Origin of the sequence: Desertibaculum subflavum, assembly GCA_003576705.1 — a bacterium.
Classification (GTDB): Bacteria; Pseudomonadota; Alphaproteobacteria; order Ferrovibrionales; family Ferrovibrionaceae; genus Desertibaculum; species Desertibaculum subflavum.
Window position 1 is genome coordinate 1 of the sequence record QOZS01000026.1, and the last position, 55,005, is coordinate 55,005.

The 55,005-nt window shown below is 67.4% G+C and carries 55 protein-coding genes; 31 read left to right on the top strand and 24 right to left on the bottom strand.

The window, feature by feature from the left end; genetic code table 11:
* Both DT074_RS14815 and DT074_RS14820 read right to left on the bottom strand, forming a co-directional pair.
* On the bottom strand, positions 1–1,270 hold a 1,270-nt coding region (locus DT074_RS14815), incomplete at its 3' end, for a DEAD/DEAH box helicase (protein WP_162914913.1).
* 196 nt (positions 1,271–1,466) lie between these two features.
* Entirely contained in the window at positions 1,467–2,513 is a 1,047-nt protein-coding gene (locus DT074_RS14820) for an HlyD family secretion protein (protein ID WP_368744689.1), read from the bottom strand.
* A gap of 141 nt (positions 2,514–2,654) precedes the next feature.
* On the opposite strand from DT074_RS14820, the gene DT074_RS14825 reads away from it, so the two are divergent.
* From DT074_RS14825 to DT074_RS14840, 4 genes are all read left to right on the top strand, one after another.
* Complete coding sequence (locus DT074_RS14825) at positions 2,655–4,196, top strand: DHA2 family efflux MFS transporter permease subunit (RefSeq protein ID WP_119420636.1); 1,542 nt, start codon at positions 2,655–2,657, stop codon at positions 4,194–4,196.
* Positions 4,197–4,266: 70 nt separating this feature from the next.
* Entirely contained in the window at positions 4,267–4,599 is a 333-nt protein-coding gene (locus DT074_RS14830) for a hypothetical protein (RefSeq protein WP_119420637.1), read from the top strand.
* 244 nt (positions 4,600–4,843) lie between these two features.
* Entirely contained in the window at positions 4,844–7,969 is a 3,126-nt protein-coding gene (locus DT074_RS14835) for a chemotaxis protein CheB (RefSeq protein ID WP_119420638.1), read from the top strand.
* 14 nt (positions 7,970–7,983) lie between these two features.
* Entirely contained in the window at positions 7,984–8,346 is a 363-nt protein-coding gene (locus DT074_RS14840; protein ID WP_162914915.1) for a response regulator, read from the top strand.
* Between the two features lie 54 nt (positions 8,347–8,400).
* On the opposite strand, the gene DT074_RS14845 is transcribed toward DT074_RS14840, so the two are convergent.
* Positions 8,401–8,919, bottom strand: a complete 519-nt coding sequence (locus DT074_RS14845) for a PAS domain-containing protein (RefSeq protein WP_119420640.1) — start codon at positions 8,917–8,919, stop codon at positions 8,401–8,403.
* A gap of 77 nt (positions 8,920–8,996) precedes the next feature.
* On the opposite strand from DT074_RS14845, the gene DT074_RS14850 reads away from it, so the two are divergent.
* Positions 8,997–9,698, top strand: coding sequence for an alpha/beta fold hydrolase (locus DT074_RS14850; RefSeq protein WP_119420641.1), 702 nt, complete (start codon positions 8,997–8,999; stop codon positions 9,696–9,698).
* Positions 9,695–10,876, top strand: a complete 1,182-nt coding sequence (locus DT074_RS14855) for an FAD-dependent monooxygenase (protein WP_162914916.1) — start codon at positions 9,695–9,697, stop codon at positions 10,874–10,876. The genes DT074_RS14850 and DT074_RS14855 overlap by 4 nt, the downstream gene beginning before the upstream one ends.
* A 1-nt stretch (position 10,877) precedes the next feature.
* On the opposite strand, the gene DT074_RS14860 is transcribed toward DT074_RS14855, so the two are convergent.
* Both DT074_RS14860 and DT074_RS14865 read right to left on the bottom strand, forming a co-directional pair.
* A complete protein-coding gene (locus DT074_RS14860; protein ID WP_119420642.1) occupies positions 10,878–11,573 on the bottom strand; it encodes a class I SAM-dependent DNA methyltransferase in 696 nt (231 codons plus the stop codon).
* Positions 11,574–11,605: 32 nt separating this feature from the next.
* Positions 11,606–12,046 (bottom strand): VOC family protein, encoded by a 441-nt coding sequence (locus DT074_RS14865; protein ID WP_119420702.1) that lies wholly within the window; start codon positions 12,044–12,046, stop codon positions 11,606–11,608.
* 178 nt (positions 12,047–12,224) lie between these two features.
* On the opposite strand from DT074_RS14865, the gene DT074_RS14870 reads away from it, so the two are divergent.
* The 3 genes from DT074_RS14870 (at position 12,225) to DT074_RS14880 (ending at position 13,135) form a co-directional block, all read left to right on the top strand.
* Complete coding sequence (locus DT074_RS14870) at positions 12,225–12,386, top strand: entericidin A/B family lipoprotein (protein WP_119420643.1); 162 nt, start codon at positions 12,225–12,227, stop codon at positions 12,384–12,386.
* Positions 12,387–12,468: 82 nt separating this feature from the next.
* Positions 12,469–12,837: a hypothetical protein gene (locus DT074_RS14875; RefSeq protein WP_119420644.1), complete on the top strand. Its 369-nt coding sequence runs from the start codon at positions 12,469–12,471 to the stop codon at positions 12,835–12,837.
* 19 nt (positions 12,838–12,856) lie between these two features.
* Positions 12,857–13,135: a hypothetical protein gene (locus tag DT074_RS14880; RefSeq protein ID WP_119420645.1), complete on the top strand. Its 279-nt coding sequence runs from the start codon at positions 12,857–12,859 to the stop codon at positions 13,133–13,135.
* A gap of 16 nt (positions 13,136–13,151) precedes the next feature.
* Here the strand turns inward: DT074_RS14880 and DT074_RS14885 are convergent, their stop codons facing one another.
* Together DT074_RS14885 and DT074_RS14890 are read right to left on the bottom strand one after the other, a co-directional pair.
* Complete coding sequence (locus tag DT074_RS14885) at positions 13,152–14,015, bottom strand: fumarylacetoacetate hydrolase family protein (RefSeq protein WP_119420646.1); 864 nt, start codon at positions 14,013–14,015, stop codon at positions 13,152–13,154.
* A gap of 19 nt (positions 14,016–14,034) precedes the next feature.
* Positions 14,035–15,117, bottom strand: a complete 1,083-nt coding sequence (locus DT074_RS14890) for a branched-chain amino acid aminotransferase (RefSeq protein WP_119420703.1) — start codon at positions 15,115–15,117, stop codon at positions 14,035–14,037.
* Positions 15,118–15,349: 232 nt separating this feature from the next.
* Between DT074_RS14890 and DT074_RS14895 the strand changes: the two genes are divergently transcribed.
* A complete protein-coding gene (locus DT074_RS14895) occupies positions 15,350–15,448 on the top strand; it encodes an entericidin A/B family lipoprotein (RefSeq protein WP_162914923.1) in 99 nt (32 codons plus the stop codon).
* Positions 15,449–15,451: 3 nt separating this feature from the next.
* On the opposite strand, the gene DT074_RS28530 is transcribed toward DT074_RS14895, so the two are convergent.
* The 4 genes from DT074_RS28530 to parE form a co-directional block, all read right to left on the bottom strand.
* Positions 15,452–16,141: a PEP-CTERM sorting domain-containing protein gene (locus tag DT074_RS28530; protein WP_368744685.1), complete on the bottom strand. Its 690-nt coding sequence runs from the start codon at positions 16,139–16,141 to the stop codon at positions 15,452–15,454.
* A 205-nt stretch (positions 16,142–16,346) separates the two neighbouring features.
* Positions 16,347–17,036, bottom strand: a complete 690-nt coding sequence (locus DT074_RS14905) for a PEP-CTERM sorting domain-containing protein (RefSeq protein WP_119420648.1) — start codon at positions 17,034–17,036, stop codon at positions 16,347–16,349.
* A gap of 232 nt (positions 17,037–17,268) precedes the next feature.
* Positions 17,269–17,868 carry a hypothetical protein gene (locus DT074_RS14910; RefSeq protein ID WP_119420649.1) on the bottom strand — a complete coding sequence of 200 codons (600 nt, stop codon included), beginning with the start codon at positions 17,866–17,868 and terminating at the stop codon, positions 17,269–17,271.
* Positions 17,869–17,945: 77 nt separating this feature from the next.
* The gene (gene parE, locus DT074_RS14915) at positions 17,946–19,907 is read right to left on the bottom strand and encodes a DNA topoisomerase IV subunit B (RefSeq protein ID WP_119420650.1); all 1,962 of its coding nucleotides are present in this window, start codon (positions 19,905–19,907) and stop codon (positions 17,946–17,948) included.
* Between the two features lie 175 nt (positions 19,908–20,082).
* On the opposite strand from parE, the gene DT074_RS14920 reads away from it, so the two are divergent.
* From DT074_RS14920 to DT074_RS14965, 10 genes are all read left to right on the top strand, one after another.
* On the top strand, positions 20,083–20,490 hold the full coding sequence (locus DT074_RS14920; protein WP_119420651.1) for an acyl-CoA thioesterase: 408 nt from the start codon (positions 20,083–20,085) through the stop codon (positions 20,488–20,490).
* 4 nt (positions 20,491–20,494) lie between these two features.
* Complete coding sequence (locus tag DT074_RS28535; RefSeq protein WP_368744686.1) at positions 20,495–21,055, top strand: hypothetical protein; 561 nt, start codon at positions 20,495–20,497, stop codon at positions 21,053–21,055.
* Between the two features lie 95 nt (positions 21,056–21,150).
* A complete protein-coding gene (locus tag DT074_RS14930) occupies positions 21,151–22,182 on the top strand; it encodes an ABC transporter ATP-binding protein (RefSeq protein ID WP_119420652.1) in 1,032 nt (343 codons plus the stop codon).
* Positions 22,179–23,171, top strand: a complete 993-nt coding sequence (locus tag DT074_RS14935) for an ABC transporter ATP-binding protein (RefSeq protein ID WP_119420653.1) — start codon at positions 22,179–22,181, stop codon at positions 23,169–23,171. Before DT074_RS14930 ends, DT074_RS14935 begins: the two co-directional genes overlap by 4 nt.
* Complete coding sequence (locus DT074_RS14940; RefSeq protein ID WP_119420654.1) at positions 23,171–24,109, top strand: ABC transporter permease; 939 nt, start codon at positions 23,171–23,173, stop codon at positions 24,107–24,109. The genes DT074_RS14935 and DT074_RS14940 overlap by 1 nt, the downstream gene beginning before the upstream one ends.
* Positions 24,109–24,999 carry an ABC transporter permease gene (locus DT074_RS14945; protein WP_119420704.1) on the top strand — a complete coding sequence of 297 codons (891 nt, stop codon included), beginning with the start codon at positions 24,109–24,111 and terminating at the stop codon, positions 24,997–24,999. Before DT074_RS14940 ends, DT074_RS14945 begins: the two co-directional genes overlap by 1 nt.
* Positions 25,000–25,013: 14 nt before the next feature.
* Positions 25,014–26,558: an ABC transporter substrate-binding protein gene (locus DT074_RS14950; RefSeq protein WP_119420655.1), complete on the top strand. Its 1,545-nt coding sequence runs from the start codon at positions 25,014–25,016 to the stop codon at positions 26,556–26,558.
* Between the two features lie 21 nt (positions 26,559–26,579).
* The gene (locus DT074_RS14955) at positions 26,580–27,842 is read left to right on the top strand and encodes an alkaline phosphatase family protein (RefSeq protein ID WP_119420656.1); all 1,263 of its coding nucleotides are present in this window, start codon (positions 26,580–26,582) and stop codon (positions 27,840–27,842) included.
* An 87-nt stretch (positions 27,843–27,929) separates the two neighbouring features.
* Complete coding sequence (locus DT074_RS14960; RefSeq protein ID WP_119420657.1) at positions 27,930–29,570, top strand: ABC transporter substrate-binding protein; 1,641 nt, start codon at positions 27,930–27,932, stop codon at positions 29,568–29,570.
* A 140-nt stretch (positions 29,571–29,710) separates the two neighbouring features.
* On the top strand, positions 29,711–30,202 hold the full coding sequence (locus DT074_RS14965) for a GNAT family N-acetyltransferase (RefSeq protein WP_119420658.1): 492 nt from the start codon (positions 29,711–29,713) through the stop codon (positions 30,200–30,202).
* Between the two features lie 16 nt (positions 30,203–30,218).
* Here DT074_RS14965 and DT074_RS14970 read toward each other — a convergent pair whose 3' ends face one another.
* Both DT074_RS14970 and DT074_RS14975 read right to left on the bottom strand, forming a co-directional pair.
* Entirely contained in the window at positions 30,219–31,763 is a 1,545-nt protein-coding gene (locus DT074_RS14970; protein WP_119420659.1) for an acetolactate synthase large subunit, read from the bottom strand.
* Positions 31,764–31,876: 113 nt separating this feature from the next.
* Complete coding sequence (locus DT074_RS14975) at positions 31,877–32,452, bottom strand: hemerythrin domain-containing protein (protein ID WP_119420660.1); 576 nt, start codon at positions 32,450–32,452, stop codon at positions 31,877–31,879.
* A 187-nt stretch (positions 32,453–32,639) separates the two neighbouring features.
* Here DT074_RS14975 and DT074_RS14980 point away from each other — a divergent pair, with 187 nt between their 5' ends.
* The 4 genes from DT074_RS14980 to DT074_RS14995 all read left to right on the top strand — a co-directional run bounded on the left by DT074_RS14980 (position 32,640) and on the right by DT074_RS14995 (position 37,978).
* Positions 32,640–32,918, top strand: a complete 279-nt coding sequence (locus DT074_RS14980; protein ID WP_119420661.1) for a succinate dehydrogenase assembly factor 2 — start codon at positions 32,640–32,642, stop codon at positions 32,916–32,918.
* A gap of 5 nt (positions 32,919–32,923) precedes the next feature.
* Positions 32,924–36,418, top strand: coding sequence for a transcription-repair coupling factor (mfd, locus tag DT074_RS14985; RefSeq protein ID WP_119420662.1), 3,495 nt, complete (start codon positions 32,924–32,926; stop codon positions 36,416–36,418).
* A gap of 118 nt (positions 36,419–36,536) precedes the next feature.
* On the top strand, positions 36,537–37,613 hold the full coding sequence (locus tag DT074_RS14990; protein ID WP_119420663.1) for a hypothetical protein: 1,077 nt from the start codon (positions 36,537–36,539) through the stop codon (positions 37,611–37,613).
* Positions 37,614–37,651: 38 nt separating this feature from the next.
* Entirely contained in the window at positions 37,652–37,978 is a 327-nt protein-coding gene (locus DT074_RS14995; protein ID WP_119420664.1) for a hypothetical protein, read from the top strand.
* 17 nt (positions 37,979–37,995) lie between these two features.
* Here DT074_RS14995 and DT074_RS15000 read toward each other — a convergent pair whose 3' ends face one another.
* Positions 37,996–39,162 carry an acyl-CoA dehydrogenase family protein gene (locus DT074_RS15000; protein ID WP_119420665.1) on the bottom strand — a complete coding sequence of 389 codons (1,167 nt, stop codon included), beginning with the start codon at positions 39,160–39,162 and terminating at the stop codon, positions 37,996–37,998.
* Entirely contained in the window at positions 39,159–40,235 is a 1,077-nt protein-coding gene (locus tag DT074_RS15005; RefSeq protein ID WP_119420666.1) for a diiron oxygenase, read from the bottom strand. The genes DT074_RS15000 and DT074_RS15005 overlap by 4 nt, the downstream gene beginning before the upstream one ends.
* Positions 40,236–40,424: 189 nt before the next feature.
* On the opposite strand from DT074_RS15005, the gene DT074_RS15010 reads away from it, so the two are divergent.
* From DT074_RS15010 to DT074_RS15020, 3 genes are all read left to right on the top strand, one after another.
* Positions 40,425–41,441, top strand: coding sequence for a TRAP transporter substrate-binding protein (locus DT074_RS15010; RefSeq protein ID WP_119420667.1), 1,017 nt, complete (start codon positions 40,425–40,427; stop codon positions 41,439–41,441).
* A gap of 62 nt (positions 41,442–41,503) precedes the next feature.
* The gene (locus DT074_RS15015; RefSeq protein ID WP_119420668.1) at positions 41,504–42,004 is read left to right on the top strand and encodes a TRAP transporter small permease; all 501 of its coding nucleotides are present in this window, start codon (positions 41,504–41,506) and stop codon (positions 42,002–42,004) included.
* Positions 42,001–43,266 (top strand): TRAP transporter large permease, encoded by a 1,266-nt coding sequence (locus tag DT074_RS15020; RefSeq protein ID WP_119420669.1) that lies wholly within the window; start codon positions 42,001–42,003, stop codon positions 43,264–43,266. Before DT074_RS15015 ends, DT074_RS15020 begins: the two co-directional genes overlap by 4 nt.
* 11 nt (positions 43,267–43,277) lie before the next feature.
* Here the strand turns inward: DT074_RS15020 and nudC are convergent, their stop codons facing one another.
* Both nudC and DT074_RS15030 read right to left on the bottom strand, forming a co-directional pair.
* A complete protein-coding gene (nudC, locus tag DT074_RS15025) occupies positions 43,278–44,216 on the bottom strand; it encodes an NAD(+) diphosphatase (RefSeq protein ID WP_119420670.1) in 939 nt (312 codons plus the stop codon).
* Positions 44,217–44,264: 48 nt separating this feature from the next.
* Positions 44,265–45,194 carry a histone deacetylase family protein gene (locus tag DT074_RS15030; protein WP_119420671.1) on the bottom strand — a complete coding sequence of 310 codons (930 nt, stop codon included), beginning with the start codon at positions 45,192–45,194 and terminating at the stop codon, positions 44,265–44,267.
* 225 nt (positions 45,195–45,419) lie between these two features.
* On the opposite strand from DT074_RS15030, the gene DT074_RS15035 reads away from it, so the two are divergent.
* Positions 45,420–46,898 (top strand): M48 family metalloprotease, encoded by a 1,479-nt coding sequence (locus DT074_RS15035; RefSeq protein ID WP_119420672.1) that lies wholly within the window; start codon positions 45,420–45,422, stop codon positions 46,896–46,898.
* A gap of 5 nt (positions 46,899–46,903) precedes the next feature.
* Here the strand turns inward: DT074_RS15035 and DT074_RS15040 are convergent, their stop codons facing one another.
* From DT074_RS15040 to DT074_RS15070, 7 genes are all read right to left on the bottom strand, one after another.
* On the bottom strand, positions 46,904–47,713 hold the full coding sequence (locus DT074_RS15040) for a hypothetical protein (RefSeq protein ID WP_119420673.1): 810 nt from the start codon (positions 47,711–47,713) through the stop codon (positions 46,904–46,906).
* Between the two features lie 52 nt (positions 47,714–47,765).
* On the bottom strand, positions 47,766–48,104 hold the full coding sequence (gene fdxA / locus DT074_RS15045; RefSeq protein WP_119420674.1) for a ferredoxin FdxA: 339 nt from the start codon (positions 48,102–48,104) through the stop codon (positions 47,766–47,768).
* A gap of 87 nt (positions 48,105–48,191) precedes the next feature.
* On the bottom strand, positions 48,192–48,497 hold the full coding sequence (locus DT074_RS15050; RefSeq protein WP_119420675.1) for an RNA-binding S4 domain-containing protein: 306 nt from the start codon (positions 48,495–48,497) through the stop codon (positions 48,192–48,194).
* Positions 48,494–50,998 carry a helicase-related protein gene (locus tag DT074_RS15055; protein WP_119420676.1) on the bottom strand — a complete coding sequence of 835 codons (2,505 nt, stop codon included), beginning with the start codon at positions 50,996–50,998 and terminating at the stop codon, positions 48,494–48,496. Before DT074_RS15055 ends, DT074_RS15050 begins: the two co-directional genes overlap by 4 nt.
* 47 nt (positions 50,999–51,045) lie before the next feature.
* On the bottom strand, positions 51,046–51,471 hold the full coding sequence (locus tag DT074_RS15060) for a universal stress protein (RefSeq protein ID WP_162914919.1): 426 nt from the start codon (positions 51,469–51,471) through the stop codon (positions 51,046–51,048).
* Complete coding sequence (locus DT074_RS15065; protein ID WP_119420678.1) at positions 51,471–52,208, bottom strand: TerC family protein; 738 nt, start codon at positions 52,206–52,208, stop codon at positions 51,471–51,473. Before DT074_RS15065 ends, DT074_RS15060 begins: the two co-directional genes overlap by 1 nt.
* Positions 52,209–52,222: 14 nt before the next feature.
* Positions 52,223–52,795 (bottom strand): TetR/AcrR family transcriptional regulator, encoded by a 573-nt coding sequence (locus tag DT074_RS15070; RefSeq protein WP_162914920.1) that lies wholly within the window; start codon positions 52,793–52,795, stop codon positions 52,223–52,225.
* A 291-nt stretch (positions 52,796–53,086) separates the two neighbouring features.
* Here DT074_RS15070 and minC point away from each other — a divergent pair, with 291 nt between their 5' ends.
* Genes minC through minE form a run of 3 tightly spaced genes read left to right on the top strand, consistent with a single transcriptional unit; the run spans position 53,087 to position 54,968 of the window.
* Positions 53,087–53,845, top strand: coding sequence for a septum site-determining protein MinC (minC, locus tag DT074_RS15075; RefSeq protein ID WP_119420680.1), 759 nt, complete (start codon positions 53,087–53,089; stop codon positions 53,843–53,845).
* Between the two features lie 50 nt (positions 53,846–53,895).
* A complete protein-coding gene (gene minD, locus DT074_RS15080; protein ID WP_119420681.1) occupies positions 53,896–54,717 on the top strand; it encodes a septum site-determining protein MinD in 822 nt (273 codons plus the stop codon).
* A complete protein-coding gene (gene minE, locus DT074_RS15085; RefSeq protein ID WP_119420682.1) occupies positions 54,714–54,968 on the top strand; it encodes a cell division topological specificity factor MinE in 255 nt (84 codons plus the stop codon). Before minD ends, minE begins: the two co-directional genes overlap by 4 nt.
* The last annotated feature ends 37 nt before the right edge of the window (positions 54,969–55,005 follow it).

Below are 55,005 nucleotides of genomic sequence, written 5' to 3' on the forward strand. Positions count from 1 at the left end.
CTTCGACCTGCTCGGGCTTGCTGCGCTCGCGCCGCGGGCGCTCGCTGCGGCTGCGTTCGCCCCGGCCCTCGGAACGGCCCTCGCGCTTCGGCGCGGCGGTGCGGCGGCCGCGACGGCGGCGGCCGTCGCCTTCCTCGAAGGCAACGGTCGCGACGCCCGGGATTTCGATGCGCGGGATCTCTTTTCCGATCAGCTTCTCGATATCGGCGACGAAGCGGCCGTCATCCGGGGTCGCCAGCGTGAAGGCGCGCCCGGTCATGCCGGCGCGGCCGGTACGGCCGATGCGGTGGACGTAGTCTTCCGAGTGGATCGGCACGTCGAAATTGAACACGTGGCTCATGCCCTGCACGTCGAGGCCGCGGGCGGCGACGTCGGACGCCACCAGCAGGCTGATCTCGCCGGCCTTGAACTTGGCCAAGGTCTCCATGCGCACCGACTGCACGAGATCGCCGTGCAACGCAGCGGCATTGAAGCCGTGCCGCACCAGCGACTTGTGCAGGATGTCGACGTCGCGCTTGCGGTTGCAGAAGATGATCGCGTTCTTGACGTTCTCCTGCCGGATCAGGTTGCGCAGCGCCTCGCGCTTGTCTTCGTCGGGCACCACCGCCAGACCCTGCTCGACATTGGTCGCGGTCGCCGCCGGCCGCGCCACCGAGATTTCCTTCGGGTTGGTCAGGAACTGATCGGCGAGGCGGCGCATGTCGGCCGCCATCGTCGCCGAGAAGAACAGCGTCTGCCGGATGGTCGGCAGCAGCTTCACGATGCGCTCGACATCGGGCATGAAGCCCATGTCCATCATGCGGTCGGCTTCGTCGATCACCAGCGTCTTGACGCCGTTCAGCATCACCTTGCCGCGCTCGAAATGGTCGAGCAGGCGGCCCGGCGTCGCGATCAGCACGTCGACGCCGCGGTCGATGATCTTCTCCTGATCGCCGAAGGAGACGCCGCCGATGAGCAGCGCCATGGAGAGCTTGTGGTGCTTGCCGTACTTCTCGAAATTGGTCGCGACCTGATCGGCCAGCTCGCGCGTCGGCTCCAGGATCAGCGAGCGCGGCATGCGCGCCTTGGCGCGGCCCTGCGCCAGCACGTCGATCATCGGCAGCGTGAAGGCGGCGGTCTTGCCGGTGCCGGTCTGCGCCGTCGCCAGCACATCGCGCCCCATCAGCACCTGCGGGATCGCGGCGGCCTGGATCGGGGTCGGGGTGGTGTAGCCAGCGTCGGCGACGGCCTGACAGACTTCCGGGCTGAGACCCAGTTCAAGAAAACTCATGCGGTGGCAGGAACCTTTCAATCCCGCGCGGCTGCCGCGCGGCCTTCTTCTTCGTGGGTCAAGATGAGAGTAAGCCCCGAAAAGTCAAGGGCTTTTCGCGCATGCGAACAAGTCGTCGAGCGCATGGGCAAGCAAAAACTAAGATATAAGCCCTTGAAAATGGTTAACAATCAATCGCCGATACGCACCTTGGGGTTTATTGACCCGGGCGGCCGGGTTCCGGCTCGCCGGGCCGCACCGCGGCGATCACGCTGCCGATCAGCTGGGCCAGCGTGCGCTGGCGGCCGGTATCGATCCGGATCTCCGCGGTCATGCCGGCGCGCAGCGCGGGCTCGGCCGCCGGGTTCACCAGCTGCAGCTTGACCGGCACGCGCTGCACCACCTTCACCCAGTTGCCGGAGGCGTTCTGCGGCGGGAGCAAAGCGAATTCGGAGCCTGCGGCGGGGCTGATGCTCTCCACCACCGCCTCCCATTCGATATCGGGATAGGCGTCGACGACGATGCGGGCGGCCTGGCCGGCGCGCACCCAGGTGAGCTCGGTCTCCTTCAGATTGGCCTCGATCCACAGCCGCTCGCTGCCGATCACGCTGAAGACCGGCGTGGCGGCCTTGATGTATTCGCCGGGCTGAACGCGGACATTGGCGGCGATGCCGGTGATCGGCGCCACCAGGGTGGTCTTCTCCAGATCGAACTGGGCGCGGTCGCGCCTGGCCCTGGCCTCGAGATAGTGAGCGTGCTTCTCGTATGGCAGGTCGGCCTGGCCGCCGAGCGCCGCCAACACCTTCTGCACCTTCTGCCGCGCCACATTGACCTTCTCGCGGGCGATGCTGGCATCGTGCTGGGCGTTCTCGAGACGAATCATGGCACTGACGCCGCGCTCCTGCAGGGCGCGCTGGCGCAACAGATTCTTCTCCGTGAAGCTCTGATGCGCCTCCGCCTCGCGCAGCTCGGTGATCGCCTCCTTGTGGGCGGCGCGCATGGTCTCCACCGCGTGGCGGGCGAGCTGCAGGTCGGCCTCGGCCTTGGCGAGGGCGAGCTGGTAGGGCTCGGGATCGAGGCGGATCAGCACCTGGCCGGCCTTGACCTCGGCATGGTCGCGCACGTTGAGCTCGATCACCCGTCCCGCCACATCGGCGCTGACCTGGGCGATATCGGCCTTCACATAGGCGTTCTCGGTCGAAACGTGGCGTCCGCCATGCAGGTAGAAGGCGAGCCCAAGCACGATCGCCGCCGCGGGGATCACGACGAGCAAGAACGTTCGGACGATCAGGCGCCTCAATGCTTCATCGCGGCCTGGCCCGGAATCCGGGCCGCATCCTCCCTGCGACACGCGTATGGTGCGATCTTACAAATGATCGACCGCTAAGCGATACTCCATCCTGTCATGACCGACGCCGCAGCCTTGCATGGGGAGGGGACCGACGAAAGGCGGGAGGCGACCGGCTTCCGCCTCTACCTGCTGCTGTTCTTCGTCGTGCTGTCGGCGACGCTCTATGCCACCACGCTGCTGGTGGCGAGCGTGCTGCTGCCGCAGATGCAGGGCACCATGTCGGCGACCCAGGACGAGATCTCCTGGGCCATGACCTTCAATATCCTGGCGACCGCGGTGGCGACGCCGACGACCGGCTGGCTCGCCGGCAATTTCGGCAACCGGCGGGTCATGGCCTTCAGCGTCGCCGGCTTCACCGCCGCGACCTTGATGTGCGGCCTGGCCGACAGCCTGGAAGCGCTCATCTTCTGGCGGGTGGTACAGGGCGCGGTCGGCGCGCCGGTGATCCCGCTGTCGCAGACCGTGCTGCTCGGCACGTTTCCGAAGCGGCTGCACGGCACGGTCACCTCGATCTTCGGCATGGGGGTCGTCATCGGGCCGGTGATCGGGCCGGCGCTCGGCGGCTATCTGAGCGAGGTCTATAGCTGGCGCGCCGCCTTCTTCATGATCGTGCCGGTCGGCGTGATCGCGCTGGTCGGCCTGGTCGCCATCCTGCCGCGCGACCATCCGAGCGGCCGCGCCCGGCTCGACTGGACCGGCTTCCTCACGCTGTCCGCCGCCATCACCTGCCTGCAGTTGATGATGAGCCGCGGCCAGCGGCTCGACTGGTTCGAGAGCCCGGAGATCTGGCTGGAGGCCTGCGGCGCCGTGCTCGCCTTCTATCTGTTCCTCGCGCACAGCCTGACCGCGGACAAGCCGTTCCTGAACCTGAAGCTGCTGCTCGACCGCAACTATGCAATCGGGCTCGGCCTGGTCACGCTCTACGGGATGCTGAACTTCACGCCGGTCGTGCTGCTGCCGCCGCTCTTGCAGACTCATGCCGGCTATCCCGACAGTATCATCGGCGAGATCCTGGCCGCCCGCGGTACCGGCGCCGTGGCCGGCTTCTTCCTCGCCATGTTCATCGGCCGCTTCGACCCGCGCTTCGGCCTGATCGTGGGCTTCGCCATCCAGACCTATGCCGGCTATCTGCTCACCGTCGTCGATCTCAACATGACGATGGGGGAACTCGCGCTCTCCAACGCGCTGCAGGGGCTCGCCACCGGGCTGATCTGGGTGCCGCTCACCATCCTCGCCTTCTCGACGCTGGATCCGCGGCATCTGGCCGAGACCTCGGCGGTGTTCCACCTGCTGCGCAATCTGGGATCGAGCGTGTTCATCTCGATCTGCGTCGCCGAGATCGTGCGCGCGACCGGCGCCAATTACGCGCGCCTGATCGAACTGATCAATCCGTACAACCCGGCCCTGTCGCTGCCCTGGGTCGTCGGCGCCTGGGACGTGGAAACCACGACGGGCCTGGCCAAGCTGTCGAAGGAGATCAACCGCCAGGCGGCGATGATCGGCTATCTCAACGCCTTCGGCATGATCACCGCCGCCAGCGCGCTGGCGATCCCGCTGATCCTGCTGGCGCGGACGAAGCGGCGCATGCCAGCTTGACAGTGGAAAGGTTTCTATGCGCGCCGTCGCTTCATGTAATGTGCGCGTTGGCATAATCGCGGGTACTGCGATGACTGGCACCCACGGCTATCAGCTCTATTTCACCGATCATGGCGCGCGCCTGGTCGGCCACCAGAGGTTCAGAGCTGAATCCGATCTGCAGGCTCTGAGACTGGCGGGCGCCGTGTTCCATGCTTGCCACGACGAATGCGAGGCGGCGGAACTCTGGCGGAACGGGGAGCGTGTGGTCCGCCTCAATGGGGTGGATGGCGACCGTCCCTTCTGGGTCACCGGCTCCGCCGCCGATGTCGCGGCGGAAGTGGAGGAGGGGCTGGCCAACTCCCGCTGGTCGATCGCGCGTAGTCGTCGCCTGCTGGCAACTCTGGCCAAGCGGTCCGGTTGAGGCACTTTTATCCGGGTTATCGGTGCGCGCAGGCGCCGCAGCCCCTTTGAAGCCGTAGCGTGAGGGGCGAGCCTCTCGGGGACGAATCTGCCATTGGAATCAAAGTGAAGCCAATCAGCTGAATTCTGCGTTTATCGTTAGACAGGCGCCAGGGCGAGAAAGGTGCCGGCACGCGGGGTTCGTCCGATAGGCACAGCGGTCGACTGGTGAGCGGCCTCCGGCTTCTTCGGGAGAATACATTGAGATGGACGACATGGCGCATCCGCCGGTGGCGATCGTGGGCATCGGAGCTTCGGCCGGCGGTCTGGAAGCGCTAGAGGCGTTGTTTCGCAATCTGCCGCCGGATACGGGTCTCGGCTTCGTGATCGTCACGCATCTGGCGCGCGGGCATGTCAGCGCCCTGCCGGAGATCATCGCTCGCTTCACCCCAATGCACGTGCAATCGGCGGAGGACGGCGTTCTCGCTGCCGCCGACCAGGTCTATGTCTGTCCTGCCGATCACATACTGACCATCGCGAGCGGCCGGCTCGAGTTGCACCCGCGCAGCGCCGAAGTGCAACGCAAGCCGGTCGACGTGTTCCTGGCGTCGCTGGCGCAATCGCAGGGCGAGTATGCGATCGGCATCCTGCTGTCGGGAAGCGGCACCGATGGCACGCTCGGCCTGAAGGCCATCAAGGAGCGCGGCGGCATCACGGTCGTGCAGGGCAGCGACGGCAGCGCGCCGCAGCACAGCGGCATGCCCACCACGGCCATCGCAAGCGGGGTCGTGGACCTGGTGCTGCCGGTCGAGCAGATCGGCGCACAGCTGGCCACCATCGCAAAGGCGTTGATGGCAGAGCCGGCGGAACCCTCGCCGCCGGTCGGGCAGTTGCGGCAGGAAATCTGTGAGCTGCTGCTGAATCAGGTTGGCCACGATTTCAGCGGGTACAAGCAGCTGACCTTCATGCGCCGCGTGCGCCGGCGGATGCAGATGCTGCAAATTGCAAGTCCGCCGGAGTACGTGCAGCGGCTGCGCAGCGATGCCGACGAGGTCAAGCTGCTGTTCCGCGATCTGCTGATCGGGGTGACGAACTTTTTCCGCGACCCTTCGGCATTCCAGGCACTGGCGGAGACGGTCGTGCCCAAGCTGTTCGAGGGCAAGGGCGCCGATGACATGGTGCGCGTCTGGGTGCCGGGCTGCGCAAGCGGCGAGGAAGTGTATTCGATCGCCATCCTGCTGCGCGAGCACATGGACAAGCTGCGGAATACGCCCAAGGTGCAGATCTTCGCGACCGATATCGACGATGCGGCGTTGAATGTCGCGCGTGCCGGCCGCTATCCGGCGCCGCTGATGGACGGCGTATCACCCGAGCGGCGGAACCGGTTCTTCACCGGCGACGACGTCACCTACGCCGTGACCAAGGAGATCCGCGATCTCTGTATGTTCTCGTCGCACAGCGTGCTGCGCGACCCGCCGTTTTCGCGCATCGACCTGATTTCCTGCCGCAACCTGCTGATCTATTTCGGCACCGACTTCCAGGCGAGGGTCATGCCGATCTTCCACTTCGCGCTGCGCCCCAGCCGCTTTCTCTTTCTCGGTACATCCGAGAATGTGAGCCAGGGCACCGAGCTGTTCGAGCCGCTCGAGAAGCGGTACCGCATTTTCCGCCGCCGCGACAACGTCTACGCGCCGCTGCACTTTTCGCGCTTTGCCACGCCACCGCGGATCGTCGCGGGCGCCGAACCGAGGCCCGAATCCTTGGCCATGGTGGCCACGGTTCGCCGAGACGTGGACGCGCGCATCATGGACCGCTTCGCGCCAGCCCATGTGGTGGTGAACAGGGACGGGGACATCCTTCATTATTCGGGCCGCACCGGGAGATATCTCGAGCCGGCGGCCGGTCAGCCCAACCGCCAGCTGATGGCGATGGCGCGCAGGGGCCTCCGGCTCGATATCCGCGCCGCGCTGCGCGATGCGATTGAGAGCCGTCGCGTGGTGGAACGCAGCAACATCGCGGTCGAGAGCGACGATCGCGTGCAGAACGTGCACCTGACCATCGAGCCGTTCGGCGATAATCCAAACGACCCTCTGTTTCTGGTGGTATTCGAAGATATGGGCCCGCCCAAGCCGGCGGAGCATGCGCATCCCCATTTCGATCCTTCTCAGGACACGCAGCAGGGCGCGATGGAGCGGCTGGAAGCCGAATTGCGCGACACCCGCGAGCGCCTGCAGGGAACCGTGGAGGAATACGAAACCTCGGTCGAGGAACTGAAGTCCTCTAACGAGGAACTGCAATCCATCAACGAGGAGCTGCAATCGACCAACGAGGAACTGGAGACCTCCAAGGAGGAACTGCAATCGGTCAACGAAGAGCTGCAGACCGTCAACCTGGAGCTGAATGCCAAGATCGAAGAGCTGGATCGCGCTCATGCCGATCTGCGGAACGTCTTCGACAGTACCGGCATCGCCATTGTGTTCCTCGACCCGAAGCTGGTGATTCGGAGCTTCACGCCGGCGGCGACGTCGATCTTCAAGCTGATCCCGTCGGATCGCGGCCGGCCGCTCACGGATATCGTCAGCCATGTCGGCAATGTCGAGGAATTGCGGGCCGAGATCGAGGCGGTCTTTGCGAGCGGCCAACCGGTTCAACGCCGGGTGAAGCGCGCCGACGGGAGCGCCCATTATCTCATGCGCGTGGTGCCCTACATGGCCCGAAGCGATGCGATCGACGGCGTATTGGTGACCTTCGTCGATGTCACCAGCCTGATCGAGGCGGAAGAGCACCAGAAGACCTTGGTTGGCGAGTTGAACCACCGCGTGCGCAATATGCTGACGATCGTCGGCGCTATCGCGAAACAGACCTTGGCGTACAGCAAGTCGAACGCCGAGTTCACCGAGGCCTTTCTTGGCCGACTGAATTCGATGGCGCGCTCCTACACGCTGGTGTCACGGGAGAACTGGCTCAGCGTATCCATGCGCGAGATCTTCACTGACAAGCTGCAGGATTATGACGATCGCGTCGAACTGAAGGGACCCGACGTGGCCTGCCGCCCCAGCGCCGCGCTGGCGCTCGGTCTGGTTATCCACGAGCTGACGACCAACGCACAAAAATATGGGGCCCTGGCGAACGAAAAGGGGCGGCTGAACGTTGCATGGGATTACGACCATGCCGGGGACTGGCTTTTGGTGGAATGGCGCGAAATCGATGGGCCGCCGGTACCGGAGCAGCGCCAAGCTGGTTTCGGGACGCGCTTGATCGACCGGGAATTGGAATCCGCGCTGGGTGCGTCCCTGGAGAAGGACTTCCGGCCGGAAGGGTTGGTCGTCACCTTCCGCATCCCGATGCAGGAGGACAATTTCGTCATAGATCGCAAAGCAGCGGCGCAATGAAGGATCCTGGCGCCATGCAGATTCTGCTGGTCGAGGACGAGGCCATCATTGCCATGGATATCGAAATGATCCTTGAAAGCGCCGGCTATGGGCTGATCATTACAACGAACACCGTCGCTGCCGCGCTGCGAAAGATCGGAGAACAGGGGTTCGACGCTGCGCTGCTGGACCTGAATCTTGGAAGCGAAACGACGATTGCCGTCGCGGATGAACTCGTACGGCGCGAGATTCCGTTCCTGCTGGTTACGGGACGCGACGCGCCGTCTCTTCCCGAGCAACTGCGCAGCCGCCCGATCGTGCGGAAGCCCTACGGCCCGGGCGAAATTCTACGGACTCTCGGTACCGCCCTTCAGGGAGCGGGCATGGAGCTCAATTAGTTCCGCCTGCGCCCCGACGATCCCGCATGACCAAGTATCCGCCGCGGCGAGTTGCTAGGAGGCGCGCGTCTCTTCGGCTTCCGAGGCATAGAGGCCGGCCAGGATGCGCGTGACCGGCCCGCCGTCTATTGCGGCGAGCGGCAAGGCGAGTTTGTCCATCTGCAGATGGTCGCGCGCCGCCGGACTGATCCGCGCCACCGCCTCCGGAGAGCGGGCTTCGGTCACGCGGCGATATTCCTGCAGCGGCTTCGGGCCGATCAGATCGACGCATTGGCTGACCAGGCGGCCGGTCAGGTCGAAGCCGAAATGCGCCGCGACGACGGTACCGTAGACACGGTAGCGGAAGTCGCGCCCGCCATCGACGACGTCGAGCAGCAGGACGTTGCCGAGCCATGGCTTCAGGATGGCGGCGTGGACCTCGTCGCAGCGCGGCGTCGTGCGCTCGCCGCGCAGCATGTTCCAAAACCGCCAGAGGTCCCGTAGCTTCGGGTGCAGGCCGGGGTCGTCCGGCGAGCCGATCACGGCCGGTTCGCGCAGCCGTGCCGGCGGTGGCGCTTCGATCTGTATGGTCACGCCGTCGTTCCCCGTGGTGCCAAAGCAATCGCGTTCAAGAGAATGCACCGATTCTACAGAGGATTGCCTAATCACAAATGAACCGTCAGCCCTTGATTCTGGTCCCCGGCCTGCTGTGCTCGGAAGACCTGTGGCGTGATCAAATCGCCGGCCTCGCCGATATCGCCGAGCCGATGGCAACAATGGAGCATGCGGCGCATGACTCCATTCCGGCGATCGCGCGCGCGGTCCTGGAAAAGGCGCCGTCCCGCTTCGCGCTCGCCGGCCTGTCGATGGGCGGCTACATCGCCTTCGAGATCCTGCGCCAGGCGCAGGATCGGGTGATCCGCGCCGCCCTGCTCGACACCTCCGCGCGGCCCGACACGCCGGAACAGGTCAAGTTCCGCCAGGACATGCTGGCGCTGGCCAAGGTGGGCAAGTTCAAGGGCGTCACCTCGCGCCTGCTGCCGCAATTCGTGCATCCCGACCGCGCCAACGATACCGAGCTGCTGAGCCGCCTCGAAGCCGGGGCCCGGAAGATCGGGTCGGACGGGTTCCTGCGCCAGCAGACCGCCATCATGGCGCGGGTGGACAGCCGGCCGGGCCTTGCCGATATCCGCGTGCCGACCCTGGTGCTGGTCGGCCGGCAGGATGCGCGCACGCCGCCGCCGCTGGCCGAAGAGATCGCCGCCGGAATCACCGGATCCAGGCTGGTCTATATCGAGGAGAGCGGCCACCTGCCGACGATGGAGCAGCCGGAAGCCACCAACCGCGCGCTGCGGGACTGGCTCGCCGCATGACCGACGGCCGGGTCGCCGTCATCGGCGGCGGCATCGGCGGGCTTGCCGCTGCGCTGTCGTTGCGCGCCGCCGGCTTCGACGTTCGGGTCTACGAGCAGGCGGGGGCATTGTCGGAGGTCGGCGCCGGCATCCAGATCGCGCCCAACGCTTCACGCATCCTGCATCGCCTGGGCCTCGCGCCGGCGCTGGACCGGCGCGGCGTGCGTCCCGTGGCGGTGCACCAGCGGCGCTGGGATGATGGCCGCACCCTGCAGCGGGCGCCGCTCGGCGCCGAGCTCGAAGCCGCCTACGGGGCGCCGTACTACCACTTCCACCGCGCCGACCTTCTGGCGGCGCTGGCCGGCGCCTTGCCGGCCGGCACCGTGCAGACGGCGCAACGGCTGATCGGGCTGGATGATCGAGGCGACGGCGTGACGCTCCGCTTCGCCGATGGCGGCGCGGCCGAGGCGGAGATCGCGATCGGCGCCGACGGCATCCATTCCGAGGTCCGCAAGCTTCTGTTCGGGCCGGAGGCGCCACGCTTCACCGGCTGCATCGCCTATCGCGGGCTGGTTCCCGTCGAACGGCTTCGTCATCTCGATCTGGAGCTTGCGTCCAACAACTGGATGGGGCCGGGCCGTCACTTCGTGCACTACTTCGTCGCCGGCGCGACGCTGGTCAATTTCGTGGCGGTGATCGAGCAGGACAGCTGGACCCGCGAGAGCTGGACCGATCCGGGCGAGGTGGCCGACGCGCTGGCCGCTTTCGAAGGCTGGCATCCGCAGGTGCGCGCGATCATCGGCGCCGTCGATCAGACCTTCAAATGGGCCTTGTTCGACCGCGTCGCGCTGCCGCAATGGTCGGCCGGGCGGGTGACGCTGCTCGGCGATGCGGCGCATGCCATGCTGCCGTTCATGGCGCAGGGCGCCGGCCAGTCGATCGAGGACGGCGCCGCGCTGGCGGCGTGCCTTGTGCAGGAAGGCCCCGGCCCGGCTGCGTTGCGGCGCTATGAGACGCTTCGCCGGCCGCGGGCGACACGGCTGCAGGATCTCTCACGCGCCAACAAGACCCGCTTTCACCTGCCCGACGGACCGGAGCAGCAGGCCCGCGACGCGGCGATGGCCAATACGGGCGATCGCCAGATCGCCGCGATGGCCTGGCTGTACGCACATGACCCATCGGCGATCGAGCCGATTTGAACTACGGCCGCCGTCGCCACAACAGCGCGAAGCTGACAGGCCAGTGGAGATAGGGGCGCCATTTCGGCTTGGTGGCGAGCCAGGCTTCGTCGATCACGCATTCGCGGAACTCGTCGAGCACGAGGCCCGCGCCGCGGCCGGCGGCGAAGTGATCGCTGAACAGGTGCACGTGACTCTCGATGGTCACGGCCTCGCCGTCCGCGCGATGGTAATGCGTCGGCATGCCGTTCATCAGGAAGAACGGGTGGTAGCCGATCAGCAGGAAGGCGCCGCCGGGGGCGAGCAGGCGCGCGGCTTCCCGGTAAACGGGGTCGAGCGTCGCCAGGTGCTCGTCCGCCAGCGCCAGGGTGCAGAGGCGGTACCTGCCGGACGGCAGCGGCGTCGCTGCGACATCTGCGATGTGCAGCGCGCGGTAGACGCCCTTGGCCCGCGCCTGATCCTGCATGGCGGGCGTGATGTCGACGCCGTCGATCGGCGCGACGCCCCGCGCCGCGAGCCATGCGCCGGTGCGGCCGGTGCCGCAGGCGAGATCGGCGGCGGGGCCGGCGCTTGGCCAGTCGATCGAGACGAGCTGCGCGAGCAGCGGCCGGTCGAGGCCGGTCGCGACCGTCTCCTCGTAGCTGACCGCCCATTCGCCGTACCCAGTCGCCGCATTGACCACGGGATAGCGGCGCTTGTCGAAATGCGATGCGTGCATGGTGATCAATCTAGCGCTGGCGGCCCGCGACGCTAGCTCTTCGCGCGACGCCTGGCTGCCTTCCGTCGCTTGGCCTTCGCCTGCCGCTCGCCCCATTTCATGCCTTCGAGCTTCATGCCGTCGGGATCGAGGAAGAACACGGCGTAGTAGTCGTCGTAGTACTCGTCCGCCGGGTCGACGATGCGGGCGCCGGCCTGTTGCAGATAGGCCTGCAGCGCGTCGACATCGGCGCGGCTGCGCAACTCGAAGGCATAATGGTGGAAGCCGACATCGCCAGCCCGGTAACGGCGCGCCCGCGGCTCGGCGCGTGCGATCCAGAAACGGGTCTTGCCGTTGCTCCAGCCGATCATGTCCGCGTAGTCGCCCAGCACCTCGAACCCGAGAAACTCGAAGAGCGGGCCGTAGAAGGCCTTGGACTTCTCGAAATTGCCGACCCGGACGACGAGGTGGTCGATTCCGACGACGCGCACCATGCAAACCTCCATCGCCGCCAACCGGCGCGGCCCTGCCGAACAGGGAGATTGATTCATCTATCTGATGCGGGAGCGGGTTCCGCAAGCTCGCCGTCCCGGTTCCTGGCATGGAACCAAAGCTCGGCCGGCGCGTTACCTCGCGGCAATCGCATGCCTGATGCAAAGAAGGAGCACCCCAATGACGTGCCTCACGTCGCGCGCGCGAAACATCGCCGCCATCATTGCCGCCGCGCTGCTTTCCGTCTCGGTCGTCGCCTGCAACACGATCGAGGGTGCCGGCCAGGATATGCAGAGCGGCGGCAAGGCGATCGAACGGAAGGCGGACGACGCCAAGAACTAACCGGCACCGGTTTCCATTCCATACGGACCTGCCCGGCGCTGCCTGAGGCGCGCCGGACGGGTCAACATTTGGGAGGCATCACATGGCCCGCAGCCGTGGCAACACCATCGAACGCGAGATCGGCCGCGAGCTCGACGTTCTGAAGACGCATCTGGTTCAGCTTACCGGCCTGGTCGAGCAGTACGGGGAGAAGAAGGGCGCCGACGTCGCCGCCTCGCTGTCCGACAAGGCGCAGGAATTTCTCGATCAGGCGCGCAGCACGTCGACCTATCTGAGCGACAACATCGCCAGCCTGCTCAACGGCAGCGGCGCAATGGCCAAGCAGGCCCGCGACCTGGCCTCACATGAGATCGAGCGCGTGGAGACGGCCGTGGCGGAACGCCCGCTGACATCGCTTGCCTGTGCGATCGGCGCTGGTGTCGCCATCGGCTGGCTGCTCGGCCGCCGGTGAGCCGGCGGCGCGAGGGATCATGTCCGCACTTCTGATCGCACGCTCGCTCACCGTCATCGCCCTGGCCCGCGCCGAGCTTGCGGCGACGCGCCTGCTGCGGCGCATGGCGGTGGGGCTGACCATGATCCTGCTGGGACTGGCCGGCCTCGGCTATCTCAGCGTGGCCGCCTTCTTCGCCCTGGCCGCGGCACATGGCGCCTCGATCGCGGCGCTGCTGGTCGGCCTCGGCTGTCTCGTCCTGGCCCTGGTGGCGGGCATGGCCGTGCGCCTGTTCGACCGGTCGGGCGCATTCCGGTAGTCGGCTCGCGCCTCGCTCAGCCCTCGGCGGCGATGGTGTTGCGCAGCACGCCGATGCGGTCGATCTCGACCTCCACCGTGTCGCCGGCCTTGAGCCAGACGGGCGGCTTGCGGGCGAAGCCGACTCCGGCCGGCGTGCCGGTGGAGATCACATCGCCAGCGGCGAGCGGGGTGAAGGTCGAGACATAGGCGATGATCGCCGGCACGTCGAAGATCAGGTCGCTGGTCTCGCCGCGCTGCATCTCGGCGCCGTTGACGCGGGTGACCAGGGTCAGCTGCGCCGGATCGCCGACCTCCTCGGCACTGGCGATCCATGGTCCGAAGCCGCCGGTGGCGTGAAAATTCTTGCCCACCGCGACCGAGTGCTGGAACTGGAAATCGCGGATCGAGCCGTCGTTGAAGCAGGCATAGCCGAAGACGTGGTCCAGCGCCCGCGCCCTGTCGATATGTCGGCCGGGTTCGCCGATGACGACCGCAAGCTCCCCCTCGTAGTCCATGTCGCCGGATGCTTTGGGGCGCACCAGCGCGCCGCCATGGGCGACCAGCGTGTTGTTCAGGCGGAGGAAGAGCGAAGGGTGCGTCGGGATCTTCATCCCGCCCTCGGCCGCGTGCTTCGCGTAGTTGAGGCCGATGCAGACGATCTTGTCCGGGTTGGGTATCGGCGGCAGCAGCGAGACGGCGTCCAGCGCATAGCGCGGCGCGCCGGCCAGCTGCTCGGCCGCGATCCTGCCGGCGCGGCCGCTGGCGATCAGCGTCTTGAGATCCGGATAGGCGTCACCCAGCACATGGCCGAGATCGCGCAGATGCGCCCCGCCGATCATGGCGGGGTCGATCACGCCGTAGGTCGGCCGGCCGGCAATCTGGAAGCTTGCGAAGCGCATCGCCGGCGGGCGGATGGAATCAGCGCGCCGGCATCACCGGCATGGTCCAGCCATGCGGGTCGGGTGCCTTGCCGTACTGGATCGCCGTGATGGAATCGTAGAGCTTCTGGGTCAGTGGGCCGGTCTTGCCGCCATTGATGGTGATGTCCTTGCCTTTGTAGCCGAGCCGGCCGACCGGCGACACGACGGCGGCGGTGCCGGTGCCCCACATCTCTTCGAGGGTGCCCTTGGCCGCTGCCTCGGCCACGTCGTCGATCGAGACCGGGCGCTCTGATGTCTTGACGCCCCAGTCCTTCAACAGGGTCAGCACGCTGTCGCGCGTCACGCCGGCGAGGATGGAATCGCTCAGCGGCGGCGTGATCACCTCGCCGGCGATCTTCACCATGATGTTCATGGTGCCGACCTCTTCGAGATACTTGCGGTGCACGGCGTCGAGCCAGAGCACCTGGGTGTAGCCCTTCTTCTTGGCGCGCTCCGCCGCGAGCAGGCTGGCGGCGTAGTTGGCCGGCGTCTTCGCCGCGCCGAGGCCGCCGGGCGCCGCGCGCACCAACTCGTCCTCGACCAGGATGGCGACCGGCGCGGTACCTTCGGCGTAATAGGCGCCGACCGGCGAAAGGATCAGGAAGTAGGTATAGGCATGCGCCGGGCGGACGCCGAGATAGTTTTCGTTGGCGATCACCGTCGGGCGGAGATAGATCGCCGTGCCCGGCGCCGAGGGCACCCAGTCGCGGTCGATATCGACCAGCCGAACGAAGGTCTCGACCACCGTGTCGACATCGAGGGCCGGAATGCAGAGCCGCTCGGCCGAGCGGTTCAGCCGCTCGGCATGGGCCCGCGGACGGAACAGGCGGATCACGCCGTCCTGCCCGCGGAAGCCCTTCAGCCCGTCGAAGATCGCCTGCCCGTAGTGCAGCACGGTTGAGGCCGGATCGGCCGGCATGCCGCCATAGGGCACGATGCGGGCGTCGTGCCAGCCTTTGCCCTCGTGGAAATCGATCAGGCACATATGGTCGGTGAAGACGGTGCCGAAGGCCGGCGTCTCGTTGGCGGCGCGGGCGGGCTTCGGGCTGGTCGTGCGCTGGATGCGGAATTGGGCGGTCAAGGTCGTGCCTTCTTCGAGCTGGTTCGGAGCCGGAAACAGAGGCGCCATTATCCGGTTTTGACCTGTAATAGCAAAGCCCGGCTGTGGCCGCCGCTATCGGTCCGGCGGTAACCCTTTCAGCGGCTTCCGCCTATAGTGTCCGGGTGTGGAGCGCCTTCGGGCGCCGTTTCTGAACGGGGGACAATCGGTGCGACCCAGTCGTTCGGGCTTTGCCCGGCTCGCCCTTGCCGCGCTGGTCGCGGCCGGCCTTGCCGCCTGCAACACGGTGGAAGGCGCGGGTAAGGATTTGCAGAAGGCCGGCCAGAAGATCGAGGATGCCGCGAAGCGGTGAACCCTAGTTCCGGCGCCGCGCGGCGCCGAGACCGGCCAGCCCGATGGCCAGCAAGGCCAGCGTGCCGGGTTCCGGCACCTCCAGCGGCCAGTTGAGCGCGATCCATTCTAGATCGAAGTGGAAATAGGCGGCGCCCTCCGCCCCGTAGGTCGAGAAATTGGCGATGGTGATATCCTGTGCCGGATCGACCAGATACATGAAGGAATCGGTCAGGTCGCCGCTCGGCGTGACATCGTGCAGGGCGCTGTAGACCCAGAGCGAGGCGTCGATCTGCTGCGGCGAGGTGGAACCGGCGGTGTCGGCGAGCAGCGCGTCATAGGCGCCGGGAACGCCATCCAAGGCCGGCAGATAGTCGACCAGGCCGGCGTTATAGGCGGCGGCGCCGGAATAGCCGGAGCGGGTGATGCCGGCGACGGTCAGGCTGACGAAAGTGCCCTGCGGATGTGGGCCGTAATAGATGCCCCCGTGGGGCGGATCGGTATCGGCTGTCGTGGCCGTGTCGGTGTCGACGGTGATGCTCATGGTCCAGCGCTGGCCGACCAGCGCATCCTCCACCACCGGGCTGTAGAGGCCATCGAAATCCCGGCTGAGGATTACCGTGCCGCCGCCGGAGATCGTGAATACGACAGCCTCGGCAGGCGTGGCGGCAAGGAAAGCGAGGGCCGTGATGACGGCCGCCAGCGGTCGAAGCATGCAATCCCCCAGACGCTAACATTGTACGGCCGGGCGCTGGTGGGCGGCCGGCTGCATGGCCCGGCTATAATGCAGCAAGCCACGTGCCAGCCGCTGAAACCGGGGGCGGTGCGCCGGGGAGGTCACACGGTTGTAAAACGATCTGACAGCGAATCGCGCCTGGATCGCGCCGACAATGCAAGCATCGACCCGGCGCTATCGCAGCTCAGCCACGGCGCCGCACCATGCCGAGCGCGAACAGGCCGAGACCCAGCAGCGCCATCGCGCCCGGCTCCGCGACATCGATCACCGCTGCGTTGAGCGCGATCCAGGCCGGCGCGAAATAGAATTCGGCGTCGCCCTGCGGTCCGTTCGACATGAACTGTCCGGCCAGGATGTCGAGGTTCGGATCGACGGTATAGGTCAGCGTCTGTGTCGGGTCGCCGCCGCCGGCGACGAAGGGATTGACCAGGCTATAGACCAGCTGCAGCGCCGAGACGAACTGCCCGCCGGCGCCGGTGCCTTCCGCCGAGCTGTCGATGCCGTCAAAGGGCAGGCCATCGATGCTGAGCGTGCCCTGGATCATACTGGCGAACGAGGTGCTGCCGCTGAAGCCGGAGAAGGTGGAACCGTCGACCGTGACGGAGACGAACACGGCACCGGGCGCGGCGCCGAAGGCAGCGAACGAGATGGGGTCGCCGATCTCGGTGCCGCCTGCGGTATCGACCGTCATCGTCATGGTGTAGCCGAGGCCGGCGAGGTCGCGCGGCGCCTGCGCGCCGAACAGGCCGAAATCGGTGCCGGCAAGGATAGTGCCGCCGGTGGTCACGTTGTACACCACCGCTTCCGCCGCGTTCGAGGCCAGAGCCAGCAGCCCGGCGCCGGCAATCATCGCGCCCTTCATGATGCTCATCATCGTCCCGTCCTCTTGGCTGAGGGCGGCGGCTCATGCCCCCACCGCGTTCCAATGCCTGGGGTGCTTGTATCGTGCTGGCGTTACGAGCGAAGTGAAGCGGTTCACTGCGGCGGATCGGGATCTGAGGGGGGCGCGCCGTTAGAGAAGCCGCATCCCAGGAACGGTTCCGGCCTTGCTGTCGAAGGTAGCCGTATGTCGGCAGCTGGCCGTAGGCGCCGGCGGGCCGGGACCGCTAGGTGAAGCCGCAGTGATAGAAACGATCCCTCAGTCGACGACAGGCCACAAGGTCGCCGCCGAAAAGCTTTCGCAGGGAAGCTTGGCTCGGGTCGTTCCAGTCCAGGTCATCAATCCGACCGCTGGGGTCGTAGACGAACGCATGCCAGTTGTCCAAAAAGCCGCCGATCGCAAAGGCGACCCGCAGCGGCGGACCGCGATCGATCTGGTGTGCGATGCCACCACACGAGGGTGGGGCTGGCCGATCGGCGGATTCCGCGGCCGCGACGATGGCTTCGTAGCAGGTGGCGTTCTGTTCGAACTGATGCTTGAGGAGCGCATCGCCCCCAAGCGCAGCCAACCACGGAAAACTTATCACCAGCACCGTCGCGGAAGCGGGCATGGCCGCGATCAGCAGCCAGCGTTGCCTTATGGCCCCGAAGGACATCCATACAAGGGCGGCAAATACGACAATGCCTGCGAGCGCGAAGGCGCCGTAGACAAAGACGGCGAATACGAAGAGCCATTCGAACAGCCAAGCGGCGCCGAACGACAGCAGGAAACCGACCGCGGTCCAAATGGCAATCGCTCGCCACCAACCCTTGAGCGATCCTTGCATAAGCGAACAATGCCTTATCGCTGTCCGTGTGTCGCTTCTCGACCTTCCCTGAACTCGCCAGGGGAAGAGGCAGGCGATCAGACGTCCACTTCCTCGACGAAGCTCGCATTCTCCGTGATGTAGGCGAACCGGAGCTCCGGCTTGCGGCCCATCAGGCGCTCCACCAGATCGGCGGTGGCGGCGGCTTCGCTGTCGGGGATGTCGACGCGGATCAGGGTGCGCTTCTTCGGGTCCATCGTCGTCTCTTTGAGCTGCGAGGCCGGCATCTCGCCGAGGCCCTTGAAGCGGCTCACCTCCACCTTGCCGCGGCCGGTGAAGACGGTCTTCATCAGCTGCTGTCGGTGCGCCTCGTCGCGGGCGTAGTGCACGTTGCCGCCCTGGGCGAGGCGATAGAGCGGCGGCACGGCGAGGAAGAGCCGGCCGGCGCGCACGATCGGGCGCATCTCGCGATAGAAGAAGGTCATCAGCAATGACGCGATATGGGCGCCGTCGACATCGGCGTCGGTCATGATGACGACGCGCTCGTAGCGCAGATCCTCCACCTTGCAGCGCTCCCCGCTGCCGCAGCCGAGCGCCTGCACCAGATCGGCGAGCTCCTGGTTCTGCGAGATCTTCCCCGTGGCGGCGGAGGCGACGTTCAGGATCTTGCCGCGGAGGGGGAGGATCGCCTGGGTCTCGCGGTTGCGCGCCTGCTTGGCGGAGCCGCCGGCCGAATCGCCCTCGACCAGGAAGATCTCGGTGCCTTCTGAGGCGTCGCGCGAGCAATCGGCGAGCTTGCCGGGCAGGCGGAGCTTGCGGGTCGGCGACTTGCGGCCGATCTCCTTTTCGGCACGGCGGCGGATGCGATCCTCGGCGCGCTCGATCACGCGGCCGAGCACCACGTTCGCCTGTTGCGGATGGCCGGAGAGCCAGTGGTCGAAGCGGTCCTTGACGTTGGCCTCGACCAGCCGCGTCGCCTCGGCGGAGGCGAGCTTCTCCTTGGTCTGACCCTGGAATTGCGGCTCTGGGATGAAGATCGAGAGCAGCGCGTGGATGCCGCCGAACACGTCCTCGGTGGTGATCTGCGCCGCGCGACGGTTGTTCACCAGCTCGCCATAGCCCTTCAGGCCGCGGGTCAGCGCCGAGCGCAGGCCCTGCTCGTGCGTGCCGCCCTCCGGCGTGGGCACGGTGTTGCAGTAGGAGGAGACGAAGCTCTCGCCGTCATCGGTCCAGGCGACCGCCCATTCGATGGCGCCTTTGCCCTCGGGCAGCTCGACCCGGCCGGCGAAGGGCTCGTCGGCGATGGTCGCGCGGCCTTCGAGATGCGCGGTGAGGAAGTCCTCCAGCCCGCCGGGGAAGTGGAAGCTCTCTTCCTGCGGCACGCCTTCGGTGGCGAGCTTGGCCGCGCATTTCCAGCGGATCTCGACGCCGCGGAAGAGGTAGGCCTTGGAACGCGCCATGCGGAACATGCGCATCGGCTTGAAGGCGAGCTCCTTGCCGAAGATCTTCGGGTCGTGATGGAAGGTGATGGTGGTGCCGCGCCGGTTCGGCGCCGCGCCCACCTTCTTCAGCTTGTCCTGCGGTACGCCGCGCACATAGGTCTGGCGCCACAGCTCGCGGTCGCGCGCCACCTCGACCTCGAACCGGTCCGACAGCGCGTTGACCACCGAGACGCCGACGCCGTGCAACCCGCCCGAGGTCGTATAGACCTTGCCGGAGAACTTGCCGCCGGAATGCAGCGTGGTGAGGATCACCTCCAGCGCCGACTTGTCCTTGAATTTCGGATGGCGGTCGATCGGGATGCCGCGGCCGTTGTCGGAGACGGTGACCGAGCCGTCCTCGTTCAAGGTCACCTCAATGCGGTTGGCGTGACCGGCCACCGCCTCGTCCATCGAATTGTCGAGCACCTCGGCGACGAGGTGGTGCAAGGCGCGTTCGTCGGTGCCGCCGATATACATGCCGGGCCGCCGGCGCACCGGCTCGAGCCCTTCGAGAACCTCGATGTCCTTGGCGGAATAATCGCCGCCCGCCCTGGACGACTGCTGGAACAGGTCGTTCATGCTCTAAGCTTCAAAACCACGGTGTCCGGAGTTGGACGCGAACTATAGGGGCACGAAGGGCGAACGACAACGAGATATAGCTCGGGCACGGCAGGGTGCGGTGCAGCGCAAGGGCGGGACAGCGCGCCGCGCCTGCGCTAGCCTTGGCCCCGGAAAGCCCGACGGAGCCAGCCGCATGGCGGCCGACAGCGACCTGACCACCGCGCTTCTGCCGCATCGCGGCGAGCCGATCCTGCGCACCCAGCCGATGCCCTCGGACCTGAACGGCAATGGCGATGTGTTCGGCGGTTGGGTGCTGGCGCAGATGGATATCGCCGGCGGCATCATGGCGTCGCGCCGCGCCAAGGGCCGGGTCGCCACCGTCGCCATCACCGCCATGCACTTCGTCGAACCGATCAAGGTGGGCGACCTGGTCTCGATCTACGGCAAGGTGGAGAAGGTGGGCCGCACTTCGATCGCCATCCATATCGAGACGGTGGTGCTGCGCCAGCTCGACCCGGCGGAGATCAAGGTGACCGAAGGCACCTTCGTCTTCGTCGCGATCGACGAGCATGGCAAACCCCGGCCGGTGCCGGCGGGCTAACGGCATGCCTTATGTCGCTCCCCGCGTGGACCTGGAGCGACCGCTCCCTTCGATCGGTCACAACGGCGGGCCGCCGTTCGAACAGACGTTCCGAGGATTTGCCTGGCGCAAGGCGCATGCCAAGGCCTGGCGCACGCCGCCGCGCGAGATCGCGCTGGCCCGGCTCGCGCGCGCCGAGCGGATCGGGCTCACTTACCGCGACTATCAGAGCGTGCTGATGGATCGCGGCGTCAACCTCTCGGCCGTGGTGCTGGCGCCGGGCGTGCTGAAGGCGATGCCCAAGGCCGCGGTCCGCGAGAAGCTGGCAGCGATCCGTGGGGCCACGCTATTTGTCTGCCTGGATCCGCGCGACCTGGTCGATGCGGATTGGCTCGTCACCGCCAGCGAGGTGATCCGCGCTTCCCGTGCCGATCTTGCCGCGGTGATCGTCGAGGCGCTGAGTGACCGCCTGCTGCCGCCGCTCGCTGCCTTCCTGGTCGGCACGTCAGACGCCGACCGCGCCATTGCCGAGATGGCGGGCCTACCGCTCTACAAACCGGCGGCGGAATATTTCGCCGGCGCCTGATCCGCCACCGTCACCGATCTTTCACGCGAGAGTCGCGGAAGCTTCAAGCGCTTCCGGCACGGTTCGCCCATTCCGATAAGGGAAGGGGGCGAGGCATGGGCGTCGAGGCGCTCGCGCATCGAGTTGAGTTCGAACCGCCGGCACCGCGCGTCCTGCCGCAGGCGCCCCGATTGGCGTTCCGCGACCTGAAGGTGAGCTTCGCGGCCGAGCGCGGCCTGGTGCCGGTGGTGCACGGCGTGAGCTTCGACGTTCTGCCGGGCGGGACGCTCGGTCTGGTCGGCGAATCTGGCTGCGGCAAGAGCGTCACCTGCATGGCGGCGCTCGGCCTGCTCGGACCGCGCGCGGTGGTCAGCGGCAGCGCGACGCTGGACGGGCGCGAGCTGATCGGGGCGTCGACTGCGGAGCTCGACCGGGTGCGCGGCGGGCGCATCGCCATGATCTTCCAGGACCCGATGTCGAGCCTGAACCCGGTGCACAGCGTGGGCCGGCAGATCCGCGAATCGCTCAGCCTGCATCGCGGCCTGGAGGGGCGCGCGGCCGAGGCGGAGGCGAAGCGGCTGCTCGACCGCGTCGGCATCCCCTCCGCCGGCCAGCGCATGAAGGAATATCCGCACCAGCTTTCCGGCGGCATGAACCAGCGGGCGATGATCGCCATCGCCCTGGCCGGCGAGCCCGATGTGCTGATCGCCGACGAGCCGACCACCGCGCTCGACGTCACCATCCAGGCGCAGATCCTCGATCTGCTCGCCGATATCCGGGCCGAGACCGGCATGGCGATCGTGTTGATCAGTCACGATCTCGGCGTCATCGCCGAGACCTGCGACGACGTGGCGGTGATGTATTGCGGCCGCATCGTCGAGCGGGCGCCGGTCGAGACCCTGTTCGCCGGCCCGCGCCATCCCTACACCATCGGCCTGCTCCACTCGCTGCCCCGGCTCGAGACCCAGATCGGCGCGCTCGAGCCGATCGCCGGCGTGGTGCCGGAGCCCTGGGCGGCGCCGGCCGGTTGTGCCTTCGCGCCGCGCTGCAGCGGCGCGAGCGCGCTTTGCCACGCAAAGGCGCCGCAACTCGCCCGGAGCGGCGGCCGCAGCGTCGCCTGTCATCATCCGCAGATCCGCTTCGCATGACCCCGCTGGTCGAGGCGCGCGATCTGCGCCGGCATTTCCGCATCCGCATGGGCGGCGCGCTGCTCGGCGGCGTGAAAAGCCTGAAGGCGGTTGACGGCGTGTCGTTCCGCATCGAGCGCGGCCGGACGCTTGGCCTGGTCGGCGAATCGGGCTGCGGCAAGTCGACCCTGGCGCGCCTCGCGCTCGGCATGACCGCGCCGGATGCCGGCCAGGTGGTGTTCGACGGCGTCGATGTCACCCGGCTGCCGACGGGCGAATGGCGCCGGCTGCGCCGGCGCATGCAGATGGTGTTCCAGGATCCGCTCGGCGCGCTCGATCGCCGGCTGACGGTCCTGGCCCAGGTGGAGGAGCCGCTGCGCATCCACGGCCTCGCCGCGCCAGCCGAGCGGCGGGAGCGGGCGCTCGGTCTGCTCGAAGGGGTCGGCTTGCAACGACATCTCGGTGACCGCTATCCGCATGAGCTCTCCGGCGGCCAGCGCCAGCGCGTCGTGCTGGCCCGCGCCCTGATCCTGGAGCCGGATTTCCTGGTCTGCGACGAGCCGATCTCGGCGCTCGACGTCTCGATCCAGGCGCAGGTGGTCAACCTGCTGTTGGAGCTGCAGCAGAAGTTCGGTCTGACCTTCCTGTTCATCAGCCATGACCTGAAAGTGGTGCGGCATGTCAGCGACGAGATCGCCGTGATGTATCTCGGCCGCATCGTGGAGCAGGGCAGCCGCGAGCGGCTGTTCGCCCGGCCGGAGCATCCTTATACGCGCGCGCTGATCGCGGCAGTGCCGACGCTGGACCGCGAGCGGCGGCGCGGCCGCACCTTGCTCGCCGGCGACCCGCCGAGCCCGCTCGACCTGCCCAAGGGCTGCCGCTTCCAGGCGCGCTGTCCGCTGGCCGGGCCGCTCTGCCGTCACATCGAACCCGAACTCGTAACCCTGGCCGACGGACATCGGGTCGCGTGCCACGTGGCGGCCGGCGCGACCTTGGAGCGGGCGGCCTGATGCTGCGCTTTCTCGTCGCCAAGCTCACGCGCGCGTTCCTCGCCATCCTGTTCGTCGTCACCTTTGCTTTCGTGGTGCTGCGCCTCTCCGGGGACCCGGCGCTGATGATCCTGGGCCCGGAGACGACGCCTGAGGCGCTCGCGGCCTTCCGCAAGAGCTGGGGACTGGACGCGCCGGTCTGGCAGCAATTCCTCGGCTATCTCGGCAATCTGACCGAAGGCCGCTTCGGCCAGTCGATGCGCGATGCGCGTCCGGCCATCGACGTGGTGATGGAGCGGGTGCCGATCACGCTCTGGCTGATGCTGCCGGCATTGGCGCTGAAGATCCTGCTCGGCGTGCCGGCCGGCGTGCTGGCGGCGCTGAAACGCAATTCGACGCTCGACCGCGCCATCATGACATTCAGCGTCATGGGCTATGCGGTGCCGAATTTCGTGCTCGGCATCTTCCTGATCCTGATCTTCGCGGTGCAGCTCGGCTGGCTGCCGTCGAGCGGCAGCGCGACCTGGGCGCATCTGATCCTGCCGGTGATCGTGCTCGGCACCGCCGGCGCCGGCATCCTGGCCCGTTTCACCCGCTCGGCCATGCTGGAAGTGCTGGGCCAGCCCTATGTGCGCACGGCGGTGGCAAAAGGCGTGCCGTGGTGGCGCGTGGTCAACTGGCACGCGCTGCCCAACGCGGCGATCCCGACCGTGACGGTGATCGGCTTCATGATGGGGTCGCTGATCGCCGGCGCTGTCGTGACCGAGAGCGTGTTCGCCTGGCCCGGCCTCGGCCGCGCGCTGGTGGTTGCGGTGTCGAATCGCGACCTTGCCGTAGTGCAGGTGATCCTGCTGCTGGTCGCCGCCTGCATGGTCACGTCGAATCTGATCGTCGACATGCTGTACGGCTGGCTGGACCCGCGCACGCGCATCCCCAAGGCCGGCGTGGGAGGCGGATGATGGTCGATCTGGCGCAGCCCGGGGTCGTGTCGCCGCCGCGCTGGATGGAGCGGCTCGGGCGGATCGGCCGGAATTACCCGCCGCTCGTCCTGTTCGGGATGGTCTGGCTCGCCGCGATGCTGTTCATCGCGATCACCTGCGACTGGATCTCGCCCTACGCCTATGCCCAGATCGACCTGCGCGCCCGGTTGGCGCCGCCGGTCTTCCTCGGCGGCAGCGAACGTCACCTGCTCGGCACCGACGAGCTCGGCCGCGACGTGCTGGCGCGGCTGTTCCACTCGATCCGCATGAGCCTGATGGTGGCGCTGATCGGCACCGCGATCGGCGCCACGCTCGGCACCCTGATCGGCTTCCTGGCGGCGCATTTCCGCGGCCTGGTCGACGACCTGGTGATGACGCTGATCGATTTCCAGGCGTCGATGCCGTTCATGATCATCGCGCTGGCGGTGCTTGCCTTCTTCGGCAATGACCTGGTGCTGTTCATCTGCCTGATGGGCATCTTCGGCTGGGAGCGCTATGCCCGCATCGTGCGTGGCATGACCTTGTCGGCCAGCCAGCACGGCTATGCCGTCGCCGTCCGGCAGCTCGGCGCCGGGCCGTTCACCATCTACGGCCGGCACATCCTGCCCAATATCGCCTCGACCCTGATCGTCAATCTGACCTTGAACTTCCCCGAGCACATCCTGCTCGAGACGGGACTCTCGTTCCTCGGCCTCGGCGTGCAGCCGCCGTTGACCAGTCTCGGCAACATGGTGGGCTATGGCCGTGACTACCTGCAAAGCGCGTGGTGGATCGCCGTCTTTCCCGGCCTCGCCATCGTGCTCACCACACTTTCCATGAGCCTGGTCGGCGACTGGTTGCGCGATCGGCTGGACCCGACCTTGCGCTGAACTCGGAGGGGACAATGAAGAAGCACATTCTTGCTGCCGCGTTGCTCGTCGCTGCGGGTAGCGCGCTGGCCGACGATCGGCCGGCACTGCGCATCGGCGTGGCCGAAGTGCCGCCGGGCCTGGAGCCGGCGCAGCAGCTCTCGAATGTCGGCACCCGTGTGACCTACTCGATGTTCGACACGTTGATCCGGCGCGACTTCCTGTCCGCGCCGGGTGGCGGTGGGTCGAAGCTGGTGCCGCATCTGGCGACCGAATGGACGCGCCTCTCGCCGACCGAGCTTCGGGTGAAGATCCGGCCCGGCGTCAAGTTCCACAACGGCGACGAACTGACCTCGGACGATGTGGCGTTCACTTTCGCCGAGGGTCGGCTCTGGGGCGAGAAGCGCACTATTCCCGAGGGTCCGGCCTATTTCGGCACCTTGGCCAAGGTAGAGGCCGAGGACCGCTACACCGTCAAGTTCACCACCCGCGTGCCCGATGTGCTGCTGGAACAGCGGCTGGCTTCGTGGTGCGCCTGGATCGTCAACAAGCGCGCCTACGAGGCCGCCGGGATCGACGGCTTCGCGCAAGCGCCGGTCGGCACCGGGCCTTACAAGATCAAGGCGCTGAAGCGCGACGAGGCGATCGAGCTCGACGCCTTCGACGATTATTTCATGGGTCGGCCGACGGCGCGAAGCGTCAGCTTCCGGCAGATACCGGAACTCGCCGGCCGCACCGCGGGCCTCGCCTCGGGCGAGTTCGACATCATCACCAACGTGCCGCCGGACCAGATCGCGACCATCCGCAAGTACAAGGAGGCGGAGCTTCGCTCCGTCGTGCTGGCGAACTCGCACATGCTGGTCTTCGACCAGCGCGGCGAGGCGATGGGCGACAAGCGCATCCGTCAGGCGCTCTCGCTCGCCATCGACCGCAAGGCGCTGGTCGATGCGCTGTGGCACGGCCTCGCCGAGATTCCGCCCGGCCACAACTACGCCGAATACGGCGACATGTTTCTGGCTGACCGCAAGCCGCCGGCCTTCGACCCGGCGCGCGCGAAGCAGCTGCTGCAGGAAGCGGGCTACAAGGGCGAGAAGATCACCTACCGCACCATGCCGCACTACTACACCAACGCCCTCGCTGCGGCGCAGATCATGGTGGAGATGTGGAAGGCGGTCGGCATCAATGCCGAACTGAAGGTGGTGGAGAACTTCCAGCAGATCAACGCCGCCGGCGCCCAGATCGGCAACTGGTCGAACTCGACCCGTTTCCCCGATCCGCTCGGCGCCATCTGGATCGCCTGGGGCCCGAAGGGGCCGGTGCAGCTCCGCAAGGCCTGGACCAGCGCCGGTGCGGAGACGTTCACGGCGCTCGGCCAGAAGCTGGAAGCGGCGACGGCGACGCCGGAGCGGCGCGAGCTGTTCCGCCAGATGCTGGACGTGTTCGAGGACGAGGTGCCGGGCACGGTGCTGTACCAGCCGATCGAGAGCTACGGCGTGGCGAAGAAGGTGCGCTGGCAGCCCTATACCTTCTATTTCATGGATCTCCGGCCCTATAACCTGAGCTTCAGCCCCGCCAGCTGAGCCGATCGGGAGCTAAGACGAATGGCCCGCCGTGCCGTCCTCGTTCTGTGCGACAGCCTCCGCCGCGACCTGATCACGCCGGAGGTGGCGCCGACCTTGAGCGGGCTCGCCCACGACTTCGCCGACTATGTCCGCAGTCGCAGCGTGTTCCCTTCGACGACGCGCACCGCGTCGGCCTCGATCTCGACCGGCTGCTGGCCGCTCAGCCACGGCCTGCTCGGCAACACGATGGCGCTGGACGAAGGCGAGGGGCTGGTCTGCCGCAATGCCGGCTTCCCCGATTTCCGTGGCCGCATGCGGCGCGCCACCGGGCGGACCCTGCACCGGCCGGCACTGGCGGAGCGCCTGCAGGGTCGTGGCGGCGCGATCCTGGTCTCCAACGCCTCACCGGGCGCGGCGCATTTCCAGGACCCGGACGCCTTCGGCACCCTGCATCACCGTTCCGGCTCCTGGGCGCCCGGCGGCGCGCCGCTCGCCGCGGGCGACACCATCGTGACGGAAGCGGGCATGGCCGGAGACCGCCTCGCCACGCGATACTTCTGCGACGAAGTGGTTCGGGGTTCGCGGCCCGGCCTTGCCACGCTCTGGCTGTCGGAGCCGGACAAGACGGGGCACAAGGTCGCGCTCGGCTCGCCCGCGCATCGCGAGGCGATCGCCCATGCCGATGCCTGCGTCGCCGAGGTGCTGGCCGCCATCGCGGCGGAGGAGGCGCGGGGCGAGGAGATCATCGCGGTCTTCATGGCCGATCACGGCATGGAGACGACGATCGACACCATCCCGCTGACCGAGATGCTGGTGGCCGAAGGATTGAAGGCGGCGCTGGACAGCACCGAGATCGTGGTGGCGCCGAACGGATCGGCCGGGACGATCTATGCCAGCGCCGACGGCTGGGCGAAGCTCGACCGTGTGCAGGCCTTCATCGCGGCGCAGCTCTGGTGCGGGCGACTCATTCCGCAAGGCGAGCTGACCGAACACGGGCTGCCGTCGGACGGCCGCATCGGCTTCGCCTTCGCCATGCGGCACGATCCGGCCCGCAACGAGCACGGCGTTTCCGGCCATACCGACATCCTGGAGGATCCGGAGAAGGACACGATCTATACCGGCTTCGGCCAGCATGGCGGGCTGGGCCCGAACGAGCAGGCGCCGTTCCTGTTCGTGCGCAGCGCCGGCCATCGCGGCCGGGGGCCGGTGGATCGGCCGGCCGGCATCGTCGATGCGGCCCCGACCATCCTTGAATTCCTGGCGTTGTCACACGAAGGCTGCGACGGGCGGCCGCTGCGCTGACGGGTTCATCAAAGCGACACCGAACCGACGCGGCGGAGCAATCGACTCCCTCTAGATCGGCGAGACCGCCGTGAGAGGGGAGTTGCAATGTCCAAGATCGATCGCCGCAAGCTGTTGAAGTCCGGAGCCGCCGCCGCAAGCGTGCCATTCGTGCTGCCGCGCATTGCCATCGCGCAGGCCGACAACCGCCCGACCATCACGGTCGCCGTGCAGAAGGTCGCCAACAGCAACACGCTGGAAGTGCTGCGCGAGCAGTCCAATGTCGGCGCGCGCATCTTCTACAGCATCTACGAAGGCCTGATCGATCAGGACTACCAGGGCAATCTGGAGATGAAGCCGGGCGTCGCCACCAGCTGGCGCCGCATCGACGACAAGACGGTCGAGCTGAAGCTGCGTCAGGGCGTGAAGTTCCATAACGGCGACACCATGACGGCGGAAGATGTCGTCTACACGTTCGGGCCGGAGCGCATGTTCGGCCGCGGCGGCGCCGCCGAGCCGGGCCGCACCCTGTTCACTCAGGCAGGCGGCGGGCAGGGCAAGGAGCCGCCGCCGGAGATCGCCGCGGTCGCCAAGCGCTGCTGGCCCCAGCTCGACCGCATCGAGATCGTCGACAAGGAGACGGTCCGCTTCCACAACAAGACGCCCGACGTCACCACCGAGGGCCGCATCGCCCGCATGGTGTCGGAGATCATCTCCCGCCGCGGCTATGAGGAAGCCGGGAGCTGGCTCGAATGGGCCCAGAAGCCGATCGCCACCGGCCCCTACAAGGTGCAGGAGTTCAAGGCGGACCGGCATTTGATCCTGGCGTCGCATGACGAGTACTGGGGCGGCCGGCCGCCGATCAAGGAACTGCGCTTCGTCGAGGTGCCGGAGACGGCGAGCCGCATCAACGGCCTGCTTTCGGGCCAGTTCGATTTCGCCTGCGACATCCCGCCCGACCAGATCGCGACGGTCGAGAAGAATCCGCGATTCGAGGTGCAGGGCGGCCTGATCGGCAACCATCGCATCCTCTGCTTCGACCGCCAGCACCCGGCCATGGTCGACCCCCGCGTGCGCCGCGCCATGACGCATGCGATCGACCGCCAGGCGATCGTCGAGACGCTGTGGCTTGGCCGCACCCGCGTGCCGGCCGGCCTGCAATGGGAATATTACGGGCCGATGTTCGTGGCCGACTGGAAGGTGCCGGAATACGACCCGAAGCTGGCGCAGAAGCTGCTGAAGGAAGCCGGCTACAAGGGGGACCCGATCCCGTTCCGCGTGCTGAACAACTATTACACCAACCAGGTGTCGACGGCGCAGATCGTCACCGAGATGTGGAAGGCGGTCGGCCTCAACGTGCAGATCCAGATGCGCGAGAACTGGCAGCAGATCTTCGACAAGAGCACGCAGCGCGGCGTGCGCGACTGGTCGAACTCGGCGCCGTTCAACGACCCGGTCTCCTCGCTGGTCAACCAGCACGGGCCGCAAGGCCAGCAGCAGCAGATCGGCGAGTGGACCAATGCCGAGTTCAACACCTTGTCGGAGCAGCTCGAGACCTCGACCGATCGCGAGCGCCGCAAGGCCGTGTTCAAGCGCATGCTGGAGATCGCCGAGCGCGAGGATCCGGGCTACACCCTGCTGCACCAGAACTGCACCTTCACCGCCAAGCGGAAGGACATCCAGTGGAAGGCCGCGCAGGCCTTCCAGATGGACTTCCGCGCCCGCAATTTCCAGATGCCGAAGGCGTGACAGGTTCGAGGAGGGACGGGGCGGCGTGCGGACCCGGCTCCGCATCCGCCTGTCCCGTCTCAATATTCGATGCCGGCTCTTTCCCATCGCCGCTCCGACACCTAAAACAATGTAATGAGAGCGGCGTCCGGGAGGCCGACATGCCGAGCGAAATCACAGTGCGGCCGGCGACGGCCGCCGATCACGGCGCGCTGAAAGCGGCCATCATCGACCTGCAGGAATACGAGCGCGCGCTGCATGACAGCCGCCGGCCCGGCCTGACCATCGCCGATGCCTATGTGCCCGACTTGGTGCGGCGCGCCGCGGCGCGGCAGGGCCTGATCGTCATTGCCGAGGAGGGCGGTCGCTTCGCCGGCTATGCCGCCGGCTGGGTGCAGGAGGACGACACCCTGGCCGAGACGCCGGATTCCAACCGCTACGGCTATGTGTTCGATTGCTATGTGGTGCCGGCCCGGCGCGGGCTCGGCATCGCCGGCAAACTGCTCGCCGCGATGGAGGCGCATCTCTGGAAGCAGGGCGTGACGCGGATCCGCATCGGCTCGCTCGCCACCAACCTCGCCGCCCTGCAGGCCTATCGCCGGCAGGGCTTCGTCGCTTACGAGATGGTGCTGGAGAAGCGGCGGCCGACCTAGCAGCGCTTTTCCGGCGTCACATCACCACTTCGATCAGCTTCGGGCCCTGCGACCGCATGGCGCCGGCAAGCGCCTTGTTGAAGCCGTCGATATCGGTCACCTGGGTGCCGGGCACGCCCATGCTCTTGCCCATGGCCACGAAGTCGATGGTCGGACGGTCGACTTCCAGCATGTCCAGCGCGCGGCGGCCCGGATTGCCGGCGCCGACCGCGGCAAGCTCGCCCTTCAGGATCTGGTAGCCGCGGTTGGCGAACACGATCGTCGTCACGTCGAGATTCTCGCGGGCCTGGGTCCACAGCGCCTGGATCGTGTACATGGCGCTGCCGTCGCCTTCCAGGCAGATCACCTTGCGGTCCGGGCAGGCGATGGCGGCGCCGGTCGCGACCGGCGGGCCGAAGCCGATCGAACCACCCATGTTGTTCAGCCAGTCATGCGGCGGCGCGCCGGCGGTGAGCGGGAAGAAGCCGCGGCCGGTGGTCACGCTCTCGTCCACCACGATGGCACCTTCCGGCAAGGCGGCGCCGAGCGCGGCGGCGAGGCTGTCGAGGTTGATCGCGCCGGTCGGCATTTCCGGGCGCTTCGGCTGCTGAACGGCCGCGTCCTTCTCCTTGGCGCCGACCAGGTCGGCGACGCGGGCAAGCGCGTCGATCGCATCCTCGTCGAGCTCGGCCAGGCGGTGCAGCTTGCAGCCCGGCGGATGCTCCTCGCTCGGCGTGTCGGGATAGCCGAAGAACGAGACCGGCGGCTTGGCGCCGACCAGGATGATGTGCTTGAACGGCTCCAGCACCTTCAGCGCCTGCGCGACGACATAGGGCACGCGCAGCACCGGCACGCGGCCGGCGCCGCGTTCCAGCCGCTTGTTAGAGAGTTGGGTCATCAGCTTGGCGCCGGTCTTGGCGCCGATGGCGCCGGCCAGCGCGAGGCCCTTCTGTACCAGCACATGGCCGGTCATCAGGATCAGGGCCGGCTCGCCGCCGCGCAGCACGTCGGCGGCATTGCGCACTCGGTCTTCCGCCACCTTGCGGCGCGCCGGTACGTCAGGAACCTGGGCGATGCCGTCGGCCGGGTTCCAGGCGGTGTCGGCCGGCAGAATGAGGGTGGCAATCTGGCCCGGCGCGGCGCGGGCGGCGGCGATTGCGGCGGCGCCGTCGGCCGCCACGGTCTTCGACGACGGGCTGGTCTTGACCCAGTGCGAGACGGGACGCGCGATGCCTTCGATGTCCGCCGTCAGCGGCGCGTCGTACTTGATGTGGAAGCTCGCATGCTCGCCGACGATGTTGACGATAGGCGAGGCCGCCTTCTTCGCGTTGTGCAGGTTGGCGAGACCGTTGCCGAGGCCAGGGCCCAGATGGAGCAGGGTGGAAGCCGGCTTCTCCGCCATGCGGCCATAGCCGTCGGCGGCGCCGGTGACCACGCCCTCGAACAGGCCTAGCACGCAGCGCATGCCCGGCACGTGGTCGAGCGCGGCGACGAAATGCATTTCGGACGTGCCGGGATTGGCGAAGCAGACATCGACGCCGCCCGCGAGCAGGGTGCGGACCAGGCTTTCGGCACCGTTCATGAACGTTTCTCCTCGGCAGAACTTGTTCTTAGGGCCGCAATCTGCCGCAAGCGGGAGGCCGGCGCCAGGGGGCGCCGGCCTGTCGTGTCCGCTGGTGAGAACGATCAGATCGGTCAGGCCGCGAGCTGCGGGGAGTCGAACGGCTTCCCGCGGGAAAGCTCGCCGCCGTGGAAGGTGCGCGTTTCGGGCGGGCTCATCTCGCCGCTTTCGAACTGGGACTTCAGCTCCTGCTTGCGGCGCATCATCTGCTCACCCAGCTGCTTGAGGTCGATATCGGCCGATTTGGCCTGGGCGAACAGGCCGCCGCGCTGCTCTTCCTCCTTCACGTGGTGCTTGATCTCCTCCCGCAGGACGGTGACCTTGGCTTCGTAGAAGGGGTCGTCCGGGCCGCCCGCGAGAATTTCGGAGATCAGAACCTTGGCGCCGTCATGCTCGACATGGGCCTCGTCCAGCATGTCGTCCTCGGCCTGGCCGCGGAGCGAAGGATAGAAGATCTCCTCCTCGATCATGGTGTGGATCATCAGCTCCTGGCAGATCTTCTCCGCCAACGCTGCCTTGCGGTCGCCGCCCTTGGCTTTCTCGAACTTGTCGAACAGGTCCATCACCTCGCGGTGGTCGGCCTTCAGCAGGGCGATCGCGTCCCGCGCCTTGGCGCCGCCCTTGGCGCTCTTCTTCGTCGCTCGTGCCATCGGATGCTCCCGTAACCGGTTGTTTTTGGTGTGCAAGGAACGTCGCGGCGCGGTTCGGGTTCCATCCCGTTGCTTCCCAGACAGGTTGGTCGCCGGGCCAGCCGCTGCTGCCCCGGCAAGCATTGCGGTCTGAAGCTGGCTTGATTGCGCCGCGGGCGGGCTGACAAAGGGGGGCAGGGAGGGCTATATGCCCCGTCCCATGACCGAAGATGACGCCATCCGCCGCAAGCGACTCCTGCACCGCTCGCGCTATACCGGGATCAAGGAGACCGACATCCTGCTCGGCGCGTTCGCCGAGCGGCACTTGCCGGGCTTCGATGCCGGCCAGCTCGACCGCTACGAGGCGCTGCTCGAAACCGGGTCCGACCCGGTTATCTATGCCTGGGCCATCGGCGCCATCCCGGTGCCGCCGGAGCACGACAACGACGTGATGGCGCTGCTCAAGGCGTTCAGGCTGAAGGTCTGAGGCGGATGGCGCTGTCCTTCGATCGCCTGCTCAAACCGCCCGCGCGCATCGAGATCGGCGGCGTTCCGGAGGGCCACGACGCACGGCTGATCGCGCAGATCGCGGCGCTGGCCGAGGGCGGCGTGCTGCATGTGGCACGGGACGATGCGCGGCTCTCGGTGCTGGCTCAGGCGCTCGGCTTCTTTGCCCCCGGCCTCGTCGTCTATCAGATCCCGGCCTGGGACTGCCTGCCCTACGACCGGGTGTCGCCGAACGCCGAGATCGTCAGCCGGCGCATGGACGCGCTGGCCCAGCTCGCGCTGAAGTCGCCCGGCAAGGGCGCGGTGGTGCTGACGACCGTCGCCGCCGTGCTTCAGCGCGTGCCATCGCGGGAGCTGCTGCGCAGCTCTGCCTTCATCGTTCGGGCGCGCGACCGGCTGGACGAGAAGGCATTGCTCGACTTTCTGACGCGGCACGGGTTCCAGCGCGCCGGCACGGTGATGGAGCCGGGCGACTTTGCGGTGCGCGGCGGGCTGATCGACGTGTTCCCGCCGGGATCGGAAGAGCCCTATCGGATCGATCTGTTCGGCGACCAGGTGGAGCGGCTGCGCCGCTTCGATCCGCTGACCCAGCGTTCCACGGGCGATGCCAAGGAGCTGCGCCTGGTGCCGATGAGCGAGGCGCCGCTGGACCCCGAAACCATCGCCCGCTTCCGTCAGGGCTACCGCCACCATTTCGGTGCGGTGACCGACAAGGATCCGCTCTATCTCTCGGTCTCGGAAGGGCGGAAGCATGTCGGCATGGAGCACTGGCTGCCGCTGTTCCACGACCGGCTGGAGACCGTGCTCGACTATGTGCCGGATGCGGTGCTGACCCTGGACCCGCTGGCGCGGGACGCGGTCGAGGCGCGCCTCACCACCATCAACGACTACTACGAGGCGCGCGACGAGGCGCGGAAGTCCGGGCTGGAGGAGGCCGGCGCCCCTTACAAGCCGTTGCCGCCGAACCTGCTCTACCTGGATGCGCAGGCCTGGGCCCTGGCGATCGACCGCCGCTCGGTCGCCGCGCTGACGCCGAACCAATTGCCGCCCGAAGGACCGCATGTCCTCAATGCGGGCGGCAAGCAGGGCCGCGATTTCGCGCCTGAGCGCAACCAGCCCGGCACGAATTTATACGAGGCCGCGCGCGACTATCTGGCGGCGCTGCGCCGGACCGGCCGGCGCGTCCTGGTCGCCTGTTTCACGCCCGGTGCGCGAGAGCGGTTCGGGCAGCTGCTGCGCGATCACGGGGCCGACAGGCTCTCCGATGCCGAGACCTGGACGGAAGCGACCAAGCTGCCGCCCGATGTCGCCGGCATGGTGGTGCTCGGCATCGAGCACGGTTTCGAGACCGACGATCTCGTCGTCATCGGCGAGCAGGACGTGCTCGGCGACCGCCTGGTGCGCCCGCGCCGCAAGAGCCGGCGGGCCGCCAATTTTATCGCCGAGGCGACCTCCCTTTCGGTCGGCGACCTCGTGGTGCATGTCGATCACGGCATCGGCCGCTACGAGGGGCTGATGACGCTCGACGTCTCGGGCGCGCCGCATGACTGCCTGCTGGTCGTCTATGACGCCGGCGACAAGCTCTATGTGCCGGTCGAGAACATCGAGGTGCTGTCGCGCTACGGCTCGGAGGAGACCGGCGCCGTGCTCGACCGGCTCGGCGGTGTCGGCTGGCAGCACCGCAAGGCGCGCCTGAAGCAGCGCCTGAAGGACATGGCGGAGGAGCTGATCAAGATCGCCGCCGCGCGCCAGCTGCGCCAGGCCGAGCACGTGACGCCGCCGGAAGGCCTGTACGACGAGTTCTGCGCCCGCTTCCCTTACGAGGAGACCGACGACCAGGCGCGGGCCATCGACGACACTCTGGAGGATCTCGCCTCCGGCCGGCCGATGGACCGACTGGTCTGCGGCGATGTCGGCTTCGGCAAGACCGAGGTGGCGCTGCGCGCCGCCTTCGTTGCCGCCATGCAGGGCCTGCAGGTGGCGATCGTCTGTCCCACCACCTTGCTCTCGCGCCAGCATCACCAGCGCTTCGTCGAGCGCTTCCGCAACCTGCCGCTGAAGGTGGCGCAGCTCTCGCGCCTGGTCACCGGCAAGGAAGCGGCCGAGGTCAAGCAGGGTCTGGCCGACGGCTCGATCGACATCGCCATCGGCACCCACGCGCTGTTCGGGAAGGGGGTGTCGTTTAAGCGGCTCGGCCTCGTGGTGATCGACGAGGAGCAGCATTTCGGCGTCAAGCACAAGGAGCGGCTGAAGCAGCTGCGCGCCGAGGTGCATGTGCTGACGCTGACGGCAACGCCGATCCCGCGCACCTTGCAGCTCGCCCTGTCGGGCGTGCGCGAGATGAGCCTGATTGCGACACCGCCGGTGGACCGTCTCGCCGTGCGCACCTTCGTGCTGCCCTTCGATCCGGTGATCGTGCGCGAGGCCATTCTGCGCGAGCGCTACCGGGGCGGCCAGGTCTTCTATGTCTGTCCGCGCATCGAGGACCTGCCGACGGTGACCGAGTTCCTGCGCGAGCACGTGCCAGAGGTGCGCTTTGCGGTGGCGCACGGCCGGTTGGCGCCGACCGAGCTCGAGCAGATCATGTCGGGCTTCTACGACCGGCAGTTCGACGTGCTGGTCTCCACCACCATCGTCGAGAGCGGCCTCGACATCCCGACCGCCAACACGCTTGTGGTGCACCGCGCCGATATGTTCGGCCTGGCCCAGCTCTATCAGCTGCGCGGCCGCATCGGCCGCGCCAAGGTGCGGGGCTACGCCTATCTGACGCTCGCCGCCAACAAGCCGCCGACGGCGGCAGCGGAGAAGCGGCTGCAGGTGCTGCAGGCCCTCGACAGCCTCGGTGCCGGCTTCCAGCTCGCCAGCCACGACCTCGACCTGCGCGGCGCCGGCAACCTGCTCGGCGAGGAGCAGTCGGGCCATATCAAGGAGGTCGGCCTGGAGCTCTATCAGGAGCTGCTGGAAGAGGCCGTCGCCGCGGCCAAGGGCGAGAGCGCGGCCGAGGAGCAATGGTCGCCGCAGATCAATCTCGGCACCGCGGTCCTGATTCCCGAGCCCTATGTCGCGGATCTTTCGGTCCGGCTCGACCTCTATCGCCGGCTCGGCCGGGTGGAGGATCAGGCGGAGATCGAGAGCTTCGCCGCCGAACTCGCCGACCGCTTCGGCCCGCTGCCGGTCGAGGTGAAGCATCTCCTGGAAGTGATGACCATCAAACGGCTCTGCCGCGTCGCCGGCGTCGAGCGGGTCGAGGCCGGCCCGCGCGGCGCCACCATCACCTTCCGCCCCTCGGGCCTCGCCAATCCGGCCGGTCTGGTCGCCTGGATCGCCCAGCAGCAGGGCAGCGCCAAGCTGCGCCCGGATCAGAAGCTGGTCCTGCTGCGCGACTGGGAAGATACGGACCAGCGCATCGCCGGCACCCGCCGCACCGTCACCAAACTCGCCGAAATCGCCCAGGCGGTGCCGAGACAGGCGGCCTCATAGGCGCGACGTGGGCAGGGAGCCAGCGCCGGTCCCGGAAGCACGGAAGTGCTTACAACGTTGAGTTTGGTGAAAAACACTGCATTATCGTCCCCGCGGAAATCGTCGAGGGGGGCACCACATGCTTGCGACGATTCGATGGCTCGCCCTGCTATTGGTTGCCGGGCTCACCGCTTGCGCGCAGATACCGCAACAGGAGCTGACCCAGTATCGAAGCGCTTTCGCCGAAGCGCATCGCGTATCGGACGAGATCCTGATCGATTTTGCGCTGGCCATTCAAGCGCAGACGGATCAGCAATCCGCGCAGGCCGCGCCGCGCCCGTCGGCTGCTTTCAGCGGCCAGCTGACCGACGCCGTCCTCGCCAAGCCGGACGCAATCGCCACGCGCCGCCTTGCGTTTCGCACCATCGCCCAGTTCAACGACGTGCTGGTCACCCTGGCCGAGGGAAAGAGCGAGGAGACCATGCGCGCCGCCGCCGGCGGCTTCGTCACCACGGCAAGCCAGTTCGTGACCGCCATCAGCGGCGCGGCGGTTCCCGGGCTTTCCTCGGTTGTGGGTTTGGTACAGACCCTAGCCGGCGCGATGGAACGGGCGCGCCTGCGGGAGGAGTTTGCGCGTGCGTCCCGACAGGGCGCGCCTACGATCGACAAGATGCTGGTCGCCCTGTCGGCGGACCGACAGGATCATTGGGCGCTGCGGATCGAGGCGGCGAATGCGCGGTTGCTGGGCGCGGTCGACCGGGCCACGGCCACCACCAGAACGATCCGTGCGCTCGCGGCGAGCCATGCCAAGCCGGCCGGCGCGGATCCGCTGTCCGGGCTGCAGCAGGCGCTTGCCGATGCCCTGACCCCCGCAGCCCAGCACCTCAACTTCGATCTTCCGGTTGCGCTCGCCTATGGCCCGGGAACTCCGTTCGGGCCCGATCAGGAGGCGCTGGTGAAGCAACTCGTGCAGGAAGCCGCCCGACAGGCATCCGCGATCGCGGCGATCCGGGTCGAGGTCGGCGCGCTGGAAAAGTCTCTGGTGAATTACGGCAAGCTGCTTGAGGCGACGCGCATCGCGCTGAAGGAGATGGTCGAGGCGATCGACAAGCCGCGCGACCTGACAGCCATCTCCGAGGACCTGTTCGGCCTCGCCTTCGCGGTGAAGCGCGATATCGACGGCTTTCGCGCCGCGCTGCGCACGACCGTGCCGTAGCGTTCCGACCAGACCTGGCCCGCGAGAGGAGCCGCGCAATGGCTGACACCGCAAAGCCGATCAAGCAGCTTTACGACGAGGGAATGGCGGAGGTCTTCCGCGTCGTCGGCTCGCTGGATGCCACCGACGATCAGGTCAAGCTTGCCAAGCAGACCGCGAAGGATCTGTCGTCCATGCTGGTCGCGCACACATTGCAGACCATCGAGGGGCGCACGGCGCTGCTGGCCGGATTGATCGTGGAGCTGCGGCAGGTGATCGATTCCGTGCAGACCAGTCCCCCCTTGGCCAAGACGTTGACCAACCTGACGACGATCCTGGGCAAGGCGCAGACTCTATTCGCGAAAGAGAAGAAGGGCCTCGTCTGAGCGCGCGGCCGCGCCGCTCAACCGACCGATCTGAGCCCGCCCAGCATGTCGCGGGCGATGGTGTCGAGCTGGATCTCCGAGGTGCCTTCGAACAGGCGGAACAGGCGGGTGTCGCGGTAGAGCCGCGTCACCGCATTGTTCTCCATGAAGCCCATGCCGCCATGGACCTGGACGCAGCGGTCGGCGACCCGGCTCACCATCTCGGAGGCGAACCACTTGGCGGCGGAGATGTCGGGCGCCGGGATCTGGCCGCTGTCGAAGCGCTGCGCCACGTCGAGGGTCAGCGCGCGGGCGGCCAGCATCTCGGCCTTCGATTCCGCCAGCTTGGCGCGCACCGCCTGGAAGGCGCCGATCGGCTTGCCGAACTGATGCCGCTCCAGGGCACGCGCCGTGGTCTCCTCGATCAGGCGGATCGCCTGACCGACGCACGTCGCAGCGACATGGGTGCGGGCGTGGTTGATGCCGCGCAGCGCGGCGTGCAGACCTTTGCCCTCGACACCGCCGAGCAGGCAGGAAGCCGGCACGCGGCAATCCTCGAAATAGACTTCCGTGGAGGTCGAGCCTGTCTGGCCAAGCATCCGTGGAATCTCGCCAATCCGGATTCCGAGCGTGCCCCCGTCGACCAGGAAAGCTGACATGCCGCCGGCGCCCGGCTTGCTCTGGTCGGTGCGCGCCATGACCACGAAGACATCGGCGTCCGGCGCATTGGTGATGTAGCGCTTGGTGCCGTTCAGGACGTAGTCGCCGCCATGCCTGACCGCGGTGGCGCGCGCGCTCCCGGCATCGGATCCGGCCTCGGGCTCGGTCAGGGCGAAGGCGCCGGTACAGTCGCCGCGCGCCATGCGCGGCAGGTACTTCCGCTTCTGCTCCTCGGTGCCGTGATCGAGGATCGCCTGGGAGCAGAGCCCGATCGTGGTGGAGAAGCGCGAGCGGTAGACGTTGGAGGCCTGGGTGAACTCGATGGTGAGCCTGACCTGCTGCACCATCGAGAAGCCGAGGCCGTCATAGGCGGGCGGCAGCGAAATGCCGAACAGGCCGATGCGCCGGATCTCGTCGACGATCTCCGGCGGGATGCGGCCCTCGGCTTCGAGCCTGGGCTCGTTCGGCTTCAGGACATCGGCCGTGAAGGCGCGGATGCGGGCGAGGTAGGATTCGAAATCCTCGCCCGCGTGTCCGCTGGTCATTCCGCCGCGGCGGCGACGGCGCTGTCGCGCAGGCGCGTCTTGGCGTCGAACTCCTCCGCCACCTTGTCGTCGTTGGCGAGGATGGCGGCGGCATCGACCTTGGCGAAATCCATCACGCCCATGTCGCTGTAGCCCTTCTGCACGATCGGGCCCCACAGGCCGATATCCTTCACCGTCGGCACGATGCGGGTGAAGAGACGGGTGCGGAATTGCTTCATCTGGTCGGATTCCATCACCGCCGCCGCGCACTCCTCGGCCGGGAAGTCGAGCCGCTCCCACAGCTCCCACTGATTGAAGCGGTCGCGCATGTGGTAGCAGGCCTCGACCACGAACTGCTCGCGCTCGTCGCGCTCGGCCTGGGTGAGTTGCGGGTAGTAGTCGCGCAGCGAGAGCCGGCCGAAGGCGACGTGGCGTGCCTCGTCCTGCATGACATAGGCATTGACCGCGGCGGCCAGCGGGTTCTGCGCGAAGTCGCGGATGCGCTGGAAGGCGGCCAGCGCCAGGCCTTCGATCAGGATCTGCATCGTGAGATAGGTCATGTCCCACCGCTTGTCCGACAGGCCCTGCTCCAGCAGCGTCTTCAGGCCCTTGGTGATCGGGTAGCAGAGCTCGAACTTCTCGTGCAGCAGGCGCGAATAGGCCTCGACATGGCGCGCCTCGTCCATCACCTGGGTCGCCGCATAGAACTTCGCGTCGATGCCCGGCACAGTCTCGACGATCTTGGCGGTCGCGATCAGCGCGCCCTGCTCGCCATGCATGAACTGCGACAGCGTATGGGCCTGCTGGTGGTGGCGCACCTGGGCGCGTTCCTTGGCGTTGAGCTTGTCCCAGAGCGGCGAGCCGTAGATGGCGATCATGCGGTCGTCCAGGCCCATCGGGTTCTCGGGATCGAGATCCTGCGACCAGTCGATCCGGGTCGAGGCATCCCATTGCTGCTTCTTGCCCTTGTCGTAGAGCTCGAGCAGGCCCTTGCGCTCATCCTCATATTCCCAGCGGAAGCAGACCTCCGTCTGGCCCTCGAACTTCCACTCGGTCTGCTCGACCGGCAGCGTGTAACGACCCATCGTCGACATTGTGATTCTCCCTGAACCTGATCCCGATATCGAGCCTGGCCGGATCCGACCCGGGCCGCTGTGATACGCATCCTAGCCTGCGTGGCGGGGGAGGGGGCAAGCGGCGACATTGCGGCCGGCCGCGCGGGCGGCTAGCGTGCGCGGCGCATGACGCCTCAACGGTGCATGCCCTTTGGGGAGGTATGATTAATGAGACAGCTTCTGGCGGCCGCCGCGGGCGCGGCCTTGGCAATTGGGATTGCGGGTGCGGCTGCCCAGGAGAAGCCGATCGAGCTGCGCTATACGTCGGGCGCGCCGCCGAAAACGCCGTGGGAAAAGCAGATCAACCGCTTCGTCGATGATGTGGCCCGGGAGAGCAAGGGCCAGATCAAGATCGTGCCGTACATCAACGCCCAGCTCGGCAACGAGCAGGACACGATGCAGCAGATCGCGCGCGGGCGCATCGATGTCGGCGGGTTCTCGGTTACCGCGGCGGCGCTGCTCGCACCTGAGCTCGGCCTGATGAGCGTGCCCTTCCTGTGGAAGAGCCACGCCGAGTTCGACTGCGTACAGGACAACCATCTGTTCGACTTCTCCGCCGAACTGCTGGAAAAGCGCGGCGCCATCCTGATCGGCTGGACCGAGGTGGGTACCGTCGATGTCGTCGGCAAGAAGCCGCTGCTCAAGCCCGAGGACGTCAAGGGCATGAAAGTGCGCGTCGCGCCGAGCAAGACCGCGGCGGTGTTCTGGAAGGCCCTTGGCGCAAACGGCACGCCGCTCGGCATCACCGAGATCAATTCGGGTCTGCAGACCGGCCTCGTCGAGGCCGCCGACCTGCCGATCACGTTCTATTTCCCGGCGGGTGTCGGCAAGCTGGCGCCGCATGTGACGATGACTCAGCATGTCCTGGCCGGCGGTGTTTCCGTCGTGTCCAAGCAGACCTGGAAGAAGTTGGATCCACAGCATCAGAGCATTATCTCCAAGGTCGCCCTCAGTTCGCCGCCGGAGCTGCTGCGCAAGGAAGTGCGCGGCATGGAAGCCTATCTCCGCCAGCAGCACGTGAAGGCGGGCGGCACCATCCATCAGATCTCAGAAGCCGAGCGCGATGCCTGGCGGCGGATGGTCGAGCCCTCGTGGCCCGAGATGGTGAAGTCGGTCGGCGGCCAGGGCGAGAAATTCTGGAAGCTGATCCAGGACGGCAAGAAGGCCTGCGCCAAGGCCTCGTAAGCGCAGCGGCAATTCACCCCACCGCCCCGCCGCCCGGCGGGGCGGCTCTCTTCGAGACCCGCATGGAATCCGCCCGTCGCTTCCTGGACGGCCTTCACCGCGTCGAATGCCTCGTCGCCGTGGCCGCCTTCTCATTCATCGCGCTCATCCTGCTGGCCGATACGCTGGGCCGCGAGCTGTTCTCCCAGGGTGTGTTCGGGGCCCAGCGCTATGCCGTCTTCGCGCTGGTGATCGGCGCGTATATGGGACTTGGCATTGCCACCGCGACGGGCTCGCACCTGAGACCGCGATTTGCCGACAGCTGGCTGCCCGCAGCATGGGGGCCGGCGGTCGACCGCGTGGCCGATCTGGTCACCGGGCTGTTCCTGACCGGGGTCGCCGCGGCGGCAGCCATGTTCGTGCTGCAATCGATCGAGGTGGAAGAGCGCACCATGGTTCTGGATTGGCTAGTCTGGCCATTCCAGCTGGCAATTCCACTCGGCTTCCTTTCGGCGGCGATCCGCTATTTCTTCTTCGCCGCCTACCCGGTCCTTCGGCCCAAGCCGGCGGAGGGCCAGGAATGATCATCGCCCTCGGCGCCATCGGCATGACGCTGCTGCTGCTGGTCCTGCGGCAGCCTCTGCTGGTCGTCCTGCTCGCCATCGTCGCCTATCTGCGGCTGGTCTGGGGCCGCGGCGACCTGACCTACATCATTGACGACCTGTGGCGCGGCATCGACAAGGAAGTGATCCTCTCGGTGCCGCTGTTCATCCTGTGCGGTGCCGTCATGACGCGCGGATCGATCGCCGAGCGGCTGATCCGCATCATGGTGTCGCTCACCTCGCCGCTGCCGGGCGGGCTCGCCGTCGCCACCATCCTGTCCTGCGCCGTGTTCGCGGCGATCTCGGGCTCGTCGATCGTCACCATGCTGGCGGTCGGTTCGGTGATGTATCCGGCGCTGCTGAAGAACGGCTACGGCAATACATTTTCCCTCGGGGCGATTTGCGCCGGCGGAACGCTCGGCATCATCATCCCGCCATCGATCCCGATGATCCTGTACGGCATCGTGACCGAGGCCTCGGTGACCGACCTTTTCATCAGCGGCATCGGCCCGGGCATCCTGCTGACCGTCGTCCTGGCCGGCTATTCGCTGATCGTGAACCGCAAGTTGGCGGTGCGCGCCTGGGATCTCAGGGAGATCGGCGAGGCGATCCGGCGCGGCATCTGGGCCGCGCTGATGCCGGTCATCCTGCTCGGCGGCATCTACAGCGGCTACTTCACCGCGACCGAGGCGGCGGCCGTGGCGCTGGCCTATGCGCTGCTGGTCGAGGTGCTGATCCACCGCGAACTCCGGTTCCGCGACTTCTACGGCGTGGTGCTGGAGACCTCGAAACTCGGCGGCTCGCTGTTTCCCGTGCTGGCCTGCGCGCTCAGCTTCAACCTGCTGCTGACCGAGGAGCGGGTGCCGAACATGCTGGTCGAATGGATGACCGGCGCGATCGAGAGTCCGGCGGCCTTCATGATCGGCGTCAATGTCATGCTGCTGGCCGTGGGCTGCCTGATGGATACGAGCTCGGCGATCCTGGTCCTGGCGCCGCTGCTCGCGCCGATGGCCGAGGCGTATGGCTACAGCAAGGTCGTGTTCGGCATCATCATGATCCTGAACCTGGAGATCGGCTATCTGACGCCGCCGGTCGGCCTCAACCTGATCGTTGCCATGAGCGCGTTCAAGCAGCCCTTCGGCACGCTGTGCCGCGCGGCCGTGCCGTTTATTCTGCTGATGCTGGCCTGTCTGTTCCTGGTGATCTGGCAGCCCTGGATCGCCATGTATCTGGTCGGTAGCTAGCGACGCTCGCTTCAGGCGCCGTGCAGCCAAGCGCGGGCGAGCTGGTGCGCCAGCGAGAGCGGCGGCGGCATGCGCGGTGTCTCCTGGGTGGTCGAGAGCCGCACCATGCTGGCGATCTCGTCACGGGTGAACCAGCGGGCGTCCTCGAGTTCGTCCTGGTCGACGGTGATCTCGCTCGTCAGCGCCTCGCCGATACAGCCGATCATCAGCGAGCTCGGGAACGGCCAGGGCTGCGAGGCGATGTAGCGCACGGCGCCGACCTTGATGCCTGCTTCCTCGAAGATCTCGCGGCGCACCGCCTCCTCGATGCTCTCGCCGGGCTCCAGGAAGCCGGCCAGCGCCGAGAAGACGCCGGGCACGAAGCGCGGCTGGCGGCCGAGCAGGACCTTGCCGTCCCACACCGTCAGCATGATGGCGACCGGATCGGTGCGCGGGAAATGCTGTGCCTTGCAGCCATCCGCCGTGCAGCGGCGCGAATAGCCGGCATCCTCCATCCGGGTCGGCTGGCCGCAGACGGCGCAAAAACCGTGCCGGTTGTGCCAGTCGAGCATCGAGCGCGCCTGGGCTGTGATGGCGGCATCCGCGGCCGGCAGGGTCATGGCGGCGGAGCGCACGTCGAGCCACTTGCCGCCTTCGTGTCGCGGCGCCGGCGCGGCGGTGACGTCGACCGCGAAATGCGCGATGCCGTCCTCCATGCCGAGCAGGATGCAGGGTGCGCCGGCGCGCAACAGCATCGAGAGCTCGCCGCGCGGGCGCCAGTTCAGCCGGGCGTCCCGGCCGAGCTCCACCGGCACTTTCAGGTCATGCAGCGGCAGGAAGCGCGTCTTGCTGTCGTGCAGCCGGGTGTCGAGCCAGTCGGTATCCTTGCGCAGCGCCGATACGCGGTCGAAGGGACTGCCGGCAAAGGTGATGGGATTGGCGACGGGGGGGATGCTGTTGCTGTCGTTCATTTGGCAGGCACCCTGTCACAGGGCCGGAGCGGCATCAAGCGAGGCGGGTCAGCCCTCCATCAAGGCTTTCACATGGGCCGCGGCGGAAGCGGCCAGGGCGACAAGGTTGTAGCCGCCCTCCAGGGTGGAGACGACCTTGCCGCCGGCATGGCGCCGCGCCACGTCGCAGAGCGCCGTGGTCGCGAAGGCGAAATCCGCCTCCGTCAGGCCGAGCGAGGCCAGCGGGTCGGCGCGATGAGCGTCGAAGCCGGCGGAGATCATCACCAGCTCCGGCCTGAAGGCATCGAGCGCCGGCACGATGTCGCGCTCGATGGCATGGCGGAAGGCATCGGATCCGGCACCCGGCGGCAGGGGCACGTTCAGAATGTTGTCGCCGACGCCGCGCTCGTTGCGATCCCCGGTGCCGGGATAGAGCGGCGACTGATGGGTCGAGGCATAGAACAGGTCGCGGTCGCTCTCGAACGCGGCCTGCGTGCCGTTGCCGTGATGCACGTCGAAATCGATCACGGCGACGCGCCGCATGCCGTGCCGGGCCCGGGCATGCTGGGCGCCGACCGCCACGTTGTTGAACAGGCAGAACCCCATAGCGCGCCCCGGCTCGGCGTGATGGCCGGGTGGACGCACGGCGCAGAAAGCGTTGCGGGCGGCGCCGGTCGTCACGGCGTCGACCGCGGCGCAGACGGCACCGGCGGCACGCAGCGCGGCCTCGCCGGAGCCGGGCGACATCACCGTGTCGCCGTCGACCATGACATGGCCATGGGCTGGCACGTTGCCGAGGATCAGGTCGACATAGGTCGCATCATGCACCCGCACCAGTTCGTCGAGGGAGGCCAGCGGCGCCTCGCGGCGGTCGAGCTCGCGGAACGTGTCGTGGTCCAGCGCCTGCAGCACCGCGCGCAGCCGGTCCGACCGCTCCGGATGGCCGGAGCCCGTATCGTGTGCCAGACAGGCCGCATGGGTAATCAAGGTGGTCGTCATAAAGAAGCGTCCCAATCCCGGGGCAAGTGCTCTGATTTGATTTGTTTCATGGTAGTGGGAAGGCCGTTTCCGGCTCAAGCTGCACTGGCGGCCGTGCCATCCGGCCCGAGGCGGCCGATATGATCGCCGCGCTTGGCACGCAACCGGCGGAGCGGAGGCAGCGTTCCGTCGCCATCCGCGCTATCATGGCTGTATTGGGGAGGAAGAGCGGAGCGCTGCGTGTCGATGAACCTATTGCCCAGGCTAGCTTTCCTTGCCGCTCTGGCCGGCGGCATCGCGGCCCCGGCGGTCGTGCATGCCCAGATTTTCATGTCGCCGGAGGAGGAGAAGCGCCTCGGCACGGAGGAGCATCCGAAGATCCTGCGCGAATTCGGCGGGGTCTATGACGATCCTCAGGTTGCCGGCTATGTCGCCGTGGTCGGCGGGCGCCTGGCGGCGAATTCCGACAACCCGGAGATCGGCTACACAATCACGCTGCTGAACAGCCCGGTGGTCAATGCCTTTGCGCTGCCCGGCGGCTATGTCTACATCACCCGCGGTCTGATGGCGCTCGCCAATGACGAGGCGGAGCTTGCCGGCGTGCTGGGGCACGAGATCGGCCATGTCACTGCGCGCCACACGGCCAAGCGTCAGGGCAAGAGCACGGTTGCGGGTGGCTTGATCACGCTGGGCGCCCTCGCCACCGGAATCCTGACCGGATCGAGCGGCCTGGCGCAAGGCGTGCAGCAACTCGGCAGCGTCGCGGCGGCCGGCTACCTTGCCTCGTTTTCGCGCGAGCAGGAATACGAGGCCGACCTGATCGGCGTGAAGGTGCTCGCGCGGACAGGCTATTCGCCGAACGCCCAGGCCGAGTTCCTGCAATCGCTCGCGGATCACAGCGCGCTCGAGGGCAAGCTGGCCGGCCAGAAGGGCGAGCAGAAGGGAACCGACTGGCTCGCCACCCATCCGAACACCCGTGAGCGCGTGCAGCGGGCGATCAACGCCGCCGGCCTGGAGAACGCACGCCCTGATGCGCCGATCAACCGGGAGCAGTATCTGAAGACGATCGACGGGATGATCTACGGCGACGATCCGGCGCAGGGCTTCGTGCGCGGCCAGACCTTCTCGCATCCGCAGCTGCGCATCACCTTCACGGTGCCGCAGGGCTTCCGGTTGGTGAACACGGATGCAGCGGTGGTAGCGGTCCAGCGCCAGGGCGGCTCGCGCATCCAGTTCGATTCCGAGCCGGACAAGCGCAAGGCGGCGACCGATCCCGCCAGCTACATCACCCGCGTGTGGGTGCCAAAGCTCGGCCTCAAGCGGACCGAGCAGATCAACGTGAACGGTCTGCCGGCGGCGACGGCGGCGGCCCGGGTCAATACGCAGAACGGCCAGGTCGATGTCCGCTTCGTCGCCATCCAGTGGGACCAGTCGACCATGTTCCGCTTCCTGTTCATCACCCCGCCGCAGCAGACCTCGGCGATGACCACGCCGTTCCAGCAGACCACCTACAGCTTCCGCCGACTGACCGACCAGGAGATCGCCGGTCTGAAGCCGCACCGGATCCGCATTCACACGGTGAGGGCCGGCGACACGGTGGAGAGCCTGGCCGCGGGCGTGCCGGGTGAGGAGTTGCCGGCGGAGCGTCTGCGCGTGCTGAACGGCATGCAGCCGAACGACCAGTTGCGCGCCGGTCAGAAGATCAAGCTCGTCGTCGAGCAGTAGGCCCGTCAGACTTCGATGCGATCGGCCATGCGGCCGTCCAGGTCGAAGCAGGCGGCAACCAGGGTGCCGCCGAAGCCGCAGCCGCCGTCGAGCACCGTGCTGTAGCCGGCCGCGTCAATGCCGGGATGGTCGGCGCGAAATCCGGCCACGACGGTGCGAAATCCCTCATAGGGCTCCGAAAGGGCCGCAAAGCGGCTCGATCCCCACCAGAAGACGTCGCCCTGCGCGTCGAGCCCGCGCGTCGGATCGACGCCGGCATGGGTGAAGAGCAGCTCGCGCCCCTCGGTCATCGCCGCCTGGCGCAGCGAGATCATCACATCCTCATGGCCGGGATGCCGGCGCATGGCCTCCCGCAAGCCATTGGTCCAGCGGGTGAGGGCCAGCGGTCCGCCACGACAGCGGCCGACCCCGTCCGTGCGCGTGCCGCCATAGGCGGCGAGCGTCGCCTCGACGCCGCGCCCCATCATCCATTCGAATACGTCGAGCGGCGCCGGTGCGAACTGGATCTGCAGCAGCTTGCGCCACATCTCCTCCTGGGCGCCGCGCAGGAACACGATGTCCTCGGGCTCCATGCCGGCGCGGCACAGGATGCCGGTGCGGAAGGCGACAAGCTCGTCGATGGTGCCGATAACGTCGGGCCCGAGGCCCATGTAATTGCCGAGATAGACCAGCCGGTCGCCGGCCTGGAAGCGCTCCCACAGCAGCTCGTGCAGGGCCGAAAGCTTGCCGCGCATGCCATGCGCCGCGCCGACCGCCCAGACCCGTCGGGCATAGCGCAGCACCGCCACCGCTTCGGAACTCGCCGCCGCGTTCATGCGGCGGAACGCCTTGCTCCGCGCTTCCCCTGACGCGGAGAGCGGACCTGGCTCAGGTTCCTTCGCCTGGCTTGTCGCTGAAGAACTTGTCGAACTTGCCTTCGACGCCCTTGAACTCGTCGGCGTCGGCCGGCGCGTCCTTCTTGCGGGTGATGTTCGGCCACTTGGTTGCGTAGTCCCGATTGAGCTCGGCCCATTTCGTGGCGACCTGATCGGTATCGGGGAGGATCGCCTCGGCCGGGCATTCCGGTTCGCAGACGCCGCAGTCGATGCATTCGTCGGGATGGATGACGAGCATGTTGTCGCCTTCGTAGAAGCAGTCCACCGGACAAACTTCTACGCAATCCATGTATTTGCACTTGATGCACGACTCGGTGACGACGTACGTCATATCGCTAGGCTCCGAAGCGGCACAGCGCACCCTCGTCCTACAGGCCGGGGGCGATCATGCCGGGGGGCATTGGCAGGGCCGCAGTCACTAACATTTCGCTTCGCCCGGTTCAACGGCTGCCGGTTCAACGGCCGGCAGCTCGACATAGAGCAGGCGTGCTTCCGCAGGCGGCCCGCGCCGCTCGCCCAACCGCTCGACGCGCACCACGCGAATTTCCGATCCCACGGGCACCGTCACCACGTCGCCGATGCGGATCGGCGCCGCCGGCTTCTGCACGATCTGCCGGTTGATGCGCACCCGGCCGGCGAGGCAGAGATCCGCCGCCAGCGACCGCGATTTGCGGAATCGGGCAAACCACAGCCACTTGTCGAGGCGGACGCTGGCTTCGCTCATCGCTTTCGAAGGTGCTGCAACTCGGCGAAGGGAGAGTGCTCGAGGTGCCGCGCGGCCCGTGCCTCCTCGCGCTGCCGCCGACGGCGCTGCTCGCCATCGCCTTGACGGGGCCGTGCGAACATGACGCCGGCCTCGGTCTCGCGCAGGCGGTAGCCGAGGCCGGTCAGCACGGCGGGCACGTCCTCGATGCGGCAGCCCATCATCTGCGCCTGCGCCGGCGCGAGCGCGAAGGCGCCGACGCGCGAGGCCTCATAGGCCGCGGCGGCAACCCGCTCCAGGATGTCGATGCGGAGCGCGATCCGGCCGAAAGCGGCGAAGCCCGCCGCGAGCCAGTGCGACGCCGGCAGGTCGCCGTCGGCCGGCAGCGAGATACGGCCGGAGGGGGGCGGCGCGGGCGGTGCGCGCTCTTCCGCGACGGCCCGCAGCAGGACCTTGAGGCGTGTCGGTCCGGGCTTGAGCAATGCCGGCAGGAAGACGTGGATGCGACCGACGCGGATGCCGAGCGCCTTCAAGGCGGCACGCTCGGCGCCGGTCAGCGCCGCCAGCTGGCTTTCGACCTGCGGGCGCGGCAGCGCGCCGAGCGATTCGGTGAGCTGGAACACGAGGCCGCGTGCCGCGCCGGCGAGCGGTGCCGCCGCGACGCGGTGCAGCGGCCCGAAGCCCCGCTCGAGCCGCGCGGCCAGCCAGCCGTCCAGGCGGCGGGCTACCGCATCGCGCAAGGCACCCTGGATCTCGTCGCCGATCAGCAGCCGCATATGCGGACGCAGCACATGGTCGCCGGCCGTGAGCCGCGCCACCGCCTCGCCGTTCCACCAGAGCCGGCCGTCATCGGCCAGGCTGATCGCGTCGTCCGGTGCCTTGACGAAATTCTGGGCCCGCCGCGACAGCAGCGGCGTGATGGTGCGCGCGGCGGCGGCGCGCAAGGCGCGACCCTCAATGCCGGCGGCCGTGCTGTCAGGGTGGAAGGACAGGCCGGCGATGCGGCCGATGAAGCTGCCGTCGAGGCTGACGCCGCCCTCGTCATCGAGCGATACCGCGAAATCGCGGCGGTCCTTCAGCTGCCGGACGAGAAGCGTGGTGCGCCGGTCGACGAAGCGCTGGGTCAGACGCTCGTGCAACGCGTCGGAAAGCCGATCCTCGATCGCCCGGGTGCGGGCGCACCAGGTCTCGGCATCGGCGAGCCAGTCGCCCTGATGGGCGATATAGGTCCAGCTCCGCACATAGGCGATACGCTGCGACAGCGTGTCGATATCGCCGTCCGTGCGGTCGATCTGTGCGACCTGCCGCGCCACCCAGTCGGTGGGCAGCACATGGGGCGGCCTGGTGAGGTGGCGGAACAGGATGGCGAGCAGTCGCGCGTGGCTATCGGCACCGACCTTGCGGAAGTCCGGCACCTGGCAAACGCGCCAGAGCAGGCGCACCTGGTCGCGCCCCTGGATCAGCGGCGCGAGCTCGGGATCCTGCGTCAGTGCCAGCATCGCGAGATGGTCGTCCGCGTCGCGTCCGCGGACGAGGCATTCCAGCGGCGGCGGGCGCTCCAGCGATCGGATCAGTCCCTGGACGGAGGCGAGATCGAGATCGGCGTTGCGCCAGCGGGCGCGCGCCAGAATCTGGAAGCGATGGTCTTCCACGCGCTCCACGAGCTCCGGTTCGAGGCCAGGGAGCTCCGCCGTCGTCCCGAAGGTGCCGTCCGCCATGTGGCGCCCGGCGCGACCGGCGATCTGGCCGATCTCGGCCGCGGTCAGGTTGCGTGGGCTGATGCCGTCGAACTTGCGGATCTCGGCGAAGGCGACATGGTCGACCGCCATGTTGAGGCCCATGCCGATGGCGTCGGTCGCCACCAGGAAATCGACCTCGCGTTCCTGGAACATCGCCACCTGCGCATTGCGCGTGCGCGGGCTGAGCGCACCCAGCACCACAGCGGCGCCGCCGCGCTGGCGGCGCACCAGTTCGGCGATGGCATAGACGTCCTGGGCCGAGAAGGCGACGATCGCCGAGCGCTTCGGCAGGCGCGAGAGCTTGCGCGGGCCGGCATAGGTGAGCTTGGAGAAGCGCGGCCGGCTGTCGAACGCCGCCTCCGGCACTAGGCGGCGGATGATCGGCTTGGCCGTCTCCGCGCCGAGGAACATGGTCTCGTCGCGGCCGCGGGCATGCAGCAGCCGATCGGTGAAGACATGGCCGCGCTCGGGGTCGCCGATCAGCTGGATTTCGTCGATGGCGACGAAGTCGAAGCCGCGGTCGAGCGGCATGGATTCCACGGTGCAGACGAACCACCGCGCGCTGGGCGGAATGATCTTTTCCTCGCCGGTGACCAGGGCGACGCTGCGCGGGCCCTTGGCGACAACGATACGATCGTAGATCTCGCGAGCAAGGAGGCGGAGCGGCAGGCCGATCACGCCGGTCGGATGGCCGAGCATCCGCTCCACGGCGAGATGGGTCTTGCCGGTATTGGTGGGGCCGAGAACCGCGACGACGCGGCCGGAACGGGGAATCGGCGCCATTCACCTCATAGAGTTGGGCGGGACGGGGCGATTGGCAAGTGGCGGCGCTATTTCACCACGGTGACCGGGACCTTGGCCTCGGCGATCACGTCGCGCGAAACCGAGCCCAGAAGCACGCCGGCCGCGCCGCCCAGGCCGCGGGCGCCCATGACGATCTGCCCGGCGCCGAGCGATTTGACGAAGCCGGCGATGACCGCTCCGGCCCGGCCGACGCCGATATGCAGCTTGGGCGTGATGCCGGATGCCTGGCAGCGCGCCATGGCCGGCTCGAGCGCCTTCATGCCTTCCTCGCGATGGTAGTCGCTTACCTCGGCCTTACCGACGAATGTGGTGACCAGATTGTCGACCGGCGGCTGCACGTTGACCAGGTGCAGCTCGCCGCCGCCCGCCTGCTTCAGCACGGCGATGGCATGGTCGAGCGCTTGCAGCGCCGGCGCGGACCCGTCGATCGGCACCAGGATGGTGCTGAGCATCATTTCTCCTCCACAACGAGGTCGACCAGCGGCCGTGCCTTGGCCGCGGCGCGACGCTTCATCCAGAAACCGAAAGCGAGCACGAGCACGACGCACGCGACCGGACCGGCGATGTGCAGCCAATGTGCGTGCGCATCGATCCATGGCGTCAGGGCGGGATCGGTGACGATCACCTCGCCGGCGATATAGCCGATCAGCCCGGCCCCGGCGACGACCAGTGCCGGGAACCGGTCGAGCAGCTTCAGGAAAAGCATGCTGCCGAACACCACCATCGGGATGCTGATCAGCAGCCCGATCAGCAGCAGCGGGAAGTTGCCCTGCGCCGCCGCGGCGATCGCCAGCACGTTGTCGAGCGACATTACGGCGTCGGCGATGACGATCGTTCGCATCGCCGCCCACAATCCGGCATGCGCCTTGATGCCGCCGCCCTCGCCGTCATCCTCCGGCACCATCATCTGGGCGCCGATCCAGACCAACAGTGCGCCGCCCAGCACCTTCAGGAAGGGAATGGTCATCAGCCAGGCGATGACGAAGGTGAAGACGATGCGGAGCACTACCGCGCCGAGGCTGCCGCCGATCACCGCCACGCGGCGCTGCGCCGGCGGCAGCGAGCGGGAGGCGAGCGCGATCACCACCGCGTTGTCGCCCGAGAGCAGCAGGTTGACCACGATGATTTCGATCAGGCCGGCCCAGAACTGCGGGTCGGCCAGGTTCAAATCGAAACTGACCTCGGGCATCGAAACTCAATCCTTCAGGCGTGCTTGCGGATCGCGTCCCAGAGACAGGCTTCCGCGCCGGCAATGGTGGCCTCCTCGAGCGGCATGACCGCTTCGAGCTTGATCAGCGCCATCAGCGCACCCCACATCAGCGCCACGGCAAGGCGCGGCGGCAGGTCCTTCAGCTCGCCGGTCGCCACGCCCTCGGCGAAGAAGGTGTTGGCGACATCGAGATAGCGCTGCGACAGCTCGCGGTTGGTCTCGTCGAGATGCGGCGCATGATGATGCAGCTCGAGGAAGCGCGTCGCATGCGGATGCTGCTTGGCGAAGCCGATCATGCGCCGCCAATAGCCGCCGAAGCGGCCGCGGATCGACAGGCCGGGCGGGAATTCGGCCAGCACGAAGTCGTTATAGGCGCCGCGCCAGCGCCCATAGAGCGCGTTGAACAGCTCCTCCTTGGTGGCGAAGTAGCGGTAGATCGTGCCGGTGCCGACCCCGGCCGCCTCGGCAATCTCCGGCACGGCGGTACCGTCGAAGCCCTGTTTCTCAAAGAGGTCGAGAGCGGCGGCGAGAATCAGCTCGCCCTTGTCCTGCTTCAAAATGGTCATTGTGGCCGCGGCTCGGTGACGGGTCGGCATTAAGTCCGCCGCGGGCGGTTCCTGTCAATGCGCACTGGCTGCGCGGCCCGCCGACATGGCGCCGAGTCGCGCCGTCCGGACAAAACCACCCTCGGGCAGGTTCGGGGCGGCATCGCGAAGTGGCCGCCGATGGCCGGTTTTGCGAAACGTCTTGACGAGTCGCGCCACAAATTGTGTGGTCAGTGACGAGCACTGCTACAAGAGCTAGTGTTCAAGGGGGCCGGCGCCCGGCCACGGTCGGGGCCGGGGAGGTAGGGAGTCGTGGGTTACGTGTCGCGCACTCGAATTGCCGGAACCACCCTCACCGTGCTGGCCGTGGGGCTGACGCGTGAGCCGATTGCCGAACAGGTCGCCGTGCTCGCCGAGCAGGTCGCGACCAGCCCCGGCTTCTATCGCCACGCCCCGGTTCTGCTGAACATGACCGCCGCACCCCAGGTGGTCGAGGTGGATGAGTTCCGCGCGCTGAAGCGCGCGATCGAAGAACTGGATCTGGTGCCGGTCGGCATCCAGGGCGGCACCGGGGAACAGAAGGCGGCGGCGCTCGATATCGGCCTGCCGAGCTTCCCGACCGGTGCCTCGGCCGGGTTGCGCGCCGAGCGCGCGCGGCAGAGTGACGCGCCCGCGGAAGCCCCGCAGAAGGTGGCGGAGCCTGCTGTGACTTCTTCGGCACCGCCTGCCGCCGCGAGTGGCGGTGTCCGCGCGCGCGTGGTATCGCAGCCTGTGCGCTCCGGCGCGCAGGTTTATGCCAAGGGGTCGGATCTCGTTGTGCTCGGGGCGGTTGGTGCCGGCGCGGAAGTGATCGCCGACGGGCATGTCCACATCTACGGACCGTTGCGCGGACGCGCGATTGCGGGCGCCCTGGGCGACCGCGAGGCGCGCATCTTCTGCCGTGCGCTGGATGCCGAACTGATTGCTGTGGGGGGACGATACATGGTGCACGACGACCTGCCGCGCGAGGTGCGCGGCAAGCCGGTCATGGTGGTGCTGGAGAACGATCGTCTCGCCATTCGCGAGATGTGATTGGTCGAGATGTGATCGGTTCGACAGACAAACAAGAAGGAGACGCGCAGGTGGCGACGGTCATTACGGTCACATCCGGCAAGGGTGGCGTAGGCAAGACGACATCGAGCGCCGCCATTGGTACAGGTCTCGCCATGCGGGGCCACAAGACGGTGATCATCGATTTCGATGTCGGCCTCCGCAATCTCGACCTGATCATGGGGTGCGAGCGCCGCGTGGTGTTCGACTTCGTCAACGTGATCAACGGCGAGGCCAATCTCAGCCAGGCCCTGATCAAGGACAAGCGGATCGACAATCTGTTCATCTTCCCGACCTCGCAGACGCGCGACAAGGACGCGCTGACCATGCAGGGCGTGGAGAAGGTGCTGACCGATCTGGCGAGCCAGGGCTTCGAATACATCGTCTGCGACAGCCCGGCCGGCATCGAGCATGGCGCCATCACGGCGCTCTACTTCGCCGACGAGGCCGTCATCGTGACCAACCCGGAAGTGTCGTCGGTGCGCGACAGCGACCGCATCCTCGGCATCCTGGCCTCGAAGTCGCGCCGCGCCGTGCGCGGCGAGGCGCCGGTGAAGGAGCATCTCCTGATCACCCGGTTCTCGCCGACCCGGGTCGAGCGCGGCGAGATGCTCGGCATCAAGGACGTGCAGGACATCCTGGCGATCCCGCTGATGGGCGTGATCCCGGAAAGCATGGCGGTGCTCAAGGCATCCAATACCGGCACGCCGGTGATCCTGGATGAGCAGAGCGAAGCAGGACAGGCCTACAAGGACGCAGTCGGCCGGTTCCTGGGGGAACAGCGTCCACTCCGCTTTCTGGAAATGCCGAAGAAGGGCCTGTTCCAGAAGATCTTCAAGGTGGCGGCATCGTGAGCTTCCTCGACCTCTTTCGCCGTCGACGCGACGATTCGGCGGCGGTCGCCAAGGAGAGGCTCCAGCTGATCCTGGCGCATGAACGTGCGGGCCGTGAGGACCCTGATTTCCTGCCGAGACTGCAGAAGGACTTGCTCGGCGTGATCTCGCGGTACGTGCCCATTCAAGACGATCGTCTCAACGTATCGGTACAGCGCAGCGGCCATGCCGCGGTGCTCGAGATCAATATAGAGCTGCCGCCCAGAGGCTGAGGGCTACGGCGAAACGGTCGGCCGGCGATGGCGGCAG

Excerpts from the sequence above, each read along its gene's own strand:
- DT074_RS14855 (WP_162914916.1), top strand. The coding sequence starts at position 9,695 with ATGACCGACGGCCGGGTCGCCGTCATCGGCGGCGGCATCGGCGGGCTT.
- DT074_RS14945 (WP_119420704.1), top strand. The coding sequence starts at position 24,109 with ATGGTCGATCTGGCGCAGCCCGGGGTCGTGTCGCCGCCGCGCTGGATG.
- DT074_RS14850 (WP_119420641.1), top strand. The coding sequence starts at position 8,997 with ATGAACCGTCAGCCCTTGATTCTGGTCCCCGGCCTGCTGTGCTCGGAA.
- nudC (WP_119420670.1), bottom strand. The coding sequence starts at position 44,216 with ATGAACGACAGCAACAGCATCCCCCCCGTCGCCAATCCCATCACCTTT.
- DT074_RS14930 (WP_119420652.1), top strand. The coding sequence starts at position 21,151 with ATGGGCGTCGAGGCGCTCGCGCATCGAGTTGAGTTCGAACCGCCGGCA.
- DT074_RS15060 (WP_162914919.1), bottom strand. The coding sequence starts at position 51,471 with ATGCTCAGCACCATCCTGGTGCCGATCGACGGGTCCGCGCCGGCGCTG.
- mfd (WP_119420662.1), top strand. The coding sequence starts at position 32,924 with ATGGCGCTGTCCTTCGATCGCCTGCTCAAACCGCCCGCGCGCATCGAG.
- DT074_RS15065 (WP_119420678.1), bottom strand. The coding sequence starts at position 52,208 with ATGCCCGAGGTCAGTTTCGATTTGAACCTGGCCGACCCGCAGTTCTGG.
- DT074_RS14950 (WP_119420655.1), top strand. The coding sequence starts at position 25,014 with ATGAAGAAGCACATTCTTGCTGCCGCGTTGCTCGTCGCTGCGGGTAGC.
- parE (WP_119420650.1), bottom strand. The coding sequence starts at position 19,907 with ATGAACGACCTGTTCCAGCAGTCGTCCAGGGCGGGCGGCGATTATTCC.
- DT074_RS14955 (WP_119420656.1), top strand. The coding sequence starts at position 26,580 with ATGGCCCGCCGTGCCGTCCTCGTTCTGTGCGACAGCCTCCGCCGCGAC.
- DT074_RS15040 (WP_119420673.1), bottom strand. The coding sequence starts at position 47,713 with ATGAACGCGGCGGCGAGTTCCGAAGCGGTGGCGGTGCTGCGCTATGCC.
- DT074_RS14935 (WP_119420653.1), top strand. The coding sequence starts at position 22,179 with ATGACCCCGCTGGTCGAGGCGCGCGATCTGCGCCGGCATTTCCGCATC.
- DT074_RS14990 (WP_119420663.1), top strand. The coding sequence starts at position 36,537 with ATGCTTGCGACGATTCGATGGCTCGCCCTGCTATTGGTTGCCGGGCTC.
- DT074_RS14905 (WP_119420648.1), bottom strand. The coding sequence starts at position 17,036 with ATGATGAGCATCATGAAGGGCGCGATGATTGCCGGCGCCGGGCTGCTG.
- DT074_RS14910 (WP_119420649.1), bottom strand. The coding sequence starts at position 17,868 with ATGCAAGGATCGCTCAAGGGTTGGTGGCGAGCGATTGCCATTTGGACC.
- DT074_RS28535 (WP_368744686.1), top strand. The coding sequence starts at position 20,495 with ATGCCTTATGTCGCTCCCCGCGTGGACCTGGAGCGACCGCTCCCTTCG.
- DT074_RS14835 (WP_119420638.1), top strand. The coding sequence starts at position 4,844 with ATGGACGACATGGCGCATCCGCCGGTGGCGATCGTGGGCATCGGAGCT.
- DT074_RS15035 (WP_119420672.1), top strand. The coding sequence starts at position 45,420 with ATGAACCTATTGCCCAGGCTAGCTTTCCTTGCCGCTCTGGCCGGCGGC.
- DT074_RS14960 (WP_119420657.1), top strand. The coding sequence starts at position 27,930 with ATGTCCAAGATCGATCGCCGCAAGCTGTTGAAGTCCGGAGCCGCCGCC.
- DT074_RS15005 (WP_119420666.1), bottom strand. The coding sequence starts at position 40,235 with ATGTCGACGATGGGTCGTTACACGCTGCCGGTCGAGCAGACCGAGTGG.
- DT074_RS14825 (WP_119420636.1), top strand. The coding sequence starts at position 2,655 with ATGACCGACGCCGCAGCCTTGCATGGGGAGGGGACCGACGAAAGGCGG.
- DT074_RS14860 (WP_119420642.1), bottom strand. The coding sequence starts at position 11,573 with ATGCACGCATCGCATTTCGACAAGCGCCGCTATCCCGTGGTCAATGCG.
- DT074_RS14940 (WP_119420654.1), top strand. The coding sequence starts at position 23,171 with ATGCTGCGCTTTCTCGTCGCCAAGCTCACGCGCGCGTTCCTCGCCATC.
- DT074_RS14880 (WP_119420645.1), top strand. The coding sequence starts at position 12,857 with ATGTCCGCACTTCTGATCGCACGCTCGCTCACCGTCATCGCCCTGGCC.
- DT074_RS14965 (WP_119420658.1), top strand. The coding sequence starts at position 29,711 with ATGCCGAGCGAAATCACAGTGCGGCCGGCGACGGCCGCCGATCACGGC.
- DT074_RS14970 (WP_119420659.1), bottom strand. The coding sequence starts at position 31,763 with ATGAACGGTGCCGAAAGCCTGGTCCGCACCCTGCTCGCGGGCGGCGTC.
- fdxA (WP_119420674.1), bottom strand. The coding sequence starts at position 48,104 with ATGACGTACGTCGTCACCGAGTCGTGCATCAAGTGCAAATACATGGAT.
- DT074_RS14875 (WP_119420644.1), top strand. The coding sequence starts at position 12,469 with ATGGCCCGCAGCCGTGGCAACACCATCGAACGCGAGATCGGCCGCGAG.
- DT074_RS15015 (WP_119420668.1), top strand. The coding sequence starts at position 41,504 with ATGGAATCCGCCCGTCGCTTCCTGGACGGCCTTCACCGCGTCGAATGC.
- DT074_RS15020 (WP_119420669.1), top strand. The coding sequence starts at position 42,001 with ATGATCATCGCCCTCGGCGCCATCGGCATGACGCTGCTGCTGCTGGTC.
- DT074_RS14980 (WP_119420661.1), top strand. The coding sequence starts at position 32,640 with ATGCCCCGTCCCATGACCGAAGATGACGCCATCCGCCGCAAGCGACTC.
- DT074_RS28530 (WP_368744685.1), bottom strand. The coding sequence starts at position 16,141 with ATGCTTCGACCGCTGGCGGCCGTCATCACGGCCCTCGCTTTCCTTGCC.
- DT074_RS14995 (WP_119420664.1), top strand. The coding sequence starts at position 37,652 with ATGGCTGACACCGCAAAGCCGATCAAGCAGCTTTACGACGAGGGAATG.
- DT074_RS15050 (WP_119420675.1), bottom strand. The coding sequence starts at position 48,497 with ATGAGCGAAGCCAGCGTCCGCCTCGACAAGTGGCTGTGGTTTGCCCGA.
- DT074_RS15070 (WP_162914920.1), bottom strand. The coding sequence starts at position 52,795 with ATGACCATTTTGAAGCAGGACAAGGGCGAGCTGATTCTCGCCGCCGCT.
- DT074_RS15055 (WP_119420676.1), bottom strand. The coding sequence starts at position 50,998 with ATGGCGCCGATTCCCCGTTCCGGCCGCGTCGTCGCGGTTCTCGGCCCC.
- DT074_RS15030 (WP_119420671.1), bottom strand. The coding sequence starts at position 45,194 with ATGACGACCACCTTGATTACCCATGCGGCCTGTCTGGCACACGATACG.
- DT074_RS14920 (WP_119420651.1), top strand. The coding sequence starts at position 20,083 with ATGGCGGCCGACAGCGACCTGACCACCGCGCTTCTGCCGCATCGCGGC.
- DT074_RS14865 (WP_119420702.1), bottom strand. The coding sequence starts at position 12,046 with ATGGTGCGCGTCGTCGGAATCGACCACCTCGTCGTCCGGGTCGGCAAT.
- DT074_RS15000 (WP_119420665.1), bottom strand. The coding sequence starts at position 39,162 with ATGACCAGCGGACACGCGGGCGAGGATTTCGAATCCTACCTCGCCCGC.
- DT074_RS14840 (WP_162914915.1), top strand. The coding sequence starts at position 7,984 with ATGCAGATTCTGCTGGTCGAGGACGAGGCCATCATTGCCATGGATATC.
- DT074_RS14975 (WP_119420660.1), bottom strand. The coding sequence starts at position 32,452 with ATGGCACGAGCGACGAAGAAGAGCGCCAAGGGCGGCGCCAAGGCGCGG.
- DT074_RS15010 (WP_119420667.1), top strand. The coding sequence starts at position 40,425 with ATGAGACAGCTTCTGGCGGCCGCCGCGGGCGCGGCCTTGGCAATTGGG.
- DT074_RS14885 (WP_119420646.1), bottom strand. The coding sequence starts at position 14,015 with ATGCGCTTCGCAAGCTTCCAGATTGCCGGCCGGCCGACCTACGGCGTG.
- DT074_RS14870 (WP_119420643.1), top strand. The coding sequence starts at position 12,225 with ATGACGTGCCTCACGTCGCGCGCGCGAAACATCGCCGCCATCATTGCC.
- DT074_RS14830 (WP_119420637.1), top strand. The coding sequence starts at position 4,267 with ATGACTGGCACCCACGGCTATCAGCTCTATTTCACCGATCATGGCGCG.